At 70.5% G+C, this 55,587-nt stretch carries 57 protein-coding genes, 1 tRNA gene and 1 rRNA gene (1 of these 59 only partly in view); 13 read left to right on the top strand and 46 right to left on the bottom strand.

The genetic code is table 11. From position 1 onward, the window contains the following. Positions 1–140 carry the 3' end of an FAD-binding and (Fe-S)-binding domain-containing protein gene (locus tag ACEXOR_RS14740; RefSeq protein WP_374850457.1) on the top strand. The gene continues 2,839 nt to the left of window position 1, outside the view, so the window shows 140 of its 2,979 coding nt (coding positions 2,840–2,979); its start codon lies off the left edge, out of view; the stop codon is at positions 138–140. 10 nt (positions 141–150) lie between these two features. Here ACEXOR_RS14740 and ACEXOR_RS14735 read toward each other — a convergent pair whose 3' ends face one another. The 4 genes from ACEXOR_RS14735 to ACEXOR_RS14720 form a co-directional block, all read right to left on the bottom strand. Continuing rightward, positions 151–918, bottom strand: a complete 768-nt coding sequence (locus ACEXOR_RS14735) for an SDR family oxidoreductase (RefSeq protein WP_374850456.1) — start codon at positions 916–918, stop codon at positions 151–153. Positions 919–1,036: 118 nt separating this feature from the next. Beyond that, positions 1,037–1,801, bottom strand: a complete 765-nt coding sequence (locus ACEXOR_RS14730) for an SDR family oxidoreductase (RefSeq protein ID WP_374850455.1) — start codon at positions 1,799–1,801, stop codon at positions 1,037–1,039. Then, complete coding sequence (locus ACEXOR_RS14725; protein WP_374850454.1) at positions 1,798–2,640, bottom strand: class II aldolase/adducin family protein; 843 nt, start codon at positions 2,638–2,640, stop codon at positions 1,798–1,800. Before ACEXOR_RS14725 ends, ACEXOR_RS14730 begins: the two co-directional genes overlap by 4 nt. Then, positions 2,637–4,163 carry a rhamnulokinase gene (locus tag ACEXOR_RS14720; protein WP_374850453.1) on the bottom strand — a complete coding sequence of 509 codons (1,527 nt, stop codon included), beginning with the start codon at positions 4,161–4,163 and terminating at the stop codon, positions 2,637–2,639. Before ACEXOR_RS14720 ends, ACEXOR_RS14725 begins: the two co-directional genes overlap by 4 nt. A 146-nt stretch (positions 4,164–4,309) precedes the next feature. Between ACEXOR_RS14720 and ACEXOR_RS14715 the strand changes: the two genes are divergently transcribed. After that, positions 4,310–5,071 carry a DeoR/GlpR family DNA-binding transcription regulator gene (locus ACEXOR_RS14715; RefSeq protein WP_374850452.1) on the top strand — a complete coding sequence of 254 codons (762 nt, stop codon included), beginning with the start codon at positions 4,310–4,312 and terminating at the stop codon, positions 5,069–5,071. A 42-nt stretch (positions 5,072–5,113) separates the two neighbouring features. Here ACEXOR_RS14715 and ACEXOR_RS14710 read toward each other — a convergent pair whose 3' ends face one another. The 3 genes from ACEXOR_RS14710 to ACEXOR_RS14700 are packed head-to-tail and all read right to left on the bottom strand — an operon-like array spanning position 5,114 to position 8,504. Further along, positions 5,114–6,094 (bottom strand): 1-phosphofructokinase family hexose kinase, encoded by a 981-nt coding sequence (locus tag ACEXOR_RS14710; protein WP_374850451.1) that lies wholly within the window; start codon positions 6,092–6,094, stop codon positions 5,114–5,116. Further along, positions 6,091–6,948 (bottom strand): DeoR family transcriptional regulator, encoded by an 858-nt coding sequence (locus tag ACEXOR_RS14705; RefSeq protein ID WP_374850450.1) that lies wholly within the window; start codon positions 6,946–6,948, stop codon positions 6,091–6,093. Before ACEXOR_RS14705 ends, ACEXOR_RS14710 begins: the two co-directional genes overlap by 4 nt. After that, positions 6,945–8,504: an FGGY-family carbohydrate kinase gene (locus tag ACEXOR_RS14700; RefSeq protein WP_374850449.1), complete on the bottom strand. Its 1,560-nt coding sequence runs from the start codon at positions 8,502–8,504 to the stop codon at positions 6,945–6,947. The genes ACEXOR_RS14705 and ACEXOR_RS14700 overlap by 4 nt, the downstream gene beginning before the upstream one ends. A gap of 146 nt (positions 8,505–8,650) precedes the next feature. Between ACEXOR_RS14700 and ACEXOR_RS14695 the strand changes: the two genes are divergently transcribed. The 3 genes from ACEXOR_RS14695 to ACEXOR_RS14685 are packed head-to-tail and all read left to right on the top strand — an operon-like array spanning position 8,651 to position 10,928. Then, on the top strand, positions 8,651–9,538 hold the full coding sequence (locus ACEXOR_RS14695) for a DeoR/GlpR family DNA-binding transcription regulator (RefSeq protein WP_374850448.1): 888 nt from the start codon (positions 8,651–8,653) through the stop codon (positions 9,536–9,538). Continuing rightward, positions 9,535–10,353: a class II fructose-bisphosphate aldolase gene (locus ACEXOR_RS14690; protein ID WP_374850447.1), complete on the top strand. Its 819-nt coding sequence runs from the start codon at positions 9,535–9,537 to the stop codon at positions 10,351–10,353. Before ACEXOR_RS14695 ends, ACEXOR_RS14690 begins: the two co-directional genes overlap by 4 nt. Positions 10,354–10,385: 32 nt before the next feature. Further along, positions 10,386–10,928 carry a pyridoxamine 5'-phosphate oxidase family protein gene (locus ACEXOR_RS14685; protein WP_374850446.1) on the top strand — a complete coding sequence of 181 codons (543 nt, stop codon included), beginning with the start codon at positions 10,386–10,388 and terminating at the stop codon, positions 10,926–10,928. A 71-nt stretch (positions 10,929–10,999) separates the two neighbouring features. On the opposite strand, the gene ACEXOR_RS14680 is transcribed toward ACEXOR_RS14685, so the two are convergent. The 5 genes from ACEXOR_RS14680 to ACEXOR_RS14660 form a co-directional block, all read right to left on the bottom strand. Beyond that, positions 11,000–11,989 carry an ABC transporter substrate-binding protein gene (locus ACEXOR_RS14680; protein ID WP_374850445.1) on the bottom strand — a complete coding sequence of 330 codons (990 nt, stop codon included), beginning with the start codon at positions 11,987–11,989 and terminating at the stop codon, positions 11,000–11,002. Positions 11,990–12,042: 53 nt separating this feature from the next. Beyond that, positions 12,043–13,161, bottom strand: coding sequence for an ABC transporter permease (locus ACEXOR_RS14675; protein ID WP_374850444.1), 1,119 nt, complete (start codon positions 13,159–13,161; stop codon positions 12,043–12,045). Continuing rightward, on the bottom strand, positions 13,158–13,919 hold the full coding sequence (locus tag ACEXOR_RS14670; RefSeq protein WP_374850443.1) for an ATP-binding cassette domain-containing protein: 762 nt from the start codon (positions 13,917–13,919) through the stop codon (positions 13,158–13,160). The genes ACEXOR_RS14675 and ACEXOR_RS14670 overlap by 4 nt, the downstream gene beginning before the upstream one ends. Positions 13,920–14,013: 94 nt before the next feature. After that, entirely contained in the window at positions 14,014–15,090 is a 1,077-nt protein-coding gene (locus ACEXOR_RS14665) for a phosphoheptose isomerase (protein ID WP_374850441.1), read from the bottom strand. Beyond that, on the bottom strand, positions 15,087–16,190 hold the full coding sequence (locus ACEXOR_RS14660; protein ID WP_374850440.1) for a LacI family DNA-binding transcriptional regulator: 1,104 nt from the start codon (positions 16,188–16,190) through the stop codon (positions 15,087–15,089). Before ACEXOR_RS14660 ends, ACEXOR_RS14665 begins: the two co-directional genes overlap by 4 nt. A 118-nt stretch (positions 16,191–16,308) precedes the next feature. Between ACEXOR_RS14660 and ACEXOR_RS14655 the strand changes: the two genes are divergently transcribed. Further along, entirely contained in the window at positions 16,309–17,547 is a 1,239-nt protein-coding gene (locus ACEXOR_RS14655; RefSeq protein ID WP_374850439.1) for an HAD-IA family hydrolase, read from the top strand. Positions 17,548–17,566: 19 nt separating this feature from the next. Here ACEXOR_RS14655 and ACEXOR_RS14650 read toward each other — a convergent pair whose 3' ends face one another. Beyond that, the gene (locus tag ACEXOR_RS14650) at positions 17,567–19,045 is read right to left on the bottom strand and encodes a mannitol dehydrogenase family protein (RefSeq protein WP_374850438.1); all 1,479 of its coding nucleotides are present in this window, start codon (positions 19,043–19,045) and stop codon (positions 17,567–17,569) included. A gap of 123 nt (positions 19,046–19,168) precedes the next feature. Continuing rightward, positions 19,169–19,858, bottom strand: coding sequence for a nucleoside/nucleotide kinase family protein (locus ACEXOR_RS14645; protein WP_374850437.1), 690 nt, complete (start codon positions 19,856–19,858; stop codon positions 19,169–19,171). Positions 19,859–20,051: 193 nt separating this feature from the next. Here ACEXOR_RS14645 and ACEXOR_RS14640 point away from each other — a divergent pair, with 193 nt between their 5' ends. Together ACEXOR_RS14640 and ACEXOR_RS14635 are read left to right on the top strand one after the other, a co-directional pair. Further along, positions 20,052–20,780, top strand: a complete 729-nt coding sequence (locus ACEXOR_RS14640; protein WP_374850436.1) for an SDR family oxidoreductase — start codon at positions 20,052–20,054, stop codon at positions 20,778–20,780. 155 nt (positions 20,781–20,935) lie between these two features. Further along, positions 20,936–21,925, top strand: a complete 990-nt coding sequence (locus tag ACEXOR_RS14635; RefSeq protein WP_374850435.1) for a LacI family DNA-binding transcriptional regulator — start codon at positions 20,936–20,938, stop codon at positions 21,923–21,925. A gap of 11 nt (positions 21,926–21,936) precedes the next feature. Here the strand turns inward: ACEXOR_RS14635 and ACEXOR_RS14630 are convergent, their stop codons facing one another. Then, positions 21,937–23,085, bottom strand: coding sequence for a Gfo/Idh/MocA family protein (locus tag ACEXOR_RS14630; RefSeq protein WP_374850434.1), 1,149 nt, complete (start codon positions 23,083–23,085; stop codon positions 21,937–21,939). Then, complete coding sequence (locus ACEXOR_RS14625; protein WP_374850433.1) at positions 23,082–23,954, bottom strand: class I fructose-bisphosphate aldolase; 873 nt, start codon at positions 23,952–23,954, stop codon at positions 23,082–23,084. Before ACEXOR_RS14625 ends, ACEXOR_RS14630 begins: the two co-directional genes overlap by 4 nt. 146 nt (positions 23,955–24,100) lie before the next feature. On the opposite strand from ACEXOR_RS14625, the gene ACEXOR_RS14620 reads away from it, so the two are divergent. Both ACEXOR_RS14620 and ACEXOR_RS14615 read left to right on the top strand, forming a co-directional pair. Continuing rightward, complete coding sequence (locus ACEXOR_RS14620) at positions 24,101–25,270, top strand: carbohydrate kinase family protein (RefSeq protein WP_374850432.1); 1,170 nt, start codon at positions 24,101–24,103, stop codon at positions 25,268–25,270. Between the two features lie 55 nt (positions 25,271–25,325). After that, a complete protein-coding gene (locus ACEXOR_RS14615) occupies positions 25,326–26,366 on the top strand; it encodes a LacI family DNA-binding transcriptional regulator (protein ID WP_374850431.1) in 1,041 nt (346 codons plus the stop codon). A gap of 74 nt (positions 26,367–26,440) precedes the next feature. Here ACEXOR_RS14615 and ACEXOR_RS14610 read toward each other — a convergent pair whose 3' ends face one another. From ACEXOR_RS14610 to ACEXOR_RS14545, 14 genes are all read right to left on the bottom strand, one after another. After that, positions 26,441–26,995, bottom strand: coding sequence for an FAD-dependent oxidoreductase (locus ACEXOR_RS14610; protein WP_374850430.1), 555 nt, complete (start codon positions 26,993–26,995; stop codon positions 26,441–26,443). 137 nt (positions 26,996–27,132) lie between these two features. Then, positions 27,133–27,807 carry a hypothetical protein gene (locus ACEXOR_RS14605; protein WP_374850429.1) on the bottom strand — a complete coding sequence of 225 codons (675 nt, stop codon included), beginning with the start codon at positions 27,805–27,807 and terminating at the stop codon, positions 27,133–27,135. 74 nt (positions 27,808–27,881) lie between these two features. Continuing rightward, positions 27,882–28,394 carry a hypothetical protein gene (locus tag ACEXOR_RS14600; RefSeq protein WP_374850427.1) on the bottom strand — a complete coding sequence of 171 codons (513 nt, stop codon included), beginning with the start codon at positions 28,392–28,394 and terminating at the stop codon, positions 27,882–27,884. Positions 28,395–28,494: 100 nt separating this feature from the next. Further along, positions 28,495–29,370 (bottom strand): HAD family hydrolase, encoded by an 876-nt coding sequence (locus ACEXOR_RS14595; protein WP_374850426.1) that lies wholly within the window; start codon positions 29,368–29,370, stop codon positions 28,495–28,497. Next, positions 29,367–30,521, bottom strand: coding sequence for a cysteine protease StiP family protein (locus tag ACEXOR_RS14590; RefSeq protein ID WP_374850425.1), 1,155 nt, complete (start codon positions 30,519–30,521; stop codon positions 29,367–29,369). The genes ACEXOR_RS14595 and ACEXOR_RS14590 overlap by 4 nt, the downstream gene beginning before the upstream one ends. After that, positions 30,518–31,966: a phosphoribosyltransferase domain-containing protein gene (locus ACEXOR_RS14585; RefSeq protein ID WP_374850424.1), complete on the bottom strand. Its 1,449-nt coding sequence runs from the start codon at positions 31,964–31,966 to the stop codon at positions 30,518–30,520. Before ACEXOR_RS14585 ends, ACEXOR_RS14590 begins: the two co-directional genes overlap by 4 nt. Next, positions 31,963–33,150, bottom strand: a complete 1,188-nt coding sequence (locus tag ACEXOR_RS14580; RefSeq protein ID WP_374850423.1) for an HpcH/HpaI aldolase/citrate lyase family protein — start codon at positions 33,148–33,150, stop codon at positions 31,963–31,965. The genes ACEXOR_RS14585 and ACEXOR_RS14580 overlap by 4 nt, the downstream gene beginning before the upstream one ends. 3 nt (positions 33,151–33,153) lie before the next feature. Continuing rightward, positions 33,154–33,879: a hypothetical protein gene (locus ACEXOR_RS14575; protein WP_374850422.1), complete on the bottom strand. Its 726-nt coding sequence runs from the start codon at positions 33,877–33,879 to the stop codon at positions 33,154–33,156. Positions 33,880–33,883: 4 nt separating this feature from the next. After that, complete coding sequence (locus tag ACEXOR_RS14570) at positions 33,884–34,435, bottom strand: TerD family protein (RefSeq protein ID WP_374850421.1); 552 nt, start codon at positions 34,433–34,435, stop codon at positions 33,884–33,886. Beyond that, positions 34,435–34,950: a hypothetical protein gene (locus ACEXOR_RS14565; protein ID WP_374850420.1), complete on the bottom strand. Its 516-nt coding sequence runs from the start codon at positions 34,948–34,950 to the stop codon at positions 34,435–34,437. The genes ACEXOR_RS14570 and ACEXOR_RS14565 overlap by 1 nt, the downstream gene beginning before the upstream one ends. A 116-nt stretch (positions 34,951–35,066) precedes the next feature. After that, positions 35,067–36,269, bottom strand: a complete 1,203-nt coding sequence (locus ACEXOR_RS14560) for a toxic anion resistance protein (RefSeq protein WP_374850419.1) — start codon at positions 36,267–36,269, stop codon at positions 35,067–35,069. An 8-nt stretch (positions 36,270–36,277) separates the two neighbouring features. Then, positions 36,278–36,856, bottom strand: a complete 579-nt coding sequence (locus ACEXOR_RS14555) for a TerD family protein (protein ID WP_374850418.1) — start codon at positions 36,854–36,856, stop codon at positions 36,278–36,280. Positions 36,857–36,880: 24 nt separating this feature from the next. Beyond that, positions 36,881–37,474, bottom strand: a complete 594-nt coding sequence (locus tag ACEXOR_RS14550) for a TerD family protein (protein WP_374850417.1) — start codon at positions 37,472–37,474, stop codon at positions 36,881–36,883. Between the two features lie 138 nt (positions 37,475–37,612). Further along, positions 37,613–38,794 carry a TerC family protein gene (locus tag ACEXOR_RS14545; RefSeq protein WP_374850596.1) on the bottom strand — a complete coding sequence of 394 codons (1,182 nt, stop codon included), beginning with the start codon at positions 38,792–38,794 and terminating at the stop codon, positions 37,613–37,615. Between the two features lie 140 nt (positions 38,795–38,934). Here ACEXOR_RS14545 and ACEXOR_RS14540 point away from each other — a divergent pair, with 140 nt between their 5' ends. Continuing rightward, positions 38,935–39,471: a MarR family winged helix-turn-helix transcriptional regulator gene (locus ACEXOR_RS14540; RefSeq protein ID WP_374850416.1), complete on the top strand. Its 537-nt coding sequence runs from the start codon at positions 38,935–38,937 to the stop codon at positions 39,469–39,471. Positions 39,472–39,488: 17 nt separating this feature from the next. Here ACEXOR_RS14540 and ACEXOR_RS14535 read toward each other — a convergent pair. Then, positions 39,489–39,562 (bottom strand) — tRNA-Pro (locus ACEXOR_RS14535). A gap of 205 nt (positions 39,563–39,767) precedes the next feature. Here ACEXOR_RS14535 and ACEXOR_RS14530 point away from each other — a divergent pair. Then, on the top strand, positions 39,768–40,436 hold the full coding sequence (locus tag ACEXOR_RS14530) for a TetR/AcrR family transcriptional regulator (RefSeq protein WP_374850415.1): 669 nt from the start codon (positions 39,768–39,770) through the stop codon (positions 40,434–40,436). Between the two features lie 142 nt (positions 40,437–40,578). After that, positions 40,579–41,535 carry an ROK family protein gene (locus ACEXOR_RS14525; protein ID WP_374850414.1) on the top strand — a complete coding sequence of 319 codons (957 nt, stop codon included), beginning with the start codon at positions 40,579–40,581 and terminating at the stop codon, positions 41,533–41,535. 99 nt (positions 41,536–41,634) lie between these two features. Here ACEXOR_RS14525 and der read toward each other — a convergent pair whose 3' ends face one another. From der to rrf, 15 genes are all read right to left on the bottom strand, one after another. Beyond that, a complete protein-coding gene (gene der / locus ACEXOR_RS14520; protein ID WP_374850413.1) occupies positions 41,635–43,176 on the bottom strand; it encodes a ribosome biogenesis GTPase Der in 1,542 nt (513 codons plus the stop codon). Next, entirely contained in the window at positions 43,166–43,870 is a 705-nt protein-coding gene (gene cmk / locus ACEXOR_RS14515) for a (d)CMP kinase (protein ID WP_374850412.1), read from the bottom strand. Before cmk ends, der begins: the two co-directional genes overlap by 11 nt. Continuing rightward, the gene (locus ACEXOR_RS14510; RefSeq protein ID WP_374850411.1) at positions 43,867–45,015 is read right to left on the bottom strand and encodes a prephenate dehydrogenase; all 1,149 of its coding nucleotides are present in this window, start codon (positions 45,013–45,015) and stop codon (positions 43,867–43,869) included. Before ACEXOR_RS14510 ends, cmk begins: the two co-directional genes overlap by 4 nt. Beyond that, positions 45,012–45,911 carry a pseudouridine synthase gene (locus ACEXOR_RS14505; protein ID WP_374850410.1) on the bottom strand — a complete coding sequence of 300 codons (900 nt, stop codon included), beginning with the start codon at positions 45,909–45,911 and terminating at the stop codon, positions 45,012–45,014. Before ACEXOR_RS14505 ends, ACEXOR_RS14510 begins: the two co-directional genes overlap by 4 nt. Beyond that, positions 45,908–46,516 carry an SMC-Scp complex subunit ScpB gene (gene scpB, locus ACEXOR_RS14500; protein WP_374850409.1) on the bottom strand — a complete coding sequence of 203 codons (609 nt, stop codon included), beginning with the start codon at positions 46,514–46,516 and terminating at the stop codon, positions 45,908–45,910. Before scpB ends, ACEXOR_RS14505 begins: the two co-directional genes overlap by 4 nt. A 101-nt stretch (positions 46,517–46,617) precedes the next feature. Next, complete coding sequence (locus ACEXOR_RS14495) at positions 46,618–47,475, bottom strand: segregation and condensation protein A (RefSeq protein WP_374850408.1); 858 nt, start codon at positions 47,473–47,475, stop codon at positions 46,618–46,620. Next, positions 47,450–48,283 (bottom strand): ParA family protein, encoded by an 834-nt coding sequence (locus tag ACEXOR_RS14490; protein ID WP_374850595.1) that lies wholly within the window; start codon positions 48,281–48,283, stop codon positions 47,450–47,452. The genes ACEXOR_RS14495 and ACEXOR_RS14490 overlap by 26 nt, the downstream gene beginning before the upstream one ends. 120 nt (positions 48,284–48,403) lie before the next feature. Beyond that, a complete protein-coding gene (xerD, locus tag ACEXOR_RS14485; protein ID WP_374850407.1) occupies positions 48,404–49,321 on the bottom strand; it encodes a site-specific tyrosine recombinase XerD in 918 nt (305 codons plus the stop codon). Positions 49,322–49,331: 10 nt separating this feature from the next. Then, a complete protein-coding gene (locus ACEXOR_RS14480; protein WP_374850406.1) occupies positions 49,332–50,000 on the bottom strand; it encodes an NUDIX domain-containing protein in 669 nt (222 codons plus the stop codon). Then, the gene (pyrG, locus tag ACEXOR_RS14475; protein WP_374850405.1) at positions 49,993–51,672 is read right to left on the bottom strand and encodes a CTP synthase; all 1,680 of its coding nucleotides are present in this window, start codon (positions 51,670–51,672) and stop codon (positions 49,993–49,995) included. The genes ACEXOR_RS14480 and pyrG overlap by 8 nt, the downstream gene beginning before the upstream one ends. 102 nt (positions 51,673–51,774) lie before the next feature. Further along, the gene (recN, locus tag ACEXOR_RS14470) at positions 51,775–53,490 is read right to left on the bottom strand and encodes a DNA repair protein RecN (protein WP_374850404.1); all 1,716 of its coding nucleotides are present in this window, start codon (positions 53,488–53,490) and stop codon (positions 51,775–51,777) included. After that, entirely contained in the window at positions 53,483–54,379 is an 897-nt protein-coding gene (locus tag ACEXOR_RS14465) for an NAD kinase (RefSeq protein WP_374850594.1), read from the bottom strand. The genes recN and ACEXOR_RS14465 overlap by 8 nt, the downstream gene beginning before the upstream one ends. Before the next feature lie 21 nt (positions 54,380–54,400). Next, complete coding sequence (locus ACEXOR_RS14460) at positions 54,401–55,204, bottom strand: TlyA family RNA methyltransferase (RefSeq protein ID WP_374850403.1); 804 nt, start codon at positions 55,202–55,204, stop codon at positions 54,401–54,403. Then, positions 55,197–55,355 carry a hypothetical protein gene (locus tag ACEXOR_RS14455; protein ID WP_374850402.1) on the bottom strand — a complete coding sequence of 53 codons (159 nt, stop codon included), beginning with the start codon at positions 55,353–55,355 and terminating at the stop codon, positions 55,197–55,199. Before ACEXOR_RS14455 ends, ACEXOR_RS14460 begins: the two co-directional genes overlap by 8 nt. A gap of 111 nt (positions 55,356–55,466) precedes the next feature. Beyond that, positions 55,467–55,583 (bottom strand): 5S ribosomal RNA (gene rrf, locus ACEXOR_RS14450). Positions 55,584–55,587 lie beyond the last annotated feature (4 nt).

The following is a 55,587-nucleotide window of genomic DNA, read 5'->3' as shown; positions in this document are numbered from 1 at the left end:
AGGCCGAGGAGGTGCTGGCCTCGGGGGCCACGGCGCACGCGAGCTGCAACCGCACCTGCGAGCTGGGCATGACCCGCGCCACGGGCGCGGAGTACGGTCACGTGCTCGAGCTGCTGGCCGAGGCGACCCGGCCGCGCTGACGGCCTCGGGCTACACCGCCGTGTAGCCCCCGTCGATCACGATGCTCTGGCCGGTGAGGTACGACGACGCGTTCGACGCCAGATACACCACGAGCCCGTGCAGATCGGCGGCTTCGCCCATGCGGGCGGCGGGGATGGTCCTGATCCACTGCGCGGCGAGATCGGGGTTCGCCTCGGTGAACTCGCGCGTCATGTCGCTGAGGAAGTAGCCGGGCGCGATCGCGTTGACCCGCAGGCCCGCCGGTGCCCACTCCACCGCGAGAGATGCCGCGAGATGACTCACGGCGGCCTTCGAGGAGTTGTACGACGCCTGGAACTGCGGCTGGTTCACGATGAACGCCGACATCGACGAGATGAACACCGCCGACGACGGGACGCCCGCGGCGAGTGCGCGCCGAGCGAATGACTGCGCCGCGAAGAACGTGCCGTCGAGGTTCACCGCGAGCACCTTCCGCCAGGTCTCGGGGGCCACGTCGACGCTGTCACCCCAGACGGTGATGCCGGCGGCCGTGACGAGCAGCGACGCGGTGCCGAGCTCCGACTCCGCGGCCGCGAACACGTCGTCGAGCGCCGCGGCGTCGGTGACGTCGACCGTGTAGCCGCGCGCCCGGACGCCGAAATCGGCGGCGAGGCGCTCGGCGGAGTCCTCCACGATCGGCAGCAGATCGAGCAGTGCGACATCGACGCCCTGGCCCGCGAGGGCGGTGGCGATCGAGTAGCCGAGCCCGCGGGCTCCGCCGGTGACGACCGCGGTGCGGCCTCTGAGGTCTTCGAACATGTGGTCTCCTTCGACGACGGGGGTTGGGGTGCGGGTGCTGGTGCTGGTGCTGGCGCTGGCGCTGGCGCTGGTGCTGGTGCTGGTGCTGGTGCTGGTGCTGGTGCGATCCCGGTCGCGATCAGATCTCCTGGTCGGTGGGCAGGATGACGAGGTCGCGGATGGTGACATGCCGCGGCCGCGTGAGCATGAAGAGCACGGCCTCGGCCACGTCCTCCGAACGGATGCCCGTGCGATCGCCGACCTTCTGCTCGACCCCGTCGGCATCCGGAGCGAACCCCCACAGCTCGTTCAGCACCACCCCGGGCGCCACAGCCCCGGCGCGCACCCCGGTGCCCACCAACTGACGCCGCAGGGTGTGCACGAACGACTGCATGGCGTGCTTGGTGGCGGAGTAGACGGGCTCCCAGTGGATGTCCTGGTGCCCCGACACCGAGCTCGTCACCAGCACGTCACCCGAGCCCGCCGCGATCAGGTGCGGCAAGGCGGCCCGCACGGTGGCCATCGCGCCGAACACGTTCACCGACACGAGCTGCTCGATGGCCGCCGGCTCGGTGTCGACGAAGTCGCCGCCGGTGTACAGGCCGGCGTTGGCCAGCACGTCGTCGAGCCGGCCGAACTCGGCGAGCGCCGTGCGCACCGCCTCCTGCGAGACCTCGGGATGCGCGACGTCGCCGGCGACGACCCTCACCTCGCCGGGCAGCGAGTCGGCCACCTGGCGCAGTCGCTCCTCGGAGCGGCCGACCAGCACCAGGCGCGCCCCCTCGGCCGAGAGCAGCCGCGCGTAGGAGCGGCCGATGCCCGAGCTCGCGCCCGTGATGAGGGCGACGCGGCCGGTCAGGGCGGTGGCGGTCAGGGCGGGGGCGGTGGGCGTGTCGGTGCTCATGCGGAGGCTCCGTTCGGGTCGGGGTTCGTGGCCCTGGCCGCTGCCGCGGCGAGTGCGGCCCGGCGCAGCAGCTCGTCGGGGCGGGTGTCGATGCGCGCCACCTCGGCGGCCGAGAGGAACACGGGGCCGCCCGCGGCGAGCGACCCCAGGATGACCTGCGCCACCTTCACGGCCATCTCCGTGATCCTCACCACCTCGGCGGGGCTCGCGCCGAGGGCGAAGAGCCCGTGATTCCGCAGGTAGACCACCTTCGGAACGCGGCCGCCGCCCTCGAGACGGTCGCGCAGCATCCGCCGGATGGCCCGGGCGAGCGTGAGCCCCGGATCGAGATAGGGCACGAGCAGCGGCTCGGTGCCGAGCACCACGATCTGGTCGGGGAAGAGCGATCCCTGCACGAGCAACTCCGCCCGGGGTGAGCAGAGCAGCGCATTGACGGCGATCGGATGCGTGTGCCCCACCGCCTCGACCCCCGGCAGGTCAAGGCACACGGCGTGCAGCAGCGCCTCGACCGACGGCCGCCGGCCGCCCTCGGGGGTCGCTGCGGCGAACAGGGCGCGGACGGCCTCGTCGTCTGCGGCGGCGTCGCCGTCGCCGTCGTAGTCGTCGACCAGGGCGAGTACCTGGGCGATGCGCACCTCGACGAAATCGGCCGGCTCGGCAAGCGCCATCGACGCGCCCGACGCTTTCACGAGCATCCGCCCGCCCCCGATCGACACCGAGGTGTTGCCCTCGGCGAGCACCGCCCAGGCCCGGTCGGGGCGCCCCAGTTCGCGCGACAGCGCCACCAGCTCGGCGGTGGCCGTCGGCAGGTCGTCGCACGCCGTCGTCTCGTCGCTCAACGCCTTACCGCCCTCTCGTCACCACTCGGCTCGAATCGGCCGATCTCGCCTCCGGCCGTTCCGCCGAGCGCATACACCTCGTCGAGGCCGCCGAACTCACCGGCCGCCACCAGCTGCACGGCGAGATTGCCGAACGCCGACGCCTCAGCGGGGCCCGCGATCACCGTCAGTCCCGCGATCTCGGCCGTACGCCGGCACAGCAGCTCGTTGCGCGCTCCCCCGCCCACGATGCGCACCGAGCGGATGGCCGTGCCGCGAAGGCTGCTCGCCGCCCGTGCTGCATCGGCGTAGGCCGCTGCCAGGCTCTCGACGATGCTGCGCACGGTGCCGAGCATCCCCTCGGGCGCGGCCTGCCCCGCATCCGCACACAGCCGGCCGATGCGCGCCGGCATGTCGCCCGGCGCCAGCAGACGTTCGTCGCCCACGTCGAACACGGGTGCGGCCAGGTCGTCGCGGGCCGAAGCCTGCCGCACGAGGGGCACCGGGTCGAGCTCGCGGCCGAGCTCGACCGACCAGTGCCGCACGCATTCGCCGAGCAACCACAGCCCGGCCAGGTTGCGCAGCAGCAGCGTCGATCCGCCGACCCCGCGCTCGTTCGTGAACCCCGCCGCGAGCGCTGCTGCGGTGAGCACCGGCTGGTTCACGCAGACGCCGGCGAGCGACCAGCTGCCGCTCGACACCAGGAGCTGGTCGGCATCCGGCTGCGCGAAGGCGAGAGCGGATGCGGTGTCGTGACCCGCCACCCGGTAGACCGGCACCGGCTCGCCCGCGCCGATGCGCTCGGTGATGTGCGGCAGCGTGACACCGGCGAGGGTGCCCGGCTCGACGGGTTCCGGAAGCTCGAAGTCCTCGAGCCCTCCGCTCTCGACGAGCGCTCGCGACCAGCGCCCAGTGCGGGCGTCGAGGAGCTGGGTGGTGGAGGCGATGGTGCGCTCGGCGCCGACCGCACCCGTGAGCAGGTGCACCCAGAGATCGGGCACGAGGAGGACTGCGCCACCCGCGGATCCGCCGTCCGCGGCGGCGCGGAGGCGGTACGAGGTGTTGATCGGCTGCGGGGGTATGCCCGTAATGGCATAGATCTCGGCAGCGGTCCACGCGGGCGGCCCGGATGTCTCGGCCCGGGCGGGGCCTGCTACATCCGCTCCGCGGTGATGCTCGACGCGGCCATCGAACACTCCGGACACGTCGAGCAGGCCGTAGTCGACGCCCCAGGTGTCGACCCCGATGCCCACGAGCCGGCGCCCCGCCGAGCTGGCGGCCCGGTGGGCGACCGCCAGACCGACCAGAGTCTCCTCGAAGAGGCGCTCGACGTCCCAGAGCAGCACCGCGCCGGGCCGCAGCGAATCCGGATGCGGACCGTTCGCGAAACGGTGCACCTCGGTCATCCGCACCTCGCCCGGTTCGCGCGGGTCACCCGTTTCGCGTGCGTCGCCCGCCTCGACGAAGCCCAGCATCACGCGGCCGCTGGAGGCGCCCAGATCCACGGCCGCGTAGGCGGTGGGGCGACCGTCGGGTGCGCGCATGTCACGTCCTCGTGAGTAGATGTTATTTCTTGTGAAATGTATCATTGCCGAACATAGGTCGGCAAGACGCTCGGCACGGCAGCAGGTGCCGGCGACGAGCCGGAATCGCACGGCGCGTGCGACGTGAGTGAGAGATCGGGACGGCGATGGCATTGAGAGGCACTCTCGACGCGGAGACGCGCCGGGCCGCCCTGCTCGAACTCGCCGACGAGCGGGGTGGCCTGCAGCTGGCGGAGGCCGCCGAGCTTCACGGCGTGCATCCGATGACCATCCGCCGCGACTTCGAGGCGCTGGAGAGCGCCGGCCGGGTGCGGCGGGTTCGCGGGGGTATCGTGCCGGTGTCGATGGACGCGTTCGCGTCCCGCCAGAACCGCCATCTCCGCGCCAAGGAGCGCATCGCCGCAAAGATCCTGCCCCTGCTGCCCGCCGACGGCGCCCTGGGCCTGGACGCGTCGACCACCGCCTATGTGCTCGCCGAGAACCTGCCCGCCGCCGCCCGCTTGACCGTGGCGACCAACGGATTGAGCGCCTTCGACGCCCTGGTGCGCAGACCCGGGGTGCGGGCATACCTCACCGGGGGCGAGCGCGAGGAGCAGAACCTCAGCCTCGTCGGCGCACTCACCGTCTCGGCGTTCTCGGCGTTCCACTTCGACCTCGCCGTCATCTCGGCACTCGGCGTGCATGCGTCCAGCGGCACCAGCGAGAGCACTCTGGCCCAGGCGGCGGTGAAGGATGCGCTCGCGCGAGCCTCGGCCACGGTCGTGCTGGCGGTGGACGCCTCGAAGCTCGAGGCCCGTGCGCGGGTGCGGGCCCTCCCGCTCGACCGCGTCGATGTGCTGGTCACGGAGCTGCCTCCCACCGACCCCCGCCTCGACCCCTACCGCGCCCATGTCCCGCGCCTCCTCTGACCTCAGGGACCAGCTCCTCCGGCACTCCACCCCGCCAGACGATCAGGGTCGGGCCGGCTCCGTGAGCGGCGTCGCCGGATCGGGGTCGTGCTCGAGGGTCGCCGGCGGGGCGCCGGCCACGGAGGCGAGCAGCGTCGTGGGTTGCTCGACCGCGTGAGCACCCCACGACGCGGCGAGCCGAAGACCACCAGCCACGTCGACTGTTCCGTCGGCCTGCGACGAGCCCACCAGGAATCCCGCCAGCGACGCATCCCCGGCTCCCGCCGTGTTGACCACCGTGGCGCGAGCCCGCGCCAGCTGCACCCCTGAGGCCGACACGGCCAGGGCGCCGTCGGCCCCCATGCTCACGTAGACGACATCGCACCCCGCCTCGTGCAGTCTCAGGGCGGCATCCGCCACCTCGCCGATCGTCGAGAGCGACGAGCCGGTCAGTTCGGCGAGCTCATGGGTGTTGGGTTTGATCAATGCCACCGAACTCAGATCGGCCACCACCGACCTCAACGCCTGGCCTGCCGTATCGACGGCCACCCGCACCCCGAGGGCCCAGGCGCGCCGCACGAGATCGAGGAACGGCACCGGGTCGGCCGTACCCGCGAGCGCCGGGATCGAACCCGACACCACCAGCCAGTCCGCGTCGAGCCGCTCGAGCTCTGACTCGGTTCGCTCGGCCAACGCGCTCCACAGCCGCCGATCGACCGGAACCGGCCCCTCGTTGACCTTCGTGGTGGAGCCCGCTCCGTCGAGAAGGGTGGTGTTGATGCGGGTGCGGCCGTCGTCGGGCACCCCGGCGAGCAGGCCTTCGAAGCCACCCTCACGGGCGAGCGCGGCCCCGTGACCGTTCAGGGCGAGCACCGCGGACACAGGAACCCCCGACAGAGCGATCGCCCGTGCCACATTGACGCCCTTGCCACTGAGCTCGAGGTGCACGGCTTCGGCGCGATTCACCTCGCCGAGCTCGAGCGCGCCCACCCGATAGGTGAGGTCGATGGCCGGCGCGGGGGTGAGAGTGACGATGCCGCTCATGCTGCGACCTCCGCGACGACGTGCACCGGGGTTCCGGCCTCGGCGAACACCGAGGCGATCGAGTCGTCGAGCCGGGCGGCGGCCCGCGGATGCAGCACCACGTCATCGACGTCGGCGACCGCGGCGACGTCGTCGCATCCGTCATCCGGCACGCCGGCCGGCCCCACCACGACGACCGTACGACGGGCCGCGGCGATGACAGCCCGGCCGATCGAGGCGCGCTCGGAATCGAGGGCGAGCATCCGCCCACCCGTCCCGATGCCCCGCGGTTCGATCACGGCCACATCGACACGCAGGACGCCCGCGAGTTCGCGCGCCCACGGACCGACGGCCGTGGAATCGGATTCGACCCGACCGCCCAGGAGCTGGATGTCGGCGGGCCGAGCGACGGCAGCCGCGGCCAGGGCGACGGACACCGACGGAGTGATGATCCGGCCGACTCGATCGGCCGGCAGCAGTGCGGCGAGCGCCTCGCCGACCGCGCCGGCGTCGAGGTAGACCGTGGCACCGGCGGGCAGCAGGTCGCGCACGGTGGCGGCGACGAGGCGCGCCCCTCGAGCCGCGTCGACCTCCGGGCCTCCGGGCGCTCCGGGTGTTCCGGGCAAAGGTTCGAGCGCATCGACGCCGAGGTCGACCGCGATCGCGCCGCCGTGGGCTCGGTGCAGCAGCCCCTCGCTCTCGAGGGCCCGCAGATCGCGTCGCACGGTCTCCTCCGCGACATCGAGGTCGACGGCCAGCTCGGCCACCTCGACCCGTCGATGCTGCTCCAGAGCCACGAGGATGCGCTCCCGCCGCTCCGCAACCGCCCCCGACGGTGCTGACGCCGTTCCGGCACCACTCCGGCGATCCGTCACGACGCGGCCCCCGCTCTGTCCTGGGCGTCGGCTGCTCGTCGCCGGGAGTCGGCGGCCCGCGCCGCCCACCACGGACCGAGCGCTGCCGTCGCCTCGTCGAACGAACGGATCACCTCGGCCCAGTACCCCGCCGATTCCGCCGTCGGCTGCACCGGGGCCGACTGCTCCACGAGCTCCTGCGCCTCCTCGACCGACGCGAAGACCCCCACCGACACGCCCGCCACGGCGGCCGCGCCGAAGGCACCGGCCTCCTCGTTCTGCACCACCGTCACGGGCGATCGCAGCGCATTCGCCACCAGTTGCACGTAGAGCGGTGCCCGCGCGATGCCCCCGCCGAGCACCACCGGCTCGTCCCAGTCGAACCGCTCGCCGAGTGCCCGGGTGTGCCAGACGTGCATGAGTGCGATGCCTTCGAGCGCCCCCCGCAGCACGTGCGCCGGCGTGTGCCAGCCTCGAACTCCTGCCAGTGCTGCGGAGCTGTCGGCCCCGAGCGGCGAGTCGAAGAGGAAGGGAAGCATCAACGGAACGGATTCCTGGGGATCGAGGGCCGCCGCCTGGGCGAACAGCCTGTCCCGCGCCTCGTCACCGTCGACGCCGAGCAGTGCCAGCACCCAGTTCAGCGTCGGCGAGGCCGTGGCCGAGGTCGACATCGCGATGCGCAGCTCGGGCCGGATCGACAACCGCGACTGCCATCGTACGTCGACATCGGGCCTGGTCGTGGTGACGCCGTTCGTGCTGAACGACCCGGCCACCAGCGCGAGCCGGCCGGGCACGAGCGCTCCCATGCCGATCGAGGCGGCCTGCACGTCGTGCATCCCGGCGATCACGGGGGTGCCGGCCACCAGCCCGGTGACCGCGGCCGCCGAGGGCTGCACCTCGCCCACCAGATCGCCGCTAGCGTGCAACGGCGGCAGCAGGCGCCGGATGTCGGCCGGGAGTCCGTAGGCTTCGACGACCTCGGGGCTCCAGTCGGCGGTGGCCGTGTCGAGGAACGACGCCGTGGCATCGGAGTAGTCGGTGCCGATGTCACCCGTGAGCCGCAGACGGATGACGTCTTTGCAGAACAGCAGCGCATCCGCCGTCTGCACCCGCTCGGGATCGTGCCGCAGCAGCCAGCGCAACAGGTTGCCGGCCGCTCCGGGAGTGGGCTCCTGCCCGCTCCGCTCCAGCACGACCCGCATGAGATCGGCGTCACTCGCGAGTTCGGCGGCCTCGGCATGAGCCCGCGAATCCATCGCCGTGATGGCGGGGCCGACCGGCTCACCCGCTGCCGTGACCAGATGCAGGCCGTCGCCGTGCCCCGTGATCCCGACGGCGGCGATGGCCGACGGATCGATGCCCGACGACGCGATCGCGTCGGAGATGGCCCCCGCGGCCGCCTGCCAGAGCGCCTCCTGCGGCCGTTCGGCGTGGCGTGGCACGCTCCGGTCGACCGGGCTGTCGCGGCGACCGATGCCCACCGGGCGCAAGTGCTCGTCGTGCAGCACGGCTTTCACCGCGGTCTGCCCCGCGTCGACACCGAGCAGGTACCGCTCGCCCTCATGAATGTTCGTCATGCCGATCCTCTCCGATCGATGGACAGCGATGCAGGCGTGCCCGAATCGGTCTGTCGAACCGACTATATCAACAGGTTCGGTCACTCTGCCATGAAAGTCTGCCCGATTTCGGGTACAGTCGGGCAGACACGAGACGATCGGCGGTGATGATGTACCCAGCAGAACGCCAGGCCGCGATCCTCGATGCCGCTCGCGCGCAGGGCGGCGAGGTCGCCGTGCAGCAGCTCAGCGATTCCCTCGGCGTCACGGCCGAGACGGTGCGCCGAGACCTCGCCTCGCTCGAGCGCCGTGGCCTCGTCCGCCGCCGGCACGGTGGGGCGACGCTCGTCTCCCGCCTCCCGTTCGAGCTCTCGATGCTGGAACGGGGCCTGGTCGAGGCCCTCGAACGCCGGGCCGTGGCCGAGGCGGTCGTCACCGATCTGCCCGAGCACGGCGTCATCCTGCTGGACAGCGGTTCGATGACCCTCGAGGTGGCGGCAGCGCTAGCCCGCCGCGCAGCAGCAGCCCGCGCCGAACCCGGATCCCCCACCCGGAATACCGGAGCCGGCCCTCTCACCGTCGTCACCACCAGCCTGCCCGTCGCGGAGCTGCTGCGCGGTCATCCGGCGCTGTCCGTGCTCGTCCTTCCCGGCACCGTCCGGCCGGTCACCCAGGCGGTCGTCGGCCCCTGGGCCGAGGAGCGGCTGGCCGAGCTTCGGGTCGACGTGGCGGTTCTCGGCGCCAACGGCGTCACGGCGGGCGTGGGCGCATTCACCACCCTGCCCGAGGAGGCGGCGATCAAACAGCGGATGCTCGCCGCCGCCCGCCGTCGCGTGCTCGCCGTCACCGCGACGAAGTTCGGCACCGACTCGCTCTGCCGCTTCGCGGGACTCGACCGCTTCGACGTGGTCATCACCGACTCCCGTCTCGACGCGGCCACCGCCGACCTCGTCACCGCCGACGGGCCGGAGCTCGTGCTCGCCCACCCCGCCGCGACGGCGCCCGCTCCCACCGTCACCGATCTCGTCAGCCCCACCCCGAGAGGAACCCCATGACCCTCGTCTCCACCGGCGACATCCTCGCCCGAGAACGCGTCGTGCTCGCCTTCAACGTCATCCAGCTCGAGCACGCCGTGGCGATCGTGCGCGGTGCAGAGGCGGCCGGCCGGCCGGTCGTTCTGCAGATCAGCGAGAACGCCGCCCGCTACCACGGCGGTCTCGCACCCGTGACGGCCGCCACCCTCGAGCTCGCACGCACCAGCGGCATCGACGCCGCCGTGCACCTCGACCATGCCGAAGACGAAGACCTCGTGCACGAGGCGGTGAACCTGGGCGCCACCTCCGTGATGTTCGACGCGGCCACGCTGCCGTACACCGAGAACGTCTCGCGCACGGCCGCGATCGCCCGCGTGGCGCAGAGCCGCGGCGTCTGGGTCGAGGCAGAGCTCGGCGCCATCGGCGGCAAGGGCGGCGCCCACACGCCCGGTGTGCGCACCGATCCCGCGGAGGCGGTCTCGTTCGTCGAGGCCACCGGGGTCGACGGGCTCGCCGTGGCCGTCGGCAGCTCCCACGCCATGACCTCGCGCAGCGCCACCCTCGACTTCGGCCTGATCGCCGAGCTGGCCGCCGCCGTTCCCGTTCCGCTGGTGCTGCACGGCTCGAGCGGCGTCAGCGACGCCGATCTCGTGCGGGCGGTCGAGCACGGGATGCGCAAGGTGAACATCTCCACGCACATCAACGGCATCTTCAGTCGGCGCATCCGGGAGCTGCTCGACGCCGATACGGCGCTCGTCGATCCGCGCAAGTACCTCGGCCCGGCCCGCGACGCCGTCGCCGCGGAGGTGGAGCGCCTGCTGACCCTGGTCGCCTGAGCAGGCCGGGGCCCGCGATCTAGACTTCCGGCATGGCCACCGTGTTCGAGCACATCGACGAGACCCTCTCCGCCTTCATCGAAGCCCAGCCCATCTGGTTCGTCGCCACCGCACCACTCGCTGCGGACGGCCACGTGAACGTCTCACCCCGCGGCCACGACACCCTCTCGGTGCTCGGCCCGAACCGCGTGGGCTGGGTCGACTACACGGGCAGCGGCGTGGAGACCATCGCCCACCTGCGTGAGAACGGCCGGGTGTGCCTGATGTTCGCCTCGTTCGGCCCGCGGCCGCGGATCGTGCGGTTGCACGGTATGGGGGCCGTGTCGCTCCCCGGCGACGCCGCTTTCGAGGAGGTGGTGGCGCGGCATCCCGCGCATCCGAGCACCCGCGCCGTGATCACCGTGGACGTGACCCGGGTGAGCGACGCGTGCGGCTGGGGCGTACCCGTGATGGAGGTGGTGGAGGAGCGCGACCTGCTCCGGTTGCGTGCCGAGAGTCGCGGGCCGGAGGGGATGGCCGACTACCGCCGGCAGAAGAACGCCGCGAGCATCGACGATCTGCCCGGTCTCGGCTGAGGCGCACGACACGACGAAGCGGCGCCAGGGTCTCCCCCGGCGCCGCCCGTCGTTCAGTTCAGTTCAGCCGATCAGCAGCTGGACTTGTACACCGCGTCAGCGCCATCACCCTCGATGTTGTCCTTGGTGAGGATGGTGAAGCCGGTCTGGATGGTGCTCTCGGTCGACTCGCCCTTCAGCGCGGCGATGGCCTGCTCCACGCCGTCCTGGCCGATGGTGGCGGGCTCCTGGGCGACGAGCGCCTGAACCGTGCCGGCCTTCAGCTGCTCCACCTGGGCGGGGCCGGCGTCGAAGCCGACGATGGTCACCTGATCCTGCTTGCCGGCCTGCTGAACGCCGGTGGCGGTGCCCTCGGCGGCGAACAGGTTGGCGGCGAAGATGCCCACGATGTCGGGGTCCTTCTGCAGCGCGGCGGTCACGATCTCAGCCGCAGTGGCCGGCTCGTTGTGGCTGTACTGCACGCCCAGGTAGTCGAACTTGCTGTCCGCCTCGGCGGCCGTCTGGAAGCCGGCGACACGAGCATCCGTGGTCGAGATGCCGGGGTCGACCGACACGACGAGAACCTTGCCGCCGTCGGGGTGGGCCTCCTGGATGGCCTTGAAGGCCGCCTCTCCACCACCGTTGTTGTCGGAGCTGATCTGCGACACGGCGAACGACGGGTCCTCCACCGTGGTGTCGACCAGCACGATCTTGATGCCGGCGTCGGCCGCCGCCTTCAGCGGAGCCTCCATGGCGGTGACGTCGGTCGGGGCGATCAGCAGGGCATCCGGCTTGGATGCGACCAGCGAGTCGACGATCGGCTTCTGCAGCGTCGGGTCGAACTTCTCGGGGCCCTGGGTGGTGACCGTGGCTCCGGCCTCCTCGGCAGCCGCTTCGATGCCGCACTGCATGGAGATGTAGAACTCGTCACCGGCGACGCCCTGCACGAAGGCGATCTTGTAGCCGTCGCTGCCGGCGTCGGTGCTCGAGCCCGAGCTGTCTCCGCCCGAGCATCCGGCGAGGGCCAGTCCGGCAGTCGCGCCGATGGCGACGACTCCCAGGAATTTCTTGTTCCACTTCATTGTGATACCTGCCTTTTTTCTCTGGTGTTGTTCGGGATTAGTGGTGCTGTATTTCACTTGTTCCGTCTGGCGAAGTGGCGCCAGAGGCTTGTGGAAGCCCCTCGGGCCGCTGAGGCCCGACGAACCTGGTCGACGTAGACCGCGGTGATCAGCACGGCGCCCACGGCGACCTGCTGCCAGAACGGCTGAACTCCCGTGATGACGAATCCGTTCTGCAGAACGGCGGGGATGAACAGACCCACGACGGTGCCGAAGATGGTGCCGTAGCCACCGAACAGCGAGGTGCCGCCGATGACGACCGCGGCGATCACGTTCAGGTTGGTCTGCGACTGGCCGGCGATGGCGGTGGTGCTGAACTGCGACAGCGAGAGGATGCCCGCGAGACCGGCCAGCGAACCCGACAGGGCGTACACCTTGATGAGGTGCCGGTCGACCTTCACGCCGACGCGGCGGGCCGCTTCCTCGCTCGAGCCCACCGCGTAGGTGTAGAGGCCGAACTTCGTCTTGTGCAGCACGATGGCACCGAAGATGATCACCACGAGCGCGATCACGGAGAGAACCGGGATGCCGCCGAGCACGTTTCCGTAGCCGATGGTGGTGGTGAGCACCGAGGGCACCTGACGGATGTCGACGCCGCCCGTGATGATCTGCGCGAGGCCGAGCGCCATGCCGAGCGAACCCAGCGTCACGATCAGGGGCGGCACCTTCGCCTTCGAGATCAGGATGCCGTTGAACGTTCCCCAGACCAGGCCCGACAAGATCGCCACGATGATGCCGACGGTCGCCGTGCCCCAGTCGTCGCCACCGATGGCCCGCATCACGATGGCCGAGACGACGCCCGAGAACACGAGCACCGAGCCGATCGAGAGGTCGATGCCGGAGGTGATGATGATGAAGGTCATGCCCACGCCGAGCACCGCGAGGATCGACGCGTTCTGCACGACGAGCCGCAGGTTCGACAGCTGCGCGAACGACTCCGGCGCCAGGGCGCTGAAGATCGCGATGATCACGATCAGCACGATCAGGATCTGGAAGGCCTGCGCCTTGATCAGCCGGGTGAAGGGCGTCTCCTTGGCCTGGGCCATGTTGATCGAGGTGGTCTCGGGGCCGGCGGCATCCTGCTGCCCGAACTCGGCCTTCTTCATGTCTGCGTCTCGGACGTCGTCGCTCATGCCGCACCCCTCGTGCTCGCGCCGGTCATCAGACCGACGAGTTCTTCCATGTTCGTGCTCTTGGTGTCGATCGCCGCGGCGCGGTGACCGAGACGCAGCACCTGGATGCGGTCGGAGACCTCCATCACGTGCGGCATCGAGTGGCTGATGAAGACGACGGCGATGCCCTTGTCGCGCACCCGCCGGATGGTCTCCAGCACGTTCTTGGTCTGCCGCACGCCGAGCGCCGCGGTGGGCTCGTCGAGGAAGACGACCTTGTTGGCCCAGTGCACCGCACGGGCGATGGCGATCGCCTGGCGCTGACCGCCCGACATCGAGCCAACCGGCGAGGTGAGCGAACGCACCGTCGCGCCCAGTTCGTCGAAGGCGCGGCGGGAGGCCACGCGCATCTCCTGCACGTTCATGAAGCCCAGCGCTCCGCCGAGACCCTTGCGCATCACCTCGCGGCCCAGGTACATGTTCTGCACCGGGTCGAGGTGGGGGGCGAGTGCCAGGTCCTGGTGCACGGTCTCGATGCCGAGGGCGCTGGCCTGCATGGGGCTCGTCAGCTGGAGGGGGTTGCCCTCGAACTTGATGGTGCCGGTGTCGATCGCGAGGTTGCCCGAGAGCGCCTTCACGAGGGTCGACTTGCCGGCGCCGTTGTCGCCGATCAGGGCGGTCACCTCGCCGGGGTAGACCTCGAAGTCGACGTCGTCGAGTGCGCGGACGTGTCCGAACGCGCGCGAGAGGCCGCGGGCCTCCAGTACCGGTGTGGTCATTTCAGTTCACTCCTTTCCAGGCCGGTTGAGCCTGCGGGTGGGGTCGTGGTGTGGTTCATGGGATGCTCCTGGTCGATCGGGTGAGCACTGGTCGTCATACGATTCCTCCGTCGGCGAGCGAGCGCGGCCAACCGGCTCCGGGAGAGGCGATCAGCACGCTTCCCGTGCCGCGCACCTCCCAGGGGCCGAAGGAGGCCGGAACGGCGAACACCTGTCCCGACGTGTACTCGACCTCGTCGGCTGCCGCCGGGTCGCCGTACGGGCTGCCGCCCACGAGCGTTCCCGAGCCCTCGAGCACGAGTGCAGCGGCGAAACCACCGTCGAGCGTCACGCCGTGGGAGACGGGAGGCGCCGCATGCAGCACGCGGAAGTAGGGGTCGGCGGCCGTGGGCAGCAGGCTCTCCGCCCGCGGGCTGCGCGCCGAGAGTTCGTTGCGGCTCACCAGGGCGTCGAGCTCGTCGGGGCCGAGCGCGTCGACCGACACGGCCGGCATCACCGTGTCGAAACCGAGGCCGAGGTGGGACTCCTCGCGGGTGGAGGTGGTCACCGACCACTCCAGCACGATCGAGAAGTCGGTCGGCTCCTGCACCTCCGCCAGGAAGATGCCACCGTCGATGGCGTGCACCGTGCCGGCCGGAACCAGCACGCCCATGCCGCGCGAGACCTCGATGCGGTTCATCCGCGAGAGCATCCACTCGGAGTCCTGGGCGTCGCGCCGCCGGTCGAGCTCGTCGCGGTCGACGGGTTCCTTCCAGCCGAGGTGCACGGCCGAGCCGGGCTCGGCGTCGAGGATGAGCCACGCCTCGGTCTTGCCGTAGGGGCAGTCGAGGTGGCTGGTGGCGAAGTCCCGCGAGGGGTGCACGTGCACGGGCAGCCGCTGACGGGCATCCAGCAGCTTCACCAGGATGCCGGTGTCGGCCGGGTTCGCCGCGAGGGCGTGGTCCAGGCCCACCCAGGCTGCCGGGTCGCCGGCCACGAGGTCACGCAGCAGATCGCCGTCGACGGTGCGGGCCAGCCCGATGTCGCCGTGGTCGGCGCGCGAGACCGTCGCCGCCAGCCACTCCTCGGGCTGGAAGTCGGAGGTCTGCTCGATGCCGCGCAGCCGCGCGATGCGGTCGCCACCCCGGTAGAAGTGATCGATCAGGTTGGGAGCCAATGCGGCCGGCTTCATGCGAGGTGCCCTTCGGCGAGTGCGGAGACGGTGGAGATGTCGGATGCGGCGGACGGACTCGGTGCCGGGATCTCGCCCGAGCCGCGCTGCAGCAGCGCGGTGGGCACGATCCATTCACGCGGCTCGTCGGACGAGGACTCCCGCAGGGCCAGCAGGCGCTCGATGGCCGCGTTTCCGATGAGGAACGGGTCCTGGTCGATGCAGCTCACGCCCGGGCGCAGCACGTCGGCGAACGAGAAGTCGCCGAACGCGATCATCGCGGTGTCCTGTCGGTGGATGCGGTGCAGCGCCGTCGTGAGCCCGATGGCCGCCTTGGCGTTCGAGGCGAAGAACGCCGTCACCGGGTTCTCGAGCCCCAGCAGCCGCTCGGCCTCGGAGAGGTAGTCGAGGCTGCCGTCGACCGTCGACGACACGAGCTCGGGGTCGAAGGGCACTCCCGCACCCTTCAGCACGTCGAGGTAGCCGTCGAGTCGGCGGTGGATGGTGGAGAAGCGCTCGTCGCGGTCGAAGAAGGCGATGCGACGATGACCGAGGTCGACGAGCTGCTGCACGGCGAGTGCCGAGGCGCCGTGGTCGTCGACGACCACGCTGTCGATCCCGGCCCGCGACCGGTCGACGGCCACCACCGGGGTGATGGCGCGGTAGGGGTCGAGGTAGGGATGCTCGGCGGCGACGGGAGCGAAGATGACGCCGGCCACCTGATGGCCGGCCACGAGGCCCAGCAGCTGCTCACGCTCACGGTCGAGGTCGAGGCTCGACGACGCCACCAGCACGCTGAGACCCTCGGCGAGCGCCCGGGTCTCGATGGCGCTCACGAGCGCGGCGAAGAACGGGTCGGCGAGCGAGTCGATGACGACGCCGATGGCGCCGCCCGTGCCCGACTTGAGCGACCGGGCCGCCGTGTTCGGCACGTAGCCGAGCTGCTGGATGGCCTGGAGCACACGCTCCCGGGTCTCGGGGTGCACCGCTTCTTCCGCGTTCACCACGCGGGAGACGGTCTTGATGCTGACGCCGGCCGACGCGGCGACGTCCTTGATTCCGGGGCGGCGGTTCTTGGTGTTGCCGGACATCGGGGCCACCTCCTCTGACAGCGTTGTCATTGACCGAGAGGCTGGCGATTCCGAACCTCGTCGTTCTTGCGTTCGCCTATACTGACTCCACGCCGACAACGTTGTCAAGTCGTCGACAGGTCTCATTTCGATAACCTCCGGGAGCAGCATGATCATCGTCGTCGCGGGAGCCGCCGGCAGCGGCAAGAGCACGCTGGGCCTCGAGCTCGCCCGAGACCTCGGAGCCGCCCTACTGGATCTCGACACCCTGACGAACCCGGTGCTCGAGGGTCTCGGCGGCGCACTCGCCGACGGCGCGCACTGGAACGACCCGAGCCTGCGCCCCGTCATCCGCCCCGCTCGGTATGCGGCCCTCCGGGCGACGCTCACCGACCAGGTGCGGGCCGGATCCGACGCCGTGCTGGTGGCGCCGTTCACGGCCGAACTCACGGGCGGCGTCGAGTGGCAGCAGCTCGTGGAGGCCGCCGGAGAGACCCCGCACGTGGTGTGGCTACGAGCCGATCCCGAGCTCCTCAGCGCGCGGCGACGGGCCCGCGGCGCCGACCGTGACGCCCATGTGGTCGACCCGCCGGCCACGGCCCCCGTCGTCGAACACCTCGAGCTCGACGCCAGCCTCCCCACCGCTGATCAGCTCGAGCAGGTCCGCCGCCGCTTCGGGCTGCCCGCTGGGCCGCACCCGGCCGCCCAGCCTGGCCGGCCCGCTCGGCCGCGCCCGGCCGCCCCTGAACCGGCGCAGTCGACGCTGTTCTCCCGCACGTTCGACGCGGCCCTGTTCGACCTCGACGGCACGCTCGTCGACTCCACAGCATCCGTCACCCGCTCCTGGGCGCAGCTCGCCCGCGAGTACGGGCTCGAGGTCGACCTGCTGGCCGAGGGCCACGGCCGCCCGGCCGCCCAGGTGATCGCCTCGTTCTTCGGAGACGACCAGGCCGTCGAGGCCCTCGCCCGGGTGACCGAGATCGAGGTGGGTGATCTCGACGACGTGATCGCGCTCGAGGGCGCCGCCGACCTGCTCGGAGCGCTTCCCGACACCGAGCGCGCCATCGTCACCAGCGGCACCCGCCTCATCGCCACCACCCGGCTCGCGGCCGCGGGACTCACCCCACCGGCCGTGCTGGTGACGTTCGACGACGTCACGAACGGCAAGCCGCATCCCGAGCCCTTCCTGCTCGCGGCCCGGCGCCTGGGCGTCGACCCGGCACGCTGCCTCGTGTTCGAAGACGCTCCGGCGGGCCTCGCCGCGGCGAAGGCGGCCGGATGCGCGACGGTCGCCATCGCCGGCACCCATGCCGCCGCCGACCTCGACGCCGACCTCGTGGTCACCTCTCCCGCGCAGGTGCGCCTCATCCCCCAGCCCTCCGGCGACTTCCGCCTCACCCCCGCCTGACCGGGCGCACCCGGGCGGGTCAGGCCGCGAGCGCCTCCAGGGTGCCGCGCGCGCCGAGCTCGGCGAGCCGCGCCCGCGCGGCCACGAACGCGGTGCGAAGCCGCTCACTCGAGCCGAGGTCGCCGAAGACCGGCGCGTAATCGAGAAACGCGCCGGGCGCATCCGATTCGACGGCCACCGCGGCCCTCAGCTCGTCGAGTCGCTTGTCGACGGGCTGCAGCACGCTGCCGTCGTCGGCCACTCCCTCGATGAATCGGCTCCACGCCGCCAGCACGAGCACCGAGTGCTCGATCGCGCCTCCGGTGCGCAACTGCTCGCGCACCACCGGCAGCAGGAACTTCGGGATGCGCTCCGAGCCGTCGACGATCTGCCGCATCAGCGTGTCCTTGATCGCCTCGCTGCCGAACCGGCGCATCAGCTCGGCACTGTACTCGTCGAGGTCGACTCCGGGCACCGGGGCGAGAGTCGGCCGCGCCTCCTCGGTCATGTAGCCGAGCAGGAAGTCGGCGAACAGCTCGTCGCGGCACACCTCGTGCACGTACACGGCACCCGAGAGCAGCCCGAGGTAGCTCATGGCCTGGTGCGAGGCGTTCAGCAGCCGCAGCTTCATCAGCTCGTACGGCTCCACGTCGGCCACGAGCTGCACCCCCACCTCGTCGAAAGCGGGCCGACCGGCGGTGAAGTCGTCCTCCAGCACCCACTGCACGAACGACTCCGAGAGCACCGGCCAGCGGTCGTCGATGCCGAACTCGCGGGCCACGCGCTCACGCGACTCGTCGGTGGTGGCCGGCGTGATGCGGTCGACCATCGAGTTCGGAAAGCTCACCTCGGCGGCGATCCACTCCGCCAGCTCCGGGTCGACGCGGCCCGCGAAGGCGAGCACCGCGGCACGGGCGACATGGCCGTTGCCCTGGATGTTGTCGCACGACATCACCGTGAACGGCACCGCACCCGAGTCCCGTCGGTCGCGCAGGCCCACGGTCACGAAGCCGAGCGCGCTCGTGGGCGCAGCGCCCGAGGCCAGCGCCTCGAGGTCGGCGAGCGTGGCCGGGTCCCGCGGCTCGAAGGCCCCGGTGGCGTCGTTGATGCCGTACCCGCCCTCGGTGATGGTGAGCGAGGCGATGCGGGTGGCGGGGTCGCGCAGGGCGGCGAGCACCGCATCCGGATGGCCGGGCGCATACACGTAGTCGACGATCGAGCCGATCACGCGAGCCTCCACCGCACCGTCGGGGGCCGTGGTCACGAGGGTGTAGAGGTCGTCCTGCGCCGAGAGCGCGTCGCGCATGGCGGCGTCGCTCTCGAGGGTGCCGACGCCGACGATGCCCCACCCGCGGTCGCCGGCGGAGAGGATGCGGTCGACGAACATCGCCTCGTGCGAGCGGTGGAAGGCGCCCACCCCGAAGTGCACGATGCCGGGCTGCACCTCGGAGCGGTCGTAGTCGGGTCGCTCGACGACCGGGTCGATCGAGTCGAGGTTCGCGGCGTTCAAGGTGGTCATCAGGACTCCAGTCGGATCGGGCGGTGTTGGCAGGCGGGGCACGGGGCGGGCGAGCGGCGGCGGTGGCGGTGGCGGTGGCGGTGGCGGCGGCGGCGGCGAGCGTTCAGGATGCGCGGACCGCCGTCACAGCACCGTGGTCAGGTGCAGCAGCAGGTCGGCGTTGCCGCGCGTGGCATCGACGATCTCGGCGTTCTTCTCGTCGACCTCCCGAACCCACTCGTCCGAGTCGCTCGGCGAGTGCCCGAACGACACCCGCCGCCGCACCAGCCGATCGTGCCGAACCTCGGGAGACACGTCGACGAACCACGACTCGCTCAGGTGCTGTCGCACGCCGGCCCAGCCGTGCTCGTCGCTCAGCAGGTAGTTGCCCTCGGTGATCACGAGCACCGCCTCGGCGGGCACGGGCACGGCACTCCCGATCGACTCCTCGAGGGCGCGGTCGAACACGGGGGCGTACACGGTCGGCGCATCCGGTGCCGCCAGCCGCCCGAGCAGCGCCACGTAGCCGTCGACGTCGAAGGTGTCGGGGGCGCCTTTGCGCGCACGACGGCCGAGCCGCTCGAGCTCCTGGTTGGCGAAGTGGAAGCCGTCCTGCCCCACGAGCACCGCCTCTCCCCCGAGCTCGGCGATCAGGGCGGCGCAGAGCGTCGACTTGCCGGCACCGGGCGTGCCCGCGATGCCCAGGATGCGGCGCTCGCCTCCCGCGATCAGCGCGCGGCACCGGGCGAGCAACTCGTCGAGCTCGACGGGCCGGGCGTCCTGCACGGGCCGGGCGCCGGGTGTCGGTGATGGCACGGGTGGCGTGTCGCTCACGTGTCCTCCTGGTCGTCGTCGACGGATGCGACGGGTCTGACCGACCGGCCGCCGCGCCTACGGTAGGCAGGTCGGCACCACCCTGTCAACCGAATTGACACCGGTGTCATGATTTTCCATGACACGGGTGTCATCCGCACTCTTCCGCGGTTATGCTTCCGGCAGACCACTTCGACTCACGAACGGAAGAACCATGACCGACTTCACCGGCCGCACCATCCTCGTCACCGGCGCGAGCGGCGGGATCGGGGGCGCAACGGTGCGCCACCTCGTCGCCGCCAACGCCACCGTGCTCGCCGCGGGCCGCAACCTCGAGCACCTCGAGTCGCTCGCCGCCGAGACCGGCGCCACTCCCCTGCCCTTCGACCTCACGAGCGAGGAGAGCGTGCGCGAGGCCATCGAGGGCCGCGACATCTGGGGCGTCGTCAACTCCGGCGGCTGGGGCGGCGAGATCGCCACCCCGCAGGACACCGACATCGACGTGTTCGACAAGGTCATCAGCATCAACGCCCGCGGCTCGCTGCTCGTCACCAAGTACGCCTCGCGCGAGATGATCCGCCAGGGCCAGGGCGGCGCCATCGTCAACATCTCCAGCCAGGCCGGCCTGGTCGCCCTCGCCGGTCACATCTCCTACGGCTCGTCGAAGGCCGCCCTCGACAACATCACCCGCGTCTCGGCGCTCGAACTCGGCCAGTACGGCATCCGGGTGAACGCGGTGAACCCCACCGTCGTCATGACGCCCATGTCGGCCTGGTACTGGGGCCGCCCCGACATCGAGGGCCCCTTCCTCGAGCAGATGCCGCTCGGCAAGTGGGCCACCGAAGACGACATCGCCGGGCCCGTCGTCTTTCTGCTCAGCGACGCCGCGGGCATGATCTCGGGCGTCTCGCTGCCCATCGACGGCGGCTACACCGCCCGCTGACCACGGTTCCGGATGCCCGTCCCGCCCTGCTCGGTGCGGGACGGGCCTCCCCGCCCGACCGCAGCATCCCACCACCACCCGCCACCGGCGTCACCACAAGCCGCCCGCCACCGCCCACCACCCGCCACCGGTCCGAAGGAGCCCCCATCGCCACCATGCGCGAGGTCGCCGCCGACGCCGGAGTGAGCCCCAAGACCGTCTCCCGCGTGCTCAACGACGACCGGCACGTGCTCCCCGCCACCCGCGAGCGCGTCGAGGAGTCCATGCGCCGCATGGCCTACGTGCCGAACGCGCTGGCCACCACCTTCCGTTCGGGCCGCTCCCCCGTGATCGGCGTCGCCGTGCCCGACATCGTCGACCCGTTCTTCGCGGCCATCGTGAACGCTGTCGAAGAGGCCGCCCTCGCCGAAGACCTGTCCACCCTCGTCACGAGCCTCGGCCACGATCCCGCCCGAGAACGCACCGCGCTCGAGTCCGTCCTCCGACGGCAGCTCAGTGGCCTGGTCATCGCACCCACCACCAACCACCACGCGTACCTCGAGCCGTGGGCCGCGCGTATCCCGATGGCCTTCGTCGACCGCGCACCGGGAGACCTGGAGGCCGACGCCTTCCTCCAGGACGACCGCGGCGGCGCCCGCGAGGCCACCGCCCACCTCATCGGCCACGGCCACCGCCGCATCGGCTTCCTGGGCGACGCCGTCTCGGCCCCCACCATCGCCGCGCGCCTCGAGGGTTACCGCGAGGCGCTGGCCGAAGCAGGCATCCCGTTCGACACCGATCTCGTCGCCCTGGGCGCCGCCACCCGCACCGGAGCCTCCGAGGCCCTCGCCCGCCTGCGCGCCCCGGCCCTCGGGGTGACGGCCGTGTTCTCCTCCGACGCCCGCTGCACCATGGCCGCGGTGCCGGCGCTCTCGGCGCATCCGATCGCCCTCACCGCCTTCGGCGACTTCCCGCTCGCCGATTCGCTCACGCCCGCCATCACGGTGGTGGCCCAGAACCCGGATGCGCTCGGCCGCCTGGCCGCCGCCCGCCTCGTCGAGCGGGTCGCGCACCCGGGTCGTCGGCTCCCCCGCCGCACGGTGCTCCCGGTCACCCTGGTCGAACGCGACTCCTGCCGCATCCCCCCGCCGCCCCCGGCCCCCTGACAGAGCACCACTCAGAGGGCGACCGCGCGGCCCTCCGCGTGCGAGAGCGCCGCCGCCCGGTAGATGTCGTGGGTCAGCGCCGCCTCCTCGGGGCGGGCCGCGCCGAAGCGCGAGCCGAGAGAACCGTGGCGCTCGGCCAGGAACGCCGCCCACATCTGCAGGATCGAGTCCGAGAAGCCCGACTCGAAGATGCCGCCGGTCACCGTCGGCCACACCGACTGGCTGCCCACGTCGATCTGCTGCCAGACCTGCTCGCGCCCGCCGCCGGGAACGTCGACCACGCTGAACACCGACACCGACTTCGGGTTCTTCGTGCTGAACCGCACCCCGCCGTCGAGCCCGATCGCCTCGAACTCCCAGGTGTTCTTCTGCCCCGGGTCGATGCGCTTGGTCTCGGTGGTCAGCGGAAACCGCACGCCGTCGTGCCGCGCCCAGCTGTGCAGCACCGCGTTGTCCCAGGTGTCGCAGTCCACGGGCGACCCGTCGGGACCGGGCCGCGTCGGGACGATGTTCTGCAGCACCGCGTACACCGACTCCGGCGCCCAGCCGAGCCGCAGCGGAACGTGCCAGGTGTGCATGCCGAGGTCGTTCATCACGCCGGCCTCGCCGCAGAACTGCGTCTGCCGCTTCCAGTTGATCGGCTTGTGCACGTCGAGGTCGCTGGAGTGCAGAAAGCTGTTGCGCGCCGACACGATCGTGCCGAGCGCGCCCGACAGCACGTAGTCGATGGCGAGCTGCGCACCGGGGAAGAACGGCATCTCGCTCGAGCACCGCACGAACGACTCCGGATGCGCGGCCATCACCGCGAGCACCGCGTGAGCGGCGTCGCCGTCGATCCCGAACGGCTTCTCGGCCAGCAGGCTCTTGCCGCTCGCGATCACGTCGCTGTAGATCTTCTCGTGCAGGTCGTGCCGCACGGCCACGTAGACGACGTCGATGCTGTCGTCGTCGAGGAGGTCTTGGTACGAGGTGGTCTTCGTCACCACCGTGTCGATCTCGTCGAACCACTCCAGCGCCGCCGGGTTGATGTCGCACACGGCGGTCAGCCGGGGCCGCACCGGGTGGTCGATCAGGGCCGGCCAGCGCTGGATGGCGGCCGCGATCTCGCGCCCCATCAGCCCGCCGCCCACGATGGCCACGTTCACGCGTTCGGCGCTCATGCGGACACCTCGCCCGAGACGGCGCGCGCGGCATCCGACTCGGCCAGGATGGCGAGCCCCTGCTCCACGTCCGCTCCGTCGTGCAGCACGGCGAGCAGCGCCGCGGTGATGCCGGCGGGGTTCTCGTGCTGCACGATGTTGCGCCCGTACACGATGCCCCGCGCGCCCGCCTCGAGCACGGCCACGGTGCGCTCCAGCAGCGTGCGGTCATCCACTCGCCCGCCGCCGCGCACGAGCACCGGGATGTCGCCGGCGACCTCGATCACGCGGCCGTACTGGCTGATGTCGTCGCTCGGGTCGGCCTTGATGAGGTCGGCGCCGAGCTCGACGCCCTGCCGCACGAGGGTGACGATCTTGTCGATGTCGCCGTCGACCATGTAGCCGCCGGCGGTCGAGTTGTCCTGCATCACGAGCGGTTCGACCATCAGCGGCATGCCGTAGCGGGTGGCCTCACGGCGCAGCGCCATGATCGAGTCGATGTTCTTCTCGCGCACCTCCGGGTGCCCGGGCAGCTCCATCAGGTTCACGCACACGGCCACGGCGTCCAGTCGCACGGCCTCCTCGATCGCGTGCGGAACGTGCTTGCTGTAGAGGATCGAGTCGAGCGGGTTGCCGTAGACGTTGGCGATGTCGGTGCGCAGCACGAGGCCGGGCTTGTTCTTGCCGGGGATGCTCTGCAGGCGGCGTGCCTGACCGATGGTGAGCTGCACCGCGTCGGGGCCGGCGTCGACCAGGGTGCGAACCACCGCATCCATGTTCTCGATGCCGGTGATGAACGAGCGCTCACCGAAGAAGCCGTGGTCGACGGCGACGTCGAGGGCCCGGCCGGAGTGCGGGTTGAAGAGGCGGTTGAGGCGGTACAGCGTCATTGCGGTGCTCCTGATCGGGGTCGGATCCATCGAACGAGGATCGGTCGGGGGTTTCGTTCGCCCCTCTGATGTGACACAGTAATACCCGTGAGACAACGTTGTCTAGCCGTCACTCCCGGCCCGTCGTCCCACGAGAGAGGCACGCTGTGAGCACGATCGTGGTGGCCGGGCACATCTGCCTCGACCTCACCCCCGAACTCGGCGCGAGCGCCCGGCTCGACCCAGGGCGCCTGATCGACGTCGGCGGCCTGCGCATGGGCCTCGGCGGCTGCGTGGCCAACACCGGGCTCGCGCTGACCGACCTCGGCGCCGAGGTGTCGCTGCACTCCACGGTCGGCGACGACGAGCTCGGACGCATCGTGGCCGACACCATCGCCCGCCGGCCCGGTCTCCACGCCGACCTGCAGGTCGTGCCCGATCACCGCACCTCCTACAGCCTCGTGCTCGAGCCGGCCGGCCACGACCGCACCTTCTGGCACCACACCGGCGCCAACGCGGTCTTCACGGGCGAGCAGCTCGACGTGGGCTCGGCCGACCTGCTGCACCTCGGCTACCCCCCGCTCCTGCCGGCCCTGCTGACGGATGGCGGAGCGCCGCTCGAAGCCGTCCTCGCCCGCGCCCGGTCACGCGGCGCCACCACCTCGCTCGACCTGGCCGTGGTCGACTCGGCGTCGGCGGTGGGGGCGGTCGACTGGCTCCAGGTGCTCCAGCGCGCGGCGGCGGTCACCGACGTGATGAGCCCGAGCCTCGACGACCTCACCTCGGCCCTCGGGCCCGCCTTGGGTATCGCGTCGCTGCCGCCCGCTCGCGCCGCATCGGCCTACGCCGACCTGCTCATCTCCTGGGGCGTGGCGGTGGTGGCCATCTCGGCCGGAGCCGAGGGGCTGCTGTTGCGCACCGCGGGCGCCGAACGTCTGGCGCGCGGCGGCCGTGTGCTCGCGCCGCTGTCCTCCCGCTGGGCCGACGCCTCGCTGCGGGTGCGGCCGCTCACGGTCGACACGGTCGTCACCACCAACGGAGCCGGCGACGCCTCGACGGCGGGCCTGCTGTTCGCCCTCACCCGCGGGTCGACGCCCACCCTCGCGGCCCACACCGCCGCAGCCACCGCCGCCGCCGTGATCTCGGGCCGCCGCCCCACCCCCGCGGTGATGACGTCGCTGCTGCCCGTGGCCGCCGCCGTCTTCGCCCCGGCCCGGCGGGTGCCGGCCGTTGCGGCCCCCGGGTCGCAGGTCACGGTCGACGAAGCCGAAGCCGAAGCCGTGGCAGCGGCAGCGGCAGCGGCCGTTCCAGCCGTGGCCGTCGAGTCCCCCGCGTGACCTGCCCCAGCGCGCCGCTCGCGCCGAAGGCCATGCCGACGCCACAATGATCGAGATGCCCAAGCCGCCCACCATGAAAGACGTCGCGGCCGCGGCCGACGTGAGCCTCAAGACCGTGTCGCGGCACGTCAACGGCGCCACGAACATCGACCCGGTGCTCGCGGCCCGCATCTCGACGGCGATCGCCTCTCTCGGCTACCGGCACAATCTGGCCGCGGCGAGCATCCGCCCGGGTCGTTCGGCGAAGGTGATCGGCCTCGTCATCAGCGACCTGGCGAACCCCTACTGGTCGGTGCTCGCGCGCTCGGTCGAACGGGTGCTCAGCGAGAACGGCTACCTGCTCATGACCGTGAGCTCCGAGGAGGACGCCGACCGCCACCGGCTGCTCGTCGACCGCCTCATCGCCCAGCGCGTCGACGGGCTCATCGTCTCGCCGCCGCGTCACGACACCACCGGCTGGGCCGTCGAGGCCGCCGCCGTGGTGCCGCTCGTGGCCATCGACCGCCCGCTCGCGCGTCAGGACTGCCCACCGACAGACACCGTGCCCGTCGACACCGCACTGCCAGACACCGTGCCCGTCGACACCGTGCTCGCCGACAACGCGGGCGGAGCCGAGGCGGCCACGCACGAACTGCTCCGCCAGGGCGCCCGCCGCATCCTGTTCCTCGGCGACTCCCTCGAGCTCTACACGATGCGCGAACGCCACGCCGGTCTCAGCCGCGCCCTCGCCACGGCGACGCCCGCGGCCACCCTCACCGTCGCCACTGCCCACACGGCGGCCGAGGCCGCCGAGATCGTGGGCGCACTCCTCCAGACCGACCGCCTCGACGCCGTGTTCGCAGCCAACAACCGCTCCTCGATCGGCGCCATCGAGGCCTTCACCCACGCGGGCACCCGCCTGCCGCTCATCGGCTTCGACGACTTCGAGTCGGCGGCGCTCGTGCGCCCCGCGGTCTCGGTGGTCGCCCAGGACGTGGCCCTCATGGGCGAGACGGCCGCCCGCGCCCTGCTCGCCCGCCTGGCCGACTCGGCTCCCGCCCCCACGACCACGGTGCTGCCCACCCGGGTGGTGCTCCGCGGCTCCGAACGCCCCTGACGCCCGGGCACAGCGGCACCGGCGCCCCGCCGGCCCGCAACCCGAGCTCGACCGACGCCCGTATCCGCCCCCGCTCACGCCTCCACGTGCGTGACCGCCTCGCTCCGCGATCCCCGCGTGCGGATCTCCTCGCTCCACTCCAGCGCCACCCCGAGCCGCCCGCTCAGCACCCGCTGCAGATCGGCCACCGCCCCGCGCGACGCGTGCACCGCCGAAGGCGCCATCCCGGTCTCGGCGCAGAACGCGGCGAGCGCCCCCACGGCCTCCCCGATCGACCACTCCACCGGATGCAGCCGGTAGGCGCCATTCGTGATGTGCGTGGTGCCGATGTTCTTGTTCGCCGCCAGGAGGTTCGACACGTCTCGCGGAATCAGGGTGCCGAGTGGAATCTGAAAGGGGAAGCAGTCGATGTCCACGTAACTCCGCCCCGCAGTCGACGGATGCAGGTCGATCCGGTAGAACCCGATCCCCACGCTGTCGTCGAACAGGGCGGGGCCGGCGAACTCCCCGCGCATCTCCCGCCCGATGTCGCCCTCGGTCACGGTGGCGAGCGCCCGGATGCGGCGCGACTCCCGCACGTACACCTCCTTCGCGAGCCCCAGCTGCTTCTGCTCCGGTGAGACTCCCACCAGCGCATCGCCCCCGCAGAGGCCCTAGCACTCATCCCAAGGGCACCATCCCCGCCATCCCCCACCCGCGCCCGCCGACCCGTCGCAAAGCGCCCTTTGAGCGCGGCCAGAGGGCGGATTGCGACGGGTCGCCGCATCTAGTGGGGTGAGGCCAGGAGCTGCGTCCACGACCCTCTGTCGTCCAGCAGGGCCAGCAGGCGACGGCGCGACGGGTGGTTCGGATCCGCACCGTCCACGGAAGCACGTCGTGCGTCCAGCACGGCGTCGACGAGAGGGCTGCTTCCCGTGCGCGACGCGGCTTCGACGACGCGTCCGAAGCCGTGCCGGTAGAAGCCGGGTTCATCCGCGAGCGCCGAGGCAACGCCCCGGAGCTGCAGCTCGCGGCGCAGGTCGAGGAGCACCACCGCATCCTGCGCCCACTCGGGAAGGCCGCGGAACCGAGCCGATCGCGGGAAGTCGGCCGGCTGAGAAGGACGGACGAACCACATGAACGACAGTGCCTCCCATCGGTCGTCGATCTCCCGCAGCGCCGTCGCGGTCAGCTCGAGCCGATCGCCCAGCACGACGCGACCGAGCCCGAGCACGTCGTCGGTCGACTCGGTGACACGGTCGAGCAGCGACGCGACGGACGTCTGCAGGGCTCGAGCACGCGGCGACACGGGCACGCCGTCGGCCGATGCCTCCCTGGTGCGGTTGCGTCGGCGGATCGCCAGGTAGGAGACGCCGACGGCGACCGGAGCGAGGGCACTCACGCCCACGACGACAGCCACGAGCACGCCCCCGGCCTGCGAGGCGTCGTGGTCTCCGGTCATCACGACGATGATCGCGATGACGCCCGCAGCCGTCAGGAGCCAGCCACAGGCTCCCAGTGCACGACGTCGCAGGTTCACTCCGGCGCGGTGAACGACCAGAGATGGTCGACGCCGCCCGTGACCGCGACCGCCGCCACGTTCTGCGACAGGTCGGAACGGTCGAACAGCTGGGTCGCGCAGGCACCGATGCCGAAGCGATCCTGGAACCACTGCGACAGCGGGCGCGAGCTCATGCCCTGCCAGACGAAGAACGGGCCCTGCTTCTTGTCGCGAGCCTTGTACGTCGCCTTCTCGTCGGCCTGGATCAGGTCGACGGGCACGGCGCCCTGGATCGCGGCCCCGACGGCAGCGAGATCGGGGGTGGTGACGGCCGGGTCCCAGAACAGCCTGATCACGAAGCCGGTGCCCTTGCCACCGGGGGCCTGCACCCCGCGATAGGTGCCGATGTACCGCTGGTCGGCCTGGCTCCACAGCTCGAAGGCAGCTGCGGCCTTCTTCTTGGCACCCAGGACTCCTGGCTCGTCGCACAGGGCGAGGAATCCTTCGGGGGAGGTCAGCCGGGCAGCGATCTGGGCATGGTCGACCACGGTGGTTCCTTCTCTCGCTCACGGGACGTTCACGATCCTAGGGCGGCACGGGCCCACCGTGGAAGACACGGCGGATCACCAGCGGGCCGAGCTCAGATCGTCAGTCCCAGAGGCCCCGCGGACCGGCGGCCTCGATCAGGAGCTCCAGCAGCTCCTCGCCGGCGACGATGCCCTTCCGGGAGGTCACGGTGAGGTTCGCACTGGTGAAACCCACCTCGTGCAGTTCGCCGTGCGCGGGGCGGAACGCCTGATCGGCCGTCTCGAGCATGGGCTGGTCGAGCAACGAGTCCCCCGCGGCCAGCACGATGCCGTCGCCCAGCCTGCACCGCACCTCGGCGACCGCTGCGCTCTTCGTGACGGCCTGGGGCACGCAGTAGAGTTTGCGGCCCTGCACGGAGACGGTCCAGCCGAGGGAGTGGCAGAGCGCTTCGAGCTCGTCGGCCCACTCCGGCGGCATGGCCTCCCGGTCGACGATGGCGTAGACGAACAGGTCGTCCGCGATGTTGACCTTCACGATCCAGGGTGTGACGCTGCTGTCGCCGAGCAGTGCTGCGATCTCGGCGAGCGGTGCGGCGTTCTGCGCGACCTCGGCGTGCACGACCGCCGACCACTCCACGTCCGGCTCGCCGTCGACCAGGATCTCGCCGCCGTTGCTCGTGACCGCGAAGGCGGGTGGTGCACCCGGCAGCCGCACCCGCCGGTACTGCGCCACCGTGCGCGTGGTGACGGGCACGAAGACGGCACGGCTCGACAGCATCACGAGGAGCTGCTCGGCTCGCCGCGTCATGAACGAGATCGGGGCACCGCCGTACACCTCCGACACGACGATGGAGGGCGCCTGATCATCCGGAGTCTCCAGCCAGAAGGCGCGCGGCGAGTAGATCAGGGTGCGATCGAGGTCGCACGCGGCGATCACGGCGTCCTTCGCCGACCGGGTACGCGGCCCACGGGCTCCGGATGCGCTCCCCCGGCTCACTGGACGGCCCCCGCTGTCTCGCCCTCAAGCGGACGGACGAGACCCACGCAGCTGTAGGGCAGGTCGTCGACCTCCTCCACCTCCACACCGCGTTGCCGCGCGAGGTGGAGCACGTGCGCGATGTCGTCACGCGCATCCGGCCGCACCAGCACCTTCCACGGCACTCGCCTCAACAGCACCCGCGTGGTCTCCCCCACGCCCGGCTTCACCAGGTTCACGCTCTCGATCCCGTAGTCGACGCGGATGCGCTCCACCGAATCCCGGCCCACCCACGTCGGGGTGCGATCGCTCGCCAGGGCGGCCCGGACACCGTCCGCCACCTCGTCGCGGGTCTCCTCGAAGTAGCCGCAGATGGTGTCGAGGAACTCGTTCGACACATCGTGCCCGGAGAGCTCGGAGTAGAACTTCGCGCCGTGGAAGGCGTCGTCGGCGATCAGCCGGCGGTTGTAGACCGTGCGCGAGACCAGACCCGAGACCGTCGAATTCAGACACGCCGAGGGGATGAGGTAGTCCTCTCGCGTGCCGAAGACGCTCACGCAGTGGCCAGGGTCGGCGAGCACGGCGAGGCCGTCCGGGAACCGGATGCCGTCGCTCTGCTCGAACAGGCGGAGCGCCTCGGTGAGCTCGGTGGCGATCGCGCCCTTGCCGGTCCAGCCGTCGACGAAGGCGATCTGCTCGGGCCGGTGGTGGGAGGCGAGGTAGCGCAGCGCCGTGCGGTCCACCCCCACCCCCCGCACGATGCTCATCGTGTAGTGAGGCAGTTCGAGCCCGCGGATCTGCCGCGCCCAGCGGCGCATCAGGATGCCGATCGGCGTGCCGGCCCGCGCCAGCGACACGAGCACGGGCTGTCCGTCGCGCTCCGCCGTGACCAACTCGGTCACCACGCCGACGGCGATCGCCAGTCGGCGCCCGGACCGCTGGAGCGCCTCACGGTAGAGGGCCTCGTAGTCGGCGGAGGGCACGTACTCGATGGGCAGCGACTCGGCATAGTTGGCCTGTCCGCTCTGGATGGCCCTCTCCCGCTCGTCGCTCGGGGCCTCCAGCACCACGTCTCCGAGGTCTTGCAGCAGCCACCGGACATCGTCGGCCGCATACGAGCCGAAGGCCGGGCCGACGAGCGGCACGGGTGAGGGAATGCTGTTGGGCGTCACGGCTGGAGGATCCATTCGTCTGGTGTCGGGAGACCGGCGGGCAGCAGCGCCACCACCACGTGGCCGGTCACGCGGCGGAGGGCCTCGACGACCCCATCGGGAGCAAGGAGACGATCGATGTCGCTGCCGGGCTCCGGCATCAGCACGATCGTGTCGAAGCGACGGCCTCCACGGGTGAGGTTGTACGCGAAGCGATCCCCGGGCCCGTCGACGGTCAGGTCGCTGCTGCGGAAGCGGATACGGCTGGCGATGGCGTAATCAGGACGATCGAGCGGGGCGATGGGCGACCGGGTCGTGGTGGAGAACAGCACCCGCCAGGAACTCGCCAGCCTGTCCAGTTCCTCGGCGACCAGGAGCGGCAGCGCGATGAACTCCTCGCTGCCCAGCACGAGAACATCCGTTCCGGCCGACGAACCCCGCTCGGCCGGCCAGCCGAGGTGAGAACGGATGCTCGCTGCGATGCCTGCGACCAGGTCCGGCTCGGGCGACGGCACCACCAGCCCGTGACGGGCGCTCCGGATCGGCAGAGCGACCTCCGGCTCGACGATCACCGTGTCGCCGAGCTCGGCGGCGGCGCCGTCGACGTCGGCGGCTGCGGCTGCGTCTGCGTCAGTGCCGGCGTCAGCGGGCTCCGCGAACCCCGCGATCAGCTCGGCGGCGCGCCCCACCGGATCGGGCGGGAGTTCCACCGACCCCCGGCCCAGCGCGACGACCGTGATGCGCGTGCCGAGTTCGTCGGCGAGAGCGTCGAAGCGCGCCCGATCGGTGTCGGAGCGCAGATCGACGAGGGCGGCGACCACCCACGCCGCCTGGGGCCGAACGCCCTGAAGGGTGCGGATCGTGTTGATCACGGTGGTTCCGGTGCTGATCTCGTCATCGACCAGCACGACCGTGCCACGATCACGCAGCCACGCGCCGCGGGTGGGGTGCAGGCGGTGGCTACTCGCGTGGGAGTGCTCCTCCTCGAACCCGAACGACGGGGCTACGGAGACTGCGACGTGCCGCGTGGAGTGCAGATAGGGCGAGCCGATCACGCCCGCCACGAGCTGGCCGAGTCCCGTGGCGGTCTCGGCATACCCGATCGTGACGACGGCCGGATGCTCGCTCCGCCGTCGCCCGACGGCCTCACGCAGGCCCGCCAGCCCCGACGTGTCCTGGCTCTCGAGGACTCCGGCGAAACGGGCGTGCAGCGTCGTGTCGGCGGGTGCGCCGTCGAGCGATGCCGCCACGAGCAGCCCGAGCAGTTCCCCCGCCACGACGGCGACGGACGGCACCGTCGGAACGTGTTTCGCGAGCACCGTCGACACCAGCAGCTGCGCGCGTCTCGGGTTGATCCGCAGCGCCAGCCCGACCAGCGACCGCACCGGCACGAGGCTGCCTGCGGGGTCCGATCTCACGACGATGCCGGCGGCCTCGCTCACGAAGCCGCCCGTCCAGGGCGTCACCGCATGCTCGCTTCGAGCACGTCGACGAAGGTGGCGTGCTCGGCGGCCACGCCGAACGCCCGCGCGCGCAGCAGCGTCTTGCGCGCCCAGGTCTGATGCGGCTTCATCTCGTTCATCTTGTTGCGGTACGGCGATGCAGCGGCTCCCCCGCCGACGTCGGCGGCGATCGTCTCCGCGTCGAGGAACTCCTCGTGGCTGACCACGGAGAGGGCATGCACCACGGGGACGTGGGTGGGGTGGATGACGGTCTTGCCCAGCAGACCGTTGGCCTGGTCGAGGGTGATCTCCCGGATGAGGCCGTCGAGCCCTTTCAGCATCAGCCGCTGCCGCAGCTCCTTCTCCTTCGCGTCGACGAAGGGCGTCAGGCGCAGCTGCGGGCGGAGGATTCGTTCGGTGCTGTCGTAGTGCTCCCAGACCGGGCCGGTGATCACGAAGTCGTCCTCGGGGCGACCGAGCACGTTCACGATGTCGGCGATCACGGCTGAGAGGACCTTCACGTCGTACACCGTGAGATCCCGCGAGCGACGGAGCCCGTAGGCGCTGCCGAGGTCGGTGGCACCGATGCGCAGGGCGAGCACGTCGTCACGGTTGGCCCGCACCACCTCGACGATGCCGGCGAGGGCCGACGACCGCGTCTCGGTGTGCATCATCTCCGGCGACTCCAGGATCGGCATCACCCGGAGGCGGCGGGCGCCCGCGCCTCCTCCTGCCTGGTCGTACTCGCGATGGATGCCGTGCAGGGCGTCGAAGAACTGCTCGGCCAGCCCGCCGTCCTTGAGGAACTTCGGCAGCACGAAGCCGCTGAGCAGGTCGATCCCCGGCCCCGCCAGGTCGGCCAGCTGCCGCATCTGCTGCGGCGTGCGCACCCGGACGAAGAGCAGAGGCAGCTCCGGGATGCCGCCGTCCTCCGCCAGACTCCGCAGCGCGTCGGCGACGTTCCGTTCGGCGAACTCCACGTCGCTGTCGGCGATCGAGTCCTCGAGGCAGAGCACCATGCTGACGCAGCCGCGCCGCGCCTGCTTCCGCACATCCTGGGCCAAGGAGGTGCGGGTGCCCGGGCAGTAGAGCGTGCCGCCGAGGGCAGCCGCAAGCAGTTCCGGCGGAGAATCGATGGCGAGCGGTTCCGGGAGGCGGTGGAACAGCCGTGCCGACTCCGCTTCACCGATGAATTCCAGATGGCGCATCCGTCACCGCCTCGTGTCGTCGCGGGTGAGCACCACACGGGTGGGCACGAAGCCGAAGTCGCCGAGGGCCGACTCGGCCGTCGCGCCCGCGTCGAGCGGTTCGGCGCGCAGTTCGAGCATCGTTCCCACGCGGAGGATCGACAGGGCGAACACGAACGGGCCGCTGGTGGTCGCCACCGCGACCTGGCTGCCGCCGTAGAGCTGCACTCCGAGCGGACGGACGGCGTCTCCGAAGAACATCGCGCGGCGGAACTCCTGCACGTGCCGCAAGGTCACGATCGCGAAGTCGTCGTCGAATCCCACGAGGGGCCGGTTGCCCGACGTCGTCACATGCGATCCGCCCGCCGAGCCGTCCGTCGCCGCCCAGCCGGTGATCAGATCGCTCGACTCCCACACCATCGAGCTGACACCCGAGACGACGAGACTGCCGATAGCCGACTGGCGCGGGTCGAGTCGGAGCACCGGTGTGCGCTGACCGAGCTCCCGTACCTCGTGGACGGCGGGTGCCGCGAACGGCTCGGGATGCTCGGCCGCGGCACGCGACGGCTCGCTCGCCGGTACGGCGGCCGCCGCCGGCCGCAGTTCGAGGCCCACAGCGGCGGTGCGCATCCCGGCTCCCGTCGAGGGCGCATCGACGGAACGGTCCGCTGCAGCCGACTCGGCGAGCCGCGGCCGTTCACGCCGGCGCAGGAAGGGAAGGTCGTGGCGAACCACGGAAGGAGCGGCCACGGGGTCAGAGGTCGATTCTGAAGTCGGCGGCCACGCCGCTGAGACCCGCACCGTAGCCCTGGCCGATGGCGCGGAACTTCCAGTCGTGCCGGTACCGGTAGAGCTCCCCGAAGAGCACTGCATTGCTCGATCGGATGTCGTCGAGCGGAACCGTGAATCGCACGAGCTCCCGCCCGGCGTCCGTGGCGACGCGCACGTACGCACTGCGCACCGCCGAGAAGTCGCCGGAACCGCGCACGTCGGGGTCCACGTAGACGATGAAGGCGATCTTCGCCACCTCGTCCGGAACGCGGGACAGGTCGACGTCGATCTCCTCGACGTCGCCCTCGGCGTCGAAGGCCACCGATCCGTCGGCGCTCTCGATCTGGTTGAAGAACACCAGATGCTCGTTGGAGAGCGCCTTGCCGTCCGCGCCGCACAGAATGGCTGCCGGCACCAGTTCGGCCAGGGGGCCCCGGCTCGGGATGATCTGCCAGCCGAATCCGAGCAGGATGCGGTCGAGCCCGGGGTTCTCCGCCGTCAGGGCGGCATTGGCCCCCGGGATGAGCGAGGCCATCAGCGCCCGCCCAGCACGAGACCGGCGTCGGGGCCCGCGAACTTGTCGGCGAGGAAACGGCCGTGCGTCGACAGCTCGGCGATCGCCCCGGTCCTGATCTGGTTCAGCAGGTCGTGCATGGTCTCCTCGAGTACGGCGAGCTGCCGGCTGAACATCAGGGTGGCCCGGGAGTCGTCGACGCGATCGTGCTCCGTGAGCGCGAGGTAGGCGCGCAGCGGCGTGGGGATGTAGTCGCCGATGATCGCCGCAAGCAGGACGCGCTGCTCGGTCGACGCATCCTGTGCATCGATCGTGGCGACGATGGTGCGCAGCAGATCGTCGATCTGGCGCAGCTGCGACGTGAGCACTCCCGGAAGGTCCCGACCCGCCCGGCGAACGGCAGCGCGCAGCCCGTCGAGAGCCAGAGCGACCTGCTCGTCCTCGCTGGCGACCGCGGCCGCGCCGGGAGCCGCGGGGAACCCGAGGTTCTCCGCGCCGGCCTGGCGCGATCCGTCACGCGGTTCCCCGGGATTCACGTGGCCGTCGGGATGCGGAGCGCCGTTCCTGATTGAGTCGATGAATCGCCCGAACCCCACCGGACTTCCCTTCTGTCCCCTACGACCTTGTGACACTGCCCCCGGCGTTGCCGTCGTCAGCCCTGCTGGGACTGCTGACTGCGCTCGAGGTAGGGACGTGCCTTCTCCAGTCCCGTCTCGAGGGCGGCGACCGTACCCTCCATGTTCTGCGCCGCTTTCGCACGGAAGGTGTCGATGGCGTCCATGGTGGCGAACACGTTGTCGAACGCCTTCTGCAGGGTCTCAACACTCACCCCCGACGAGGATGCCTGCTCGTGGATCCGCGTGGTCTGATCCTTTAGCATCTCGCTCGTCTTCAGGATCATGTTGTTCGTGGTGGTGTTGATGGCGTCGATCTGGTCGAGCACCATCTTCTGGTTCGCGAGGGCCTGCGCCACGATCACTGCGGTGCGCAGCGCCGCGATGGTCGTGGTGCGCGCCCGGTCGACACCCTTGATCAATTCCAGATTGTTCTTCCGGATGAGATCCATGGCGAGGTAACCCTGCACCGAGACGGCCAGCTGGGTGAGGATGTCCTGGTGTCGCTGACGGATGGGGAACAGCACGTCGGCCTCGAGCTTCTGCGCCTCGTCGATCCGTCCGGCAGCCCGGCTGGCCTCGATCTTCTCGACGCAGGCCGCGTCGAGCGCCTTGCCGAAGACGGCGTACTCGCTGAGGGACTGCATGGTCTCCCACAGCTGGACCTTCTCACCGGCGAGGGAGGCGTTGTCCTTCAGCAGCTCGTCCTGACCGGCCATCAACGACTTGATGATCTTGTCGAGCTGGGTCTGGGCCGACTCGTACTTCTGGAAGTACTTGGCCAGCTTGTTGCCGCCCGGGATGAAACCGAGGATCTTCCGGCCGACACCGAGATCGGCGTCGTTCGGGGTGAGGTCCTCCACCGTGCTGCGCAGGTCGCCCAGCGTGTTGGCCACGCTGATCTGTGCTGAGTTCCCGCTGCGCTTCGCGCCCGCGACCGAGGTGCTCGAGCGCTCGAGCATCCGGGTGGAGTACCCGCTCGACTGCACCATCTCGGCACCGCCGATCTGCGAGATGCCCTCCACCTTCGTGCTGAACTCAGGCGTGCGTGGATCGAGCGTCGCCACCTCGGCGACGAAAGCCGCCGCCTGTCGGGCGATCTCGGCCTGCCGGTCTGCCGGCACCGGCACCATGCCGGGTGCGTCGTCGACCTTGACGATCTCCGGCGCATCCGGAGCCTGCAGAACGAGCGAGGCCTGGGCGAGGTCGCCGGCGTCGGGAGGGGTGAGAGGGGTGCTCATCGGTCGCCTCAGCCCAGCTGCACGCCGAAGTCACCGGCGATGCCGGCGAGTCCGGTGGTGTAGCCCTGGCCGACGGCCTTGAACTTCCACTCCCCGCCGTTGCGGTACACCTCGGCGAACACCATGGCGGTCTCGGGGGCGGCGTCCTCGCTCAGGTCGAAGCGCACGATCTCGTTGCCGTCCTGGTCGAGCACACGACAGTACGCTCCGCGCACCTGCCCGAAGTTCTGGCGGCGCTCGTCAGCGCGGTCGATCGAGACCGCGATGACGACGCGCTGAACATCCGCGGCGACCTTCTGCAGGTCGACCGTGATCTGCTCGTCGTCACCGTCGCCCTCGCCCGATCGGTTGTCGCCCAGGTGCACGACCGAGCCGTCGGCTGCTGCAGGCTGGTTGTAGAAGATGAAGTCCGCCGACGAGCGCACCTTGCCGTCGGCGCCGATCAGCAGCGCCGAGGCGTCGAGGTCGAACGCCTCGCCGCTCGTCGTGCGCGGGTCCCAGCCGAGCCCGACCGTGGCGATGGTCAGACCGGGACTGGTCTTGGTGAGCGAGAGGTTGTTGCCCTTTGCGAGGGTGAGTCCTGCCATGAGAGTGGTCTCCTAAATCGGTGTTCAGAGGGCCTGTGCGGCCGGGGCGAGAAGGTCCATGACCGAGCGGCCGTTCGCACGCTCGCCGACGGCCTTGAACGACCAGCCGGCGCCGTCCCGGAACACCTTCGACATGATCATCGCCGTGTGCGGACCGGAGTCGGTCAGCTGGTACCGAGCCACCTCCGGAGAGCCCGGGGTCGAGTCGTCGACCACGCGGCTGAACGCGTTCTGCACGGTGTCGAACGTCTGACGGCTGTAGCTGCTGATCACGAACACGATCTGGGCGACCGCGCTCGACACCTTCGAGAGATCGACGACGATGGTCTCGTCATCGCCGTCGCCGGCCCCCGTGAGGTTGTCGCCGGTGTGCTTCGCCGACCCGTCCTTGCTGGCCAGCTGCTGGAACCAGATGGTGTCGAGCACCTTCCCTGACGCGTCGAAGAAGATCGCCGACGCGTCGAGGTCGATGTCCGCTCCGGCCTTGGCCCGGCCGAACAGACCCCGCTTCGTCGGGGTGACGCCGTCCCAGCCCAGACCGAGGCGGATCTTGGTGAGCGCTCCGCCGTCCTGTTTCGTCAGCGAGAGCGACTGGCCCTTTTCCAAGCTCAGACCCATGGTGTGTCTCCTTCAGGTTGTTCGTGGTGATCGTGCTCTGCGATGCGGTCGGGGGCGGCTCCGAACGGGATGCCCTCTAACGCTAGAGGAAAACGGGGCAGGTCGCCCGTCGCAGTTCTCGGGCCGGTGCGATCAGAGCTACACGGAGCGCTGGCCGCGCAATTCGTGCGCGTCGGCGAGCAGCTGCTGCAGTTCCTCGTCGGCGGCGGCCTTGCTCCGGTGCTTGGCGGGGAGGTCGGCCAGCGCCTTCTCGCGCTCCACCATGCGGGCGTAGGCGGCTTCCCGCAGTGTGGCATCCGTCTTCACGTCGTCGGCGAGGTACTTCTTCGCCTGAGCCTTGCCGTCGTTGATGACGGTGTGAGCCCGGCCTGCCGGGCTGAACAGCGACAGCAGCACGGTCACCGTGAGGATTCCGATGATGACGACGAGGGAGAGCCCCGTGCTGATCTCGAACACGGGCACGTGCTCGCCACCGTTGATGAACGGGAGCGTGTTCTCGTGCAGGGCGTGCAGCACGAGCTTCACTCCGATGAAACCCAGGATGGCGGCGAGGCCGTAGCTGAGGAAGATGAGCCGGTCGAGCAGTCCGTCGATCAGGAAGTACAGCTGCCGCAGCCCCATCAGCGAGAACGCCGTCGCGGTGAAGACGATGAAGGCGTTCTGGGTCAGGCCGAAGATCGCAGGGATGGAATCGAGCGCGAAGAGGAGGTCCGTGCCACCGATGGCGACCATCACCAGGAGCATCGGCGTGAGGACCTTCTTGCCGTTCTCGATGGTGATCAGCTTGTCGCCGTCGTAACGCTCCGTGGTGTTGAAGAGCCTCTTCGCGAGCCGGATGACGAAGTTGTCGGCCTCGTTGCTCTCCTCTTCGGGGCGCAGCAGCTTGATGGCGGTGAAGATCAGGAACCCGCCGAACAGGTAGAAGAGCCACGAGAAGGCATTGACCGCGGCGGCGCCGAGGAAGATGAATCCCGTGCGCGCGATGAGCGCGAACACGATGCCGAACAGCAGCACCTTCTGCTGGTCGGCGCGCGGCACCTTGAAGCTCGCCATGATGATCAGGAAGACGAAGAGGTTGTCGACCGAGAGCGCCTTCTCCGTGATGTACCCGGCGAAATACTCCGAGCCCAGCGTGCCGCCGCCGAAGATGAGCACGCCGATGCCGAAGACGATGGCGATGCCGACGTAGATGGCCGACCACTTGGCCGCCTCGGGCAGGGTGGGCTCATGGGCCTTCCGCACGTGGAAGATGAAGTCGAAGGCGAGGAGGGCGAGGATGCCGACCACGGTCAGCAACCAGACGTATCCGGGGATCTCTATTTCCATGAAGGGGTGTTCTCTCCGCGTGTGTCGAGGTGAAGGTGATTTAGTTGGACTAGTCCCACCATATTAGTTGGCGTGATCAAACCAATAGCATCCTCCGGACGAAATTCCTCACGTGAAGCAGGAGACTTTCAGCTATGACCCAGTCCACGGACGAGGACGTGCCCGACGTCGGGGCCACGATCGAGGCCGCCATGTCGGCCATCCTGCGTTGGACGACCCGCTCGGACAATCGTCGGGCTCTGCAGGACGCCGCCGGAGCCGCGCTCTCGAGCACCGACTCCTGGTTGCTCGAGTACGTCGTCGCCTCCGGCCCGGTACGGATGTCGGCGCTGGCCGAATGGCTGTCGGTGGACAAGTCGACGGTCACCGCCGAGGTCAGGCGTCTCGAGAACGGCGGGCTCGTCACGCGCCGACCGGATGAGGACGACCGGCGCGCCGTGCTCGTGACGGCGACCGACGCGGGCCGGGTTGCGATCCAGCGGCATCACGCCTCGGCCCAGCAGGTCTACAACACCCTGGTGGGCAAGTGGGCGGCCGACGATCGCGCCGAGCTCGCCCGACTCCTGGATCGGTTCGTCGACGAGCTGTCCTGGGTCAGCGACGCGGTCTCCCGCCACAACGCCTCACGCCCGCAGGCTCCCAAACGCGAGAAGGGCCACCCGAACGGGTGACCCTTCTCGCATTTCTGTCGGGCTGACAGGATTTGAACCTGCGACCCCTTGACCCCCAGTCAAGTGCGCTACCAAGCTGCGCCACAGCCCGTGGCCATCATCCGGAGAAGCGAACCGCTCCAGACAACTTGTCCATGATAGCGCCTTCCCACGACCCCCGCTGACACCCTCCGGCCGCCCGGACGACGACGGGAGGACTACCCAGAAAACAACATCAGTAGACGGGTTTCGAGAAGTTTGGGACTCAGAGTCCTAAAACTGGGCATTCTCCTAAGTTCGTCATTGCATAATTGAGCATGCCCCAGTCAACCGCCTTACCCGCAGCACCATCCCGACGCCAGGGCGCATCCGTCAATCCGGCCGAACCCCGAGCGGCCCGCACGCACGAAGCCCTGACGACTGCCCTGTTCGATCTCCTCCGCCAGCACGATCTCACCGAGATCAGCATCTCCGAACTGTGCCGAACGGCCGGCGTGCATCGCACGACGTTCTACGGTCACTACGCCGACATCTACGCGTTCGCGGCCGATTCGTTCGCGCACATCCTCGACGATCTCGGCAGCGTCGGAGACATCGACTCGTTCGACGGTTACTCCCCCGAAGAAGTGACCGCCGTCTACGGAGAGTCCATCCGGCGCGAGCTCGGCCACATCCTCGAGCACCGCGCGGCCTACCGCATGATGTTCAGCACCCGGGTCGACGCCGGGTTCCGCCGCGAGCTGCGCCAGCGCGCACTCCGACGGGCCTCGCTCGCTCTCGGCGTCTGGCAGCACCACGGTTTCGGTGCCGACATCGACACGGCCACCGCCGCCGCCTACATCGCCGGGGGCTCCGTCGGAGTGCTCGAAGACTGGGCCCTCAGCGACGACACCGACACGGATGCGCGCGCCTCTGCGATCATGGCCTCCTGGCCGGCGTGGTGCGCCGCCGCCTCCACCGCTCCCCTCACCCACAAGACGCTCTGACCGAACCCGAGACGTTCTGACTCCGACCGGCTGCGAGCCGACCCGAAAGGCTCGCAGCCGGCGGACGAGAACCGCACCGCGCAGCACCCGACGCAGCGCATCCCCGTCACGCCGACCCCGGTCGTGGTGATGGAATAGTCGCGTGAACCTCCCCGCACCCACCCCTGCCGGCGCATCCCGACGCCTGGCCCTGGCGGTCGACGTCGGCGGCACCAAGGCCGAGGCCGCACTCGTCGGCTCCGACGCCCGCGTGCTTCCCGGCACCCGCCACCGCGCCCCCACCGGCGCCGCGAGTTCCCGCGAGCAGATCGCCGCCGCCGTGCGCGAGGTGGTCGAGCTCGCCGTGGCCGACCTGCCCGCCGGCGCCGAACTCATCGGTGCGGGAATCGGCAGCGCCGGCCCCATCGACACCGCCCGCGGCACCACGTCGCCCCTCAACCTCGCGACGTTCCGCGACTACCCGCTGCGCGACCTCGTGGCCGACGCATCCGGAGTCGCGAACCCCGTGCTGCGGCTCGACGGCCTGTGCATCCTGCTCGCCGAGCACTGGGCCGGTGCCCTGCAGGGCTACCGCACGGCCATGGGCATGATCGTCTCCACCGGCATCGGCGGAGGTCTGCTCGTCGAGGGCCGGCTCGTCGGCGGCCGAACGGGCAACGCCGGTCACGTCGGCCAGATCCAGCTGCACACGCACCACTCCCCCGGTCGCGACCACTCGGTCACCCTCGAGGGCATCGCCGCCGGGCCCCGCATCGTGGCCTGGGCCAACGCCCAGGGCTGGAGCGGTCGCACCGGCGAGGAGCTCGGCCAGAGCTACCGTGACGGCGACCCGATCGCCCGCGCCGCCGTCGAGCGCTCCGCGAACGCCATCGGCGAGGGCATCGCCTCGGTCTGCGCCCTGCTCGACCTCGAGGCCGTGGCCATCGGCGGCGGCTTCTCGCGGGTCACGCCCGACCTGTTCGACCTCATCCGCGCGCGCATCGCCGAGGTGGCGCCGCTCGACACCATCGACGTCGCCGTTCTGCCTTCGGCGCTCTCCGACGAGGGGCCGCTCATCGGCGCCGCCGGTCTGGTGCACCGCGCCGACCTGCTCCCCTGAGCCCCCACCCCACTCGTCGAGTTGCGCCAAAATGCCCCCTCCCGGGACGGGAAGGGGCATTTTGGCGCAACTCGGCGGAAGCGACGCGAAGCGCCGGAGCTAGCGCTTGCGCTTCTCGCGCACGCGCATGTTCACGATGATCGGCGACCCCTCGAACCCGTAGATCTCACGCAACCGCCGCTGCACGTAGCGCCGGTAGCCCGGGTCGAGGAACCCGGTGGTGAACAGCACGAAGGTCGGCGGACGCGACGCGGCCTGCGTACCGAACAGGATGCGCGGCTGCTTTCCACCACGCACGGGGTGCGGGTGCGACGCGGTGAGCTCGGCGAGGAACGCGTTGAACTTGCCGGTCGGGATCCGCGTGTCCCACGACTCCAGCGCCAGTTCGAGCGCCGGAACGAGCTTCTCCAGGTGCCGCCCGGTGCGCGCCGAGATGTTCACCCGCGGCGCCCACGTCACGTGGTGCAGATCCTGCTCGATCTCGCGCTCGAGGTACCGGCGCCGGTCGTCGTCGAGCAGGTCCCACTTGTTGAACGCGAGCACGAGCGCACGGCCCGACTCCAGCACGAGGTCGATGATCCGCAGGTCCTGGGTCGAGATGGGCTCGGTCACGTCGAGCACCACCACCGCCACCTCCGCCTTCTCCAGCGCGGCAGACGTCCGCAGCGACGCGTAGAAGTCCGCTCCCTGCTGCAGGTGCACCCGCTTGCGGATGCCGGCCGTGTCCACGAAGGTCCACACCTTGCCGCCGAGTTCGATCTGCTCGTCCACCGGGTCGCGCGTGGTGCCGGCCATCTCGTTCACGACGACCCGTTCCTCACCCGCCGCCTTGTTCAGCAGCGAGCTCTTGCCCACGTTCGGCCGGCCCAGGATGGCGACGCGTCGAGGCCCGCCCATCTCCTGCTTCGCGACGGCCGAGATCTCGGGCATCTTCTGCATGATCTGATCGAGCAGGTCGGCCACGCCGCGGCCGTGCAGCGCCGAGACGGGGTGCGGCTCGCCGAGGCCCAGCGACCACAGCGCCGAGGCCTGCGGCTCCTGGCGCGTGTCGTCGACCTTGTTGGCCGCGAGGAACACCGGTCGGTTGGCCCGGCGGAGCAGCTTCACCACGTGCTCGTCGGTGGCGGTGGCGCCCACGTTCGAGTCGACCACGAACAGCACCACGTCGGCGAGGTCGATGGCCACCTCCGCCTGCGCGGCGACGGCGGCGTTGATGCCCGCGGCATCCGGTTCCCAGCCGCCCGTGTCGACGAGCGTGAACCGGCGTCCGGCCCACTCCGCCTTGTAGGCCACACGGTCGCGGGTGACGCCCGGCTTGTCCTCCACCACGGCCTCACGACGGCCCAGGATGCGGTTGACGAGCGCCGACTTGCCCACGTTCGGCCGGCCCACGATGGCCAGCACCGGCAGGGCCGGCAGCGCGATCATGCCGTCGGGGAACTCCTCGGCGAACTCGAGCAGGTCGAGGTCGCCCTCATCGAGCTCGTAGTCGGAGAGACCGGTGCGCAGTGTCTCTGCACGCCGCTCGGCGAGTTCCTCGTCGACGACGGCGAGCCGCTGGGCGAGGTCGTCGTCGGGAGCGTCGAACTCGTCCGACGCGTCGCTGTCGTGGCCCGAAACGGGGCCCTGGTTATCCGCCATGCGGGATCCTTGCTGTCTGCGAGTGAACGACATCGACGACCGCGGCGACGGTCTGCTCGAAGTCGAGCTGTGTGGAGTCGACGGTGGTCACACCGTCGGCGGCGTTCATGAAGTCGACCACGCGGGAATCGGCCTGATCGCGGGTGCGGAGCGCTTCGCCCACCGCAACGGCCGATTCGCTCGTCAGCTCCTTCGAACGCCTGGCCATTCTAGCCTCCTCCGTCGCCGTGAGCAGGATCCGTACCGGAGCATCCGGAGCCACCACCGTCGTGATGTCCCGCCCCTCGGCCACGATGCCGTCGAAGTCGGTGTCGCGCATGAGCCGCCGGAAGCGGTCGGTGAGCCAGGTCCGCACCTCCGGGATGCGCGCCACGGCGCTCACGGCCGCCGTCACCCGCGGCTCGCGGATGGCGTCGGTCACCTCCGTCGACCCCACGTGCACGTGGTAGTCGTCGGGGTCGATGCCGATGGTGAAGTCGAACGCGGGCAGCGCCGCCAGCACGGCGGAGGCGTCAGCCGGGTCGATCGACCGGTCGAGCAGGCTCCAAGCCAGCGCGCGGTAGCTGGCGCCGGTGTCGAGGTAGGCGTAGCCGAGGGCTCGCGCGGTGGCGCGGCTCACGCTCGACTTGCCGCTGCCGGCGGGGCCGTCGATCGCCACGACGACGGGGGTACGGGCGGGAACGGATGCGGTCATCCGGCGATTCTCCATCCTCGCGCGGCGAGCGCGCGGGTCACGGTGTCGAGCGTCTCGGGCAGCACGGCGATCTCGGCGAGGCCGATCTGAGCGCCGGGCGAGTGCTCGAGTCTGAGGTCTTCGAGGTTCACACCGTCTTCACCGAGTTCGGTGAGCAGGCGGGCGAGTTCTCCGGGGCTGTCGTCCACCATCACCACGAGCTGGGCGTAGCGGCGGTCCTGGCCGTGCTTGCCGGGGATGCGGGCGACCCCGGCGTTGCCGCCCGCGAGCGTCTCGGCCAGAGCGCGGCGCCAGCCGGCTCCCCCACCGGCCGAAGCCACAGCTGACGCGGCGCCGGCTCCGGATGCGGGGGCCGAGTCGGCGGCGGCCGCATCCAGGGCCGCGATCACCTCGTCGAGGTCGTCACGCACCCCCCGCAGCACCTCGGCGGTCGGCGCGGCGTTCGCGCCCAGGATCTGCACCCACAGCCCCGGGTCGCTCCCCGCCACGCGGGTCACGTCACGCAGGCCTCCGCCCGAGAGGTTCACTGCCGCCTCGGGCGCCGCCACGAGGCGCCGCGCCATCAGCGTCGACACCACCTGGGGGGCGTGCGAGATGAGGGCGACGCTGGCGTCGTGCTCGGCGGCGCTCATCTCCACGAGCACCGCCCCGAGGTCGAGGATGAGGTCGTCCACGGCCGAGGCCGTCTGGTACGAGATGTCGGGGTGCCCGGCCACCACCCACGGCCGGCCGAGGAAGAGGTCGGCACGACCCGCCATGGGGCCGCCCTTCTCGCGCCCGGCCAGCGGATGCGAGCCCACGTACCGGGTCACGTCGCCGCCCGCGGCCCGCACGGCGTCCAGCACCGGCAGCTTGACGCTGGCCACGTCGGTGACCACCGATCGCGGGTACGCCGAGAGCTCGCGCACGATCACGGATGCCGTCACGTCGGGCGGCACGCACACCACGATCAGCTGCGGCTCGTCGGCGTCGCCGGCGGAGCGACCGGCCCCGTAGTCGATGGCGATGCGCACGTTCGTCGGCGACGCGTCGGACAGGATGACGTCGACACCGCGGGCCCGCAGCCCCAGCGCGATGCTCGCTCCGAGCAACCCCACGCCCACCACGCGCACCGGCCCGGTGAGCCGGCTCTCGGCACCGCTCACCGCGAGCCCTCGCCCGAGTCGCCGGAGCCCTCGGCGTCGTCAGCGTCCGAGGCGTCGTCAGCGTCCGCGGCGTCGTCGACGCCCTCCTCATCCGGCTCGCCTCCGCCCCCGGTGGCCTCCCGCGACAGCGTCAGCAGGGTGCCCACCTCCGCCTTCGTGAGATCGCGCACGGCTCCGGCCTTGAGCGAGCCGAGGGTGAGCGGCCCGAACGAGCGGCGCACGAGGTCGACCACGGGGTGGCCCACCTCGGCGAGCATGCGCCGCACGATGTGGTTGCGGCCCGAGTGCAGCGTCACCTCCACGATCGAGTGTCCGCGCTCGGTGTCGAGCAGCCGCGCCTTGTCGGCGGCGATCGGCCCGTCGTCGAGCTCAACGCCGGCGGTCAGCGCCGAGAGCGTCTGCGGCGTCACGCGCCCCTCCACCTTGGCGATGTAGGTCTTCATCACCCCGAACGACGGATGCGCCAGCACGTGCGCCAGGTCGCCGTCGTTCGTGAGGATGAGCAGCCCGCTCGTCTCCGCGTCGAGTCGGCCCACGTTGAACAGGCGCTGCTCGAACGTGTCGGTCCAGCGCCGCAGGTCGGGTCGGCCGCGCTCGTCCTTCAGCGAACTCACCACGCCCAGGGGCTTGTTGAGCATCACGTAGCGCTTGTCGGGGTCGAGCTGCACGGCCACGCCGTCCACGGCCACCAGGTCGTTCTCGGGGTCGATGCGCCGGCCGAGTTCGGTCACCACCTCGCCGTTCACCTCCACGCGCCCGGCCTCGATCAGCTGCTCCGACACGCGCCGCGACGCCACACCCGCGGCCGCCATCACCTTCTGCAACCGCACGCCCTCCGGCTGGGCCCCGGGGGTCTGGGCGTTGTCATCCCACGGTGGTATCTCGAACGGGGTCATCGCACTCCTTGAAGGTCGTCGAAGCCCTCGCTGCCGTCGGCGAGCAAGGGCGAGATCCTGGGCATCTCCTCGAGGGAGTTGATGCCGAGCTGGGTCAGCAGCAGGTCGGTGGTGCCGTACAGGATGGCGCCGGTCTGGGCCTCCGTCGACACCTCGGTGATGAGGCCGCGGCTGAGCAGGGTGCGCACCACGGAGTCGACGTTCACCGCGCGCACGGCGGCCACGGCGCCTCGGCTGATCGGCTGCTTGTAGGCGATCACCGCCAGCGTCTCGAGCGCCGCCTGCGACAGGCGGGAGGGGTTCTGGGTCATCACGAAGTCGCGCACCAGCGGATCGTGCTCGCCGCGCACGTAGATGCGCCATCCGCCCGCCACCTCGCGCAGCTCGAAGCCGCGCCGCACGCTGCCGGGGGCCTCGCCGTCGTAGTCGGCCACGAGCCGCTCGACGCCCTGGCGCACCACGGCCACGGGCCGCCCGAGAGCGGTCGCGAGCGACACCAGGCTCTGCGGCTCGTCGGCCACCATGAAGATGGCCTCCAGCGCCCGGTCCACGTCCACCGGTGCCGCGGCCGCGGTCACCCCGTCGAGCTCCACCTCAGTTGTCATAGTCGGCTCCCGCGCTGGAGCTGGAAGAGACGGTCCGGTGGACCGTCTCCGCGACGCCAGCGCCGAGCGAGCTGCGCTCGATCGGGCTCGACGTTCCGTGCCTAGTTGTCATAGTCGGCTCCAAGATTGGCAAGGTCGTCCTCGTTCCAGTTCTCCGCCGTCCACATCAGGGTGAGGTCGCCGAGCGGTTCGAGCTGCTCGAACGAGATCGAGGCGTGCCGGTACAGCTCCAGCACCGCGAGAAACCGCGCGATCACCACGCCCTTCTCGTCGATGCCGGCGATCAGCTGCCGAAAGCTCACCGTGGTTCCGGATGCCGCGGCCGAGCGAAGCACGGCCACCACGTGCGCCGCCTGTTCCCGGATGCTCACCAGCGGCGCATGCAGATGCTCCAGCCCCACGGTGGGCAGCTCCCGCGGAGCGAGGGCCACGGCGGCGAGCGCGGCGAAATCCGCCGCCGTCAGCGTCCACACCAGCTCGGGCGTCTGCTGACGGTACTTCTCCTCCAGCCGCACCGCGCGCGGACGGCGCGTGCTCTCCTCGTCGAACCTCGTGGCCAGCCACTCCGACACCTGCTTGAACGCCCGGTACTGCAGCAGCCGCGCGAACAGCAGGTCGCGGGCTTCGAGCAGGGCCACGTCTTCGGCGTCGACGAGCTCGCCCTGAGGCAGCAGCCCGGCGATCTTCAGGTCGAGCAGCGTCGCCGCCACCACCAGGAACTCGCTCGCGCGGTCGAGCTCCTCCGCCGAGTCGAGCTTCTTCAGGTACGAGATGAACTCGTCCGTCACCCGGCTGAGCGAGATGTCGGTGATGTCGAGCTCGTGCTTGGAGATCAGCGACAGCAGCAGGTCGAACGGCCCCTGGAAGTTGTCGAGGCGGAGCGAGAAGCCCGAGGCCACCGCCTCCGTGTCGAGCTGCGCGGCGAGCGCCGGCTCAGGCGACCGCGCCACGGGCGACAAGTTCTCTGGCCAGCTGCTTGTAGGCCTTTGCCGAGGAGTGCTCGGGGGCGAACTGGGTGATGGGCTTGCCCGCCACCGTCGCATCCGGGAACTTCACCGTGCGGCCGATGACCGTCTCGAACACCTTGTCGCCGAACGTCTCCACCACGCGCTCCAGCACCTCGCGCGAGTGCAGCGTGCGCGGGTCGTACATGGTGGCCAGGATGCCGTCGAGCACGAGCGCGGGGTTCAGCCGGTCGCGCACCTTGTCGATGGTCTCCACCAGCAGTGCGACACCGCGCAACGCGAAGTACTCGCACTCGAGCGGGATGAGCACGCCGTGGCTCGCGGTGAGGGCGTTCACGGTGAGCAGCCCGAGCGAGGGCTGGCAGTCGATCAGGATGACGTCGTAGTCGTTGCTCACCTTGCGCAGCACCCGCGCGAGGATCGACTCCCGCGCCACCTCGCTCACGAGGTGCACCTCGGCGGCGGAGAGATCGATGTTGGCGGGGATGATGTCCAGCCCGGGAACGCTGGTCGAGCGGATCGTCTCGGCCGGGTCTTTCACCGTGCCGATCAGCAGGTCGTAGATGGTGGGGATGTCGTGCGTCATCACGCCGAGCCCGGCCGAGAGCGCCCCCTGCGGGTCGAAGTCGATGGCGAGCACCTTGCGGCCGTACTCGGCGAGCGCCGCGCCCACGTTCACGCTGGTCGTCGTCTTGCCGACGCCGCCCTTCTGGTTGCACAGCGAGATGATGCGGGCCGGGCCGTGCGAGGCCAGCGGAGCCGGATCTGGGAACTCGGTCACCGGCCGGCCCGTCGGGCCCATCTTCGGCAGATCGAGGCCGCTCAGTTCGTCGGCCTGCTTCGTGCTCGCCGTTCTCGTGCCTCTGGCTGCCACCGAAGTCGCTCCTCGTTCCTCGGCGCCATCCCGGCGCCTCCATCGATTCTACCGGGCCCGCGGATGCGCCGTCTGATACATGTCGATCAGCGTGTCCGCCGTCACCTGCGTGTAGAGCTGCGTGGTGGCCACGGAAGAGTGGCCGAGCAGGTCCTGCACCACCCGCACGTCGGCACCGCCCTGCAGCAGGTGGGTGGCGAACGAGTGCCGGAAGGTGTGCGGCGACACGTGGGTCGCGAGCCCGGCGCGCTCCGCGGCCGACTGGATGACGAGCCAGGCCCCTTGCCGGCTCAGCCGGTGACCCCGGATGCCGAGGAAGAGCGCCGGGGTCGACTTCCCACGGGTGGCGAACACGGGCCGCACCCGCACCAGGTAGGCGTCCAACGCCGCCCGGGCGTAGCTGCCCACCGGCACCACCCGCTGCTTGCTGCCCTTGCCGGTCACCCGCACCATGTCGCCGTCCTGCACGTCGTCGACGTCGAGGTCGACGAGCTCTGAGATGCGCGCTCCCGTGGCATAGAGCATCTCGAGCAGGGCCCGGTCGCGCAGCGCCACGGGCTCCTCGCCACCGGTCGAGGTGAGCAGCCGCTCCATGTCGTCGATCGAGATGGCCTTCGGCAGGCGCAGGGCGAGTTTGGGCGGTTTCACGTCGCGCGCGGCGTCGACCTCCACCACTCCCTCGTCGGCGAGGTACTTGTGGAACCCGCGCACGGTGGAGAGGATGCGCGCGATCGATGCGGCCGAGAGCTCCTGCCCCTCGGCCGACCGCAGCTCGCGGGTGAAGGCGCCGATGTCGTTCTCGCCCACGGCCGCGAGGTCTGTCAGGCCCCGGCCGGTCAACCACGCCGAGTACCGCACCAGGTCGCGCCGGTAGGCCGAGAGGGTGTTCGCCGACAGCCCGCGCTCCACGGTGAGATGGCGCAGAAAGCGGTCGACCGAGGTCGCCGTGTCCGTCGCCGGTGTCACGCCGTCGGCCTCAGTGACCGTCCGGGCGGCGCGGCCGGTCGGGCCAGGGCGCGTCGGCCGGGCGCAGGGTCGTCCAGCCGCGCGCCCGCGACGCGTGCGCCGCGAGGGCTCCCACGACGAGCGAGGGGTTCTGCACCCGGCTGGCCAGCACCGCGTCCACCACGTCGTCGAGGGCGAACCAGGCCGACTCCATGTCGGCCTCCTCACCCTCCCGGTCGAACGTGCCGCCGGTGGGCCGCACCCCGCGGGCCAGATAGATGCGGATGGCCTCGTTGTTGCCGCCCGGGGTCGTCACGTAGTCGCTCAGCACGTGCCAGTCGTCGGCTTCGAGGTCGACCTCCTCCGACAGCTCCCGCTTGGCGGCGTCCAGGGGCGACTCCCCCGGCTCGTCGAGCAGTCCCGCCGGCGGCTCCCACTCGCGGCGACGCACCGGATGCCGGTACTGCTTGATCAGCAGCACCCGGTCCTCGTCGTCCATCGCGAACACGGCCACCGCACCGGTGTGGTCGATGAACTCGCGGGTCAGGGTCGAGCCGGCGTAGTCGAAGGTCTCCCGGCGCACATCCCAGATGGCCCCCTCGAACACCACCTCGCTCGACGCGGCGTCGATGCCCACGAGTTCGTCGGCCAGTTCGGGCCGACCCGCCGTGCCATCCCGCTCCGGCGCGGTGTCAGGCATCGGTGTCCTGCACGGCGAACAGGCGGCTGGCCTCCTGGCGCTCGAGGGCGGCTCCCACGAGCCCCTTGAACAGCGGATGCGGGCGGCTGGGTCGCGAGCGCAGCTCCGGGTGCGCCTGGGTCGCCACGTAGTACGGGTGCACGTCGCGCGGCAGCTCCACGTACTCGACGAGGTGACCGTCGGGCGACAGACCCGAGAACCACAGGCCGGCGTCGCCGATCTGGCCGCGGTAGCGGTTGTTCACCTCGTAGCGGTGACGGTGACGCTCCGATGCGGTCGGCGCACCGTAGACCTCTTCGGCGATCGAGCCCGGGGCGAGGTCGGCCTCGTAGAGACCGAGGCGCATCGTGCCGCCGAGGTCTCCCCCGGCGATGATGTCGACCTGCTCGGCCATGGTCGCGATCACCGGGAACTCGGTGTCGGGGTCAAACTCGCTCGACGAGGCGCCCTCGAGCCCGGCCACGTTTCGGGCGTACTCGATCACCATGCACTGGAGCCCGAGGCAGAGGCCGAGCGCCGGGATCTTGTTCTCCCGGGCGTAGCGCAGCGCGCCGAGCTTGCCCTCGATGCCACGCACGCCGAAGCCGCCGGGAATGCAGATTCCGTCCACGTCGGCGAGCTCGCGGGCAGCGCCCTCAGGAGTCTCGCACTCGTCAGAGGGGATCCACTTGATGGCCACTTTCGCGCGGTGGCCGAAGCCGCCCGCCTTCAGGGCCTCGGTGACGGAGAGGTAGGCGTCGGGCAGGTCGATGTACTTGCCCACCAGACCGATGGTCACCTCGTGCTTGGGCTCGTGCACCGCGTCCAGCAGCGGCTGCCAGCCCGACCAGTCCACCTCGCCGGCCTTCCCGGCCAGATCGAGGTGCTCGACGATGTAGGAGTCGAGGCCCTGGTTGGTGAGCATGGTCGGGATGTCGTAGATCGAGGGCACGTCGACCGCGTTCACGACGGCCTGCTCGTCGACGTCGCACATCAGCGCGATCTTGCGCTTGTTGCTCTCAGAGACCGGGCGGTCGCTGCGGAGCACGAGGGCGTCGGGCTGGATTCCGATGGACCGCAGTGCCGCCACGGAGTGCTGCGTGGGCTTGGTCTTCTGCTCGCCCGAGGCGTTCATGAAGGGCACCAGCGACACGTGCACGAAGAAGACGTTCTTGCGTCCCAGCTCGTGGCGCACCTGACGGGCCGACTCGATGAAGGGCTGCGACTCGATGTCGCCGACGGTGCCGCCGATCTCGGTGATGATGACGTCCGGCCGGGAGGCGTCATGCGCCTGCAGCCGCATCCGGCGCTTTATCTCGTCGGTGATGTGCGGGATGACCTGAACGGTGTCGCCGAGGTACTCGCCGCGACGCTCCTTGGCGATCACGCTGGAGTAGATCTGACCGGTCGTCACATTGGCGGCCTGGTTCAGGTTGATGTCGAGGAACCGCTCGTAGTGCCCGATGTCGAGGTCGGTCTCGGCACCGTCGTCGGTGACGAACACCTCGCCGTGCTGGAACGGATTCATCGTTCCCGGATCGACGTTGAGGTAGGGATCCAGCTTCTGCATGACCACTTTCAGGCCACGTGCAGTGAGCAGATTCCCCAGGCTGGCGGCGGTGAGGCCTTTGCCCAGAGAGGAGACGACACCCCCGGTGACGAAGATGTGCTTCGTCATATTCGTGTCGGTCATTCGGTCCGTGTCATGAGCTTCGTCCACGGAGTTCCATCCTAACAGTGCTCTCGGGTGCCTCGGTCATCGCGCGGGCGCCGCAGCCCCCGGGCCGCGTTCGAATCAGTGTGCCACAGAGAGCGAGCGAGCGGTCTCGAGCAGTTCGGCCGCGTGAGCCAGTCCGGATTCCGAGTCGGGCAGACCCGACAGCAGGCGCGCCATCTCGGCGAGTCGCTCCTCGCCCTCGAGCTGTACGACGTTGGAGGCGGTCACCGGCCCCTCGAAGTCCTTCTCCACCCGCAGATGATTGGTGGCGAAGGCCGCCACCTGAGCCAAATGCGTCACCACGATCACCTGCGAGGTCTGCGCAAGAGCCGCGAGCCGGCGCCCGATCTCGATGGCGGAGGCGCCTCCCACGCCCGCGTCGACCTCGTCGAACACGAACGTCGGCACGGGGTCTGCTGCCGCGAGCACCACCTCGATGGCCAGCATCACGCGCGAGAGCTCGCCACCGGATGCGCCCCGGTTCAGTGGCCGCGGGTCGCTTCCCTCGTGCGGCCGCAGCAAGAACTGCACCAGGTCGCGCCCTGTGGTGCCCAGGTCGTCGCGCGGTTGCACGTCGACCACGAACCGCGCGTTCGGCATCGCCAGGGCCGCGAGCTCGGCGGTCACCTCGGTCGCGAGCGCCTCGCCGGCCGATCGGCGGAGGGCGCTGAGCTCGTCGGCGATCCGCTCGAGCTCCGCACGCTCGTCGTCGACGAGGGCCGTGAGCTGCTCGATCCGGTCGGAGTCGGAGTCGAGCTCCAGCAGTCGTGGTTCGGCCGATTCGGCGTAGGCGATCACGTCGGCCAGATCGGGACCGTACTTGCGCATGAGATTGGTGAGGGCGGCGCGGCGCTCCTGCACGCGATCGAGTTCCCCCACCTCGTCGGTCTCGAGCGTCGAGGCGTAGCTCGCGAGCTGCGTGGAGATGTCGGAGACGAGAAAGCTCGCCGAGGCGAGGGCGTCGACGATCGGGCCGAGCGCCTGATCGTGATGGGCCACCCGCTCGAGGCTCCGGCGGGCCGCATCGATGAGGCCGACGGTGTCGGGATGGTCGCCGGTCTCGCTGGAGACGTTCTCGCGCGCTTCCGCGGCCGCGATGCGGAGGTCTTCGACGTTCGTCAGCCGGGCGGCCACGTCGGCGAGTTCGTCGTCCTCCCCCGGCTGCGGCGCCACGGCCGAGATCTCGTCGATGGCCGTGCGCAGCTGATCGGCCTCACGGATGCGTGCCGTGCGTTCCGTGACGAGCGCCTCGATCTCGGTGGTGTGCGCCTGCCACGATGCGTGCAGATGCCGATAGGCGCCGAGGCGCTCCGCGAGCGCGGACCCCGCGAAGCTGTCGAGGGCGCCGCGTTGCGCAGACTGACCCTTCAGCCGCAACTGGTCGCTCTGACCGTGCACCACCACGAGCGCGTCGCCGATCTCGCTCAGAACGCTGATCGGGGCCGATCGGCCGCCCACCACGGCACGACCGCGACCCTCGGCCGACACCGAGCGAGACAGGATGACCTCGCTGCCGGCGGAACCGCCGTCATCGAGGTCGCCGCCCACTTCGCGCACACGCTCGGCCACCGGGCCGGTTCCGTCGATCAGCAGGCGTCCCTCCACCCAGGCCTGAGCCGCACCGGAGCGCACGGAACCTGTATCGGCACGCCGGCCGAGCAGGAGACCGAGAGCCGACACCACCATGGTCTTGCCGGCACCCGTCTCTCCGGTCACGGCGGTGAACCCGGGCCCGAGGGGCAGCACGGCTTCGCCGATCACCCCGAGGTCACGGATCGACAGTTCTTCAATCACGGTCGGACGGACCTCTCCACCCGTTCACGGGCAGGTTGAACTTGCGCACGAGCCGATCGGTGAACGGGCCCATCTGGAGCCGGGCGAGCCGCACCGGCACCGGCGAACGGCGCACGACCACGCGTGCACCCTTGGGGAGGTCGCGCATCCGTCGACCGTCGCTCCAGAGCACGGCCCCGCCCTGAGATCGTTCGAGCACCTCCACGGCCAGCGCCGAATCGGGGCCGACGACGAGCGGACGCGCGAACAACGCGTGCGGGCTCAGCGGCACCATGAGCAGCGCGTCGAGGCTGGGCCACACCACCGGCCCGCCCGCCGAGAAGGAGTAGGCGGTCGAACCGGTGGGAGTCGACATCACCACGCCGTCGCAGCCGAAGCTCGACAGCGGCCGGCCGTCGACCTCGATCACCACCTCGAGCATCCGCTCCCGGCTGGCCTTCTCGACCGTCGCCTCATTCAGCGCCCAGCTCTCGTAGACCACCTCGGCGCCGAGCTTAACCCGCACGGAGAGCGTCATGCGCTCCTCGACGAAGTAGTCGCGAGCCAGGGCCCGCTGCACGGTGGCTGTCAGATCGTCACGCTCGCTCTCGGCGAGGAAGCCCACGTGACCGAGGTTCACACCCAGCAAGGGCACTGTCGCGCCGCGAACCATCTCGGCGGCCCGCAGGATGGTGCCGTCGCCCCCGAGCACGATCACGAGCTCGAGGTCGTACACCGAGACACCGTCGCCGAGCGTCTCCGTGTCACCGAGCTCGCTCAGGGCCTCCGGATGATCGTCGTCGTCGAACGAGGGCAGAACCGGCTTCACGCCGGCAGCCCGGAGTTGCTCGCACACGCTCTGAGCAGCGAGAACCGAATCGCGCCGGCCGGTGTGCAGAACCACGAGCATGTATCGCTCAGTGCTCACGCGTCACGCTCCCGTCATCTCGGTCACCCGGTTCAACCATTCTGTCGGATGCGAACCGACATCCCGATTGAACCAGACCAAGTACTCCTGATTGCCAGCTCCACCCGCGATCGGGGACGGGATGACCCCGGCTGTGGACAACCCCAGATCGAACGCCGCCCAGAGCACTCCGGTGACCGCGTCGGCTCGGAGGGCGGGGTTCTTCACGATGCCCTCCTTCACGCCCGTGCGCCCCACCTCGAACTGCGGCTTCACCAGCAGCACGAAGTCGGCGTCAGGCGTCGCCACCGACTGCAGCGCCGGCAGCACCAGCCCGAGGGAGATGAACGACAGGTCGCCCACCACGAGCTGAACCGCCTCGTCGACTCCGGATGCACTGGCGAGCGTCTCAGGGGTGGCGAACCGCAGGTTGAACCCCTCCACGTTCACCACCCGCGGGTCCTTCGCCACGATCGGGTCGAGCTGGCCGTGCCCCACGTCGGCCGCGATCACCGTCCGCACCCCGCGCTCGAGCAGCACCTGGGTGAACCCACCGGTCGAGGCGCCGGCGTCGAGAGCGAGGCGCCCCGCCACGGTCACGTCGAAGGCGTCCAGGGCAGCGATCAGCTTGTTCGCGCCGCGGCTGACGTACCGGTCGACGGCGTCGACGCTCACCGTCTGTCCGTCGAACACCGGATGTGCCGACTTCACGATGGGGACGCCGTCGACCCGCACGTACCCGTTGGCGATCAGCCGGGCCGCGTGCGTGCGCGACCGAGCCAGCCCCAGCGACGCTACGGCAGCGTCGAGGCGAGTGGAATCAGGCATTCGTCGACGTCGCGTCGCCGCCCTCGAGGCGGCCCTTCAGGTCGTCGTGCAGTTGCGAGTACGCGGAGGCGCGGGTGTCCAGCGGCTGCTCCTCGATCACCCGGAGTCGCGGCAGCAGTGCCGTGTCGTCGTCAGGATCGTCGGTGCTCATCACTCCAGCGTACCTCCCCGGATGCGCGGTGCCGCGGGGCGGGCCGGCTGCCAACACGACGGCTTAAATGCGAAATGCCCACCCCCGAAGGGATGGGCATTTCTGAAGTAAGTCCGGCGGTGTCCTACTCTCCCACAAGGTCCCCCTTGCAGTACCATCGGCGCTGAGAGTCTTAGCTTCCGGGTTCGGAATGTGACCGGGCGTTTCCCTCTCGCTATGGCCGCCGAAACAC

Origin of the sequence: Herbiconiux liangxiaofengii (genome assembly GCF_041927335.1) — a bacterium.
Taxonomy (GTDB): domain Bacteria; phylum Actinomycetota; class Actinomycetes; order Actinomycetales; family Microbacteriaceae; genus Herbiconiux; species Herbiconiux liangxiaofengii.
The sequence above is the reverse complement of the archived record's forward strand: the minus strand, read 5'-3'. Positions and strand labels throughout refer to the sequence as shown.

Bases quoted from the DNA above. Each gene is read 5' to 3' on its own strand.
- ACEXOR_RS14735 (WP_374850456.1), bottom strand. From the start codon at position 918: ATGTTCGAAGACCTCAGAGGCCGCACCGCGGTCGTCACCGGCGGAGCC.
- ACEXOR_RS14730 (WP_374850455.1), bottom strand. From the start codon at position 1,801: ATGAGCACCGACACGCCCACCGCCCCCGCCCTGACCGCCACCGCCCTG.
- ACEXOR_RS14720 (WP_374850453.1), bottom strand. From the start codon at position 4,163: ATGCGCGCACCCGACGGTCGCCCCACCGCCTACGCGGCCGTGGATCTG.
- ACEXOR_RS14715 (WP_374850452.1), top strand. From the start codon at position 4,310: ATGGCATTGAGAGGCACTCTCGACGCGGAGACGCGCCGGGCCGCCCTG.
- ACEXOR_RS14710 (WP_374850451.1), bottom strand. From the start codon at position 6,094: ATGAGCGGCATCGTCACTCTCACCCCCGCGCCGGCCATCGACCTCACC.
- ACEXOR_RS14700 (WP_374850449.1), bottom strand. From the start codon at position 8,504: ATGACGAACATTCATGAGGGCGAGCGGTACCTGCTCGGTGTCGACGCG.
- ACEXOR_RS14695 (WP_374850448.1), top strand. From the start codon at position 8,651: ATGATGTACCCAGCAGAACGCCAGGCCGCGATCCTCGATGCCGCTCGC.
- ACEXOR_RS14690 (WP_374850447.1), top strand. From the start codon at position 9,535: ATGACCCTCGTCTCCACCGGCGACATCCTCGCCCGAGAACGCGTCGTG.
- ACEXOR_RS14685 (WP_374850446.1), top strand. From the start codon at position 10,386: ATGGCCACCGTGTTCGAGCACATCGACGAGACCCTCTCCGCCTTCATC.
- ACEXOR_RS14680 (WP_374850445.1), bottom strand. From the start codon at position 11,989: ATGAAGTGGAACAAGAAATTCCTGGGAGTCGTCGCCATCGGCGCGACT.
- ACEXOR_RS14675 (WP_374850444.1), bottom strand. From the start codon at position 13,161: ATGAGCGACGACGTCCGAGACGCAGACATGAAGAAGGCCGAGTTCGGG.
- ACEXOR_RS14670 (WP_374850443.1), bottom strand. From the start codon at position 13,919: ATGACCACACCGGTACTGGAGGCCCGCGGCCTCTCGCGCGCGTTCGGA.
- ACEXOR_RS14665 (WP_374850441.1), bottom strand. From the start codon at position 15,090: ATGAAGCCGGCCGCATTGGCTCCCAACCTGATCGATCACTTCTACCGG.
- ACEXOR_RS14660 (WP_374850440.1), bottom strand. From the start codon at position 16,190: ATGACAACGCTGTCAGAGGAGGTGGCCCCGATGTCCGGCAACACCAAG.
- ACEXOR_RS14655 (WP_374850439.1), top strand. From the start codon at position 16,309: ATGATCATCGTCGTCGCGGGAGCCGCCGGCAGCGGCAAGAGCACGCTG.
- ACEXOR_RS14650 (WP_374850438.1), bottom strand. From the start codon at position 19,045: ATGACCACCTTGAACGCCGCGAACCTCGACTCGATCGACCCGGTCGTC.
- ACEXOR_RS14640 (WP_374850436.1), top strand. From the start codon at position 20,052: ATGACCGACTTCACCGGCCGCACCATCCTCGTCACCGGCGCGAGCGGC.
- ACEXOR_RS14635 (WP_374850435.1), top strand. From the start codon at position 20,936: ATGCGCGAGGTCGCCGCCGACGCCGGAGTGAGCCCCAAGACCGTCTCC.
- ACEXOR_RS14630 (WP_374850434.1), bottom strand. From the start codon at position 23,085: ATGAGCGCCGAACGCGTGAACGTGGCCATCGTGGGCGGCGGGCTGATG.
- ACEXOR_RS14625 (WP_374850433.1), bottom strand. From the start codon at position 23,954: ATGACGCTGTACCGCCTCAACCGCCTCTTCAACCCGCACTCCGGCCGG.
- ACEXOR_RS14615 (WP_374850431.1), top strand. From the start codon at position 25,326: ATGCCCAAGCCGCCCACCATGAAAGACGTCGCGGCCGCGGCCGACGTG.
- ACEXOR_RS14605 (WP_374850429.1), bottom strand. From the start codon at position 27,807: ATGACCGGAGACCACGACGCCTCGCAGGCCGGGGGCGTGCTCGTGGCT.
- ACEXOR_RS14580 (WP_374850423.1), bottom strand. From the start codon at position 33,150: ATGCGCCATCTGGAATTCATCGGTGAAGCGGAGTCGGCACGGCTGTTC.
- ACEXOR_RS14570 (WP_374850421.1), bottom strand. From the start codon at position 34,435: ATGGCCTCGCTCATCCCGGGGGCCAATGCCGCCCTGACGGCGGAGAAC.
- ACEXOR_RS14560 (WP_374850419.1), bottom strand. From the start codon at position 36,269: ATGAGCACCCCTCTCACCCCTCCCGACGCCGGCGACCTCGCCCAGGCC.
- ACEXOR_RS14555 (WP_374850418.1), bottom strand. From the start codon at position 36,856: ATGGCAGGACTCACCCTCGCAAAGGGCAACAACCTCTCGCTCACCAAG.
- ACEXOR_RS14550 (WP_374850417.1), bottom strand. From the start codon at position 37,474: ATGGGTCTGAGCTTGGAAAAGGGCCAGTCGCTCTCGCTGACGAAACAG.
- ACEXOR_RS14540 (WP_374850416.1), top strand. From the start codon at position 38,935: ATGACCCAGTCCACGGACGAGGACGTGCCCGACGTCGGGGCCACGATC.
- ACEXOR_RS14530 (WP_374850415.1), top strand. From the start codon at position 39,768: ATGCCCCAGTCAACCGCCTTACCCGCAGCACCATCCCGACGCCAGGGC.
- der (WP_374850413.1), bottom strand. From the start codon at position 43,176: ATGGCGGATAACCAGGGCCCCGTTTCGGGCCACGACAGCGACGCGTCG.
- cmk (WP_374850412.1), bottom strand. From the start codon at position 43,870: ATGACCGCATCCGTTCCCGCCCGTACCCCCGTCGTCGTGGCGATCGAC.
- ACEXOR_RS14505 (WP_374850410.1), bottom strand. From the start codon at position 45,911: ATGACCCCGTTCGAGATACCACCGTGGGATGACAACGCCCAGACCCCC.
- scpB (WP_374850409.1), bottom strand. From the start codon at position 46,516: ATGACAACTGAGGTGGAGCTCGACGGGGTGACCGCGGCCGCGGCACCG.
- ACEXOR_RS14490 (WP_374850595.1), bottom strand. From the start codon at position 48,283: ATGGGCCCGACGGGCCGGCCGGTGACCGAGTTCCCAGATCCGGCTCCG.
- ACEXOR_RS14480 (WP_374850406.1), bottom strand. From the start codon at position 50,000: ATGCCTGACACCGCGCCGGAGCGGGATGGCACGGCGGGTCGGCCCGAA.
- pyrG (WP_374850405.1), bottom strand. From the start codon at position 51,672: ATGACCGACACGAATATGACGAAGCACATCTTCGTCACCGGGGGTGTC.
- ACEXOR_RS14465 (WP_374850594.1), bottom strand. From the start codon at position 54,379: ATGCTCGTGGTTCTGCACACCGGCCGGCGCGATTCGGTTCTCGCTGCT.
- ACEXOR_RS14460 (WP_374850403.1), bottom strand. From the start codon at position 55,204: ATGCCTGATTCCACTCGCCTCGACGCTGCCGTAGCGTCGCTGGGGCTG.
- ACEXOR_RS14455 (WP_374850402.1), bottom strand. From the start codon at position 55,355: ATGAGCACCGACGATCCTGACGACGACACGGCACTGCTGCCGCGACTC.